Below are 56,992 nucleotides of genomic sequence, written 5' to 3'. Positions count from 1 at the left end.
TATAAAAATTGGTACCTGCATCAATTTAACTAAGCCAAGTGTTTACCATTTTTTAGGTGATAAAAGAAGCATAACAAATAAGTCGGATAAAATCCACAATGCTTCTTTTATGCCTATAAATTTTGTTTTTGGATGTTGTCCCAGTACAATAAATAAAATACGCCAATGATTTTTATGTGGTAAAAGAAGCATATGAAATAAGTCGAATTGAATTTAAAAAAGCCCTAAATTTTTCTTCCCGAAAAACCACTTTTTATCTGCACATTTTTACTGATTTTTGCACGATAAAAGAAGTATCCTGCATGGAACAACGAACCACCGAAAAAGACTCAGCCTACAACCATTTGGAGCAAATGCCGCTGCGCGAAATCCTGGAAAGCATCAATGAAGAAGATCAAACAGTTCCGTTAGCGGTTGAAAAAGCCATCCCGCAAATCGAAAAACTCGCTGCGGCAACGGCAGAAAAAATGCGCAATGGTGGTCGGCTTTTTTACATTGGTGCTGGTACAAGCGGCCGTTTGGGTGTGGTGGATGCGTCTGAATGTCCGCCAACTTTTGGTGTCCCGTTTGATTGGGTGGTTGGTTTGATTGCCGGCGGCGATACGGCGATCCGAAAAGCGGTAGAATTTGCCGAAGATGATGCCGAACAAGCCTGGAAAGATTTGCAGGAATATCAAATCAACGCCAACGATGTTTTGGTTGGGATTGCCGCTTCCGGCTCTACGCCTTATGTGGTTGGCGGTTTGCAAAAAGCCAATGCAGCAGGAATTACCACAGGTTGCATCGTTTGCAATTCAGGCAGTAAAGTAGCTTCGGAAGCAACGTTTCCGGTAGAAATTGTAACCGGACCGGAATTTTTAACCGGTTCAACGCGTATGAAAGCGGGCACGGCACAAAAACTGGCCTTAAATATGCTCACCACTTCGGTGATGATTTTGCTGGGCCGCGTAAAAGGAAATAAAATGGTGGATATGCAATTGACCAATCATAAACTGGTTGACCGCGCCGTTAGAATGGTGGTGGCAGAAACAGGTTTGGATGCAGCAAAAGCTTCGGAATTGCTGAACCAACACGGCAGCGTTCGCAATGCGGTTGCACATGCTTCTTTTACCGATAAAAAATAAGTATAAAACCTGGTTTTAAATCAGGAAATGGACTATGCACGAAATTGAACCTTATTATAAATGGCGCGATGATTATATCGCTTCGGAAGATGAACGTTCACCTTTTTACGAAACCCAATACAACGAATTTGAGTTTGATAAACAGGTGTACAACTACCTGCTGCACCCGCAGTGGGATTCCTTCGGCTCCAATACCTTGTATTTAAAAGTGTTGTATGCCGATTACGATTTGGGTTTTACCATTATCGAACTAATTGGCGAGTGGAACGATGCCATTGATAACGACATCATGCTGTTAAAGCGCGAAATTTTGGAACTGATGATGGACGAAGGCATCAACCATTTTATCCTGATTGGCGAAAACGTGCTGAATTTCCATACTTCCGATGATTCGTATTACGAAGAGTGGTTCCAGGAAGTGGAAGACGGCTGGGTGGCGGGCATCAACTTTCGCGAACATGTTTTGGAAGAATTTAAACAAAGCAATATAGACTATTATATTAACTTTGGCGGCGGTTTGGAAAACATCAACTGGCGCGCGCTGAAACCGGTGCAACTTTTTCAAAAAGTGGAAGACCAGATGCAAAAACGTTTAAGCTGACTAAACCAAAACTTAAAATATTTGTCTAATATTCAAAATAACAACAACAAAATAAATGGAAACTCAAAAAACGAATTACGATTATAAAAATGTGATCCAGTTGAGCGGCACACAAGATACCACGCGCAAATTTATGGCGAACGTGTTTATGTGGATGTTTGTGGCACTGGGGATTTCGGCCGCACTCTCCTATCTTTTTTCACACGATCAATCTTTATTACAATTACTTTTTAACCCGGAAACTTTACACCGTACTACCTTAGGTACAATTGTAATATTTGCTCCTTTGGCTTTTGTGCTGATCATGTCATTCGGAATGAACAAAATTTCTTATCCGGTCTTGGTGCTATTATTTATTGCTTATGCAGCTTTAACAGGTATCAGCTTAAGCTTTATCTTTTTAATTTATACTTCCGCATCAATCAGTACAGTTTTTCTAATTAGTTCCTTAGTTTTTGGTGTAATGGCTGTTGCAGGTTATACTACCAACACTGATCTTACCAAGTTTGGTTCGATCATGATTATAGGATTTATTGGTATTCTTATTGCCTCTTTGGTAAATGTATTTATGCAAAGCACTCAATTATACTATATCATAAGCTATATTGGTGTTGCTGTTTTTGTTGGCTTAACCGCTTACGATGTACAAAAACTAAAACGGATTGGCGAAGGAATCGAATACGGAACAGCCTCTGCCGGTAAAATGGCTATCATGGGTGCCTTAACTTTGTACTTGGATTTTATCAACCTTTTCCTGATGTTGCTGCGCGTTTTTGGCGGCCGGAGAAGATAAGATACTGTTTTTATCATATAAAAAGTCCTGTCGCCATAAAACGACAGGGCTTTTTTATTGCAATCTGGCGTTTGAATATTACCGCTTTATTGTGCAACTTTGTGCTGCTTATGGAGAAAGACGGAGGGATTAGACCCTGCGATGTCTTGGCAACCTGTACTTACAAGGTGCTACATTCTACTCAAACCCAAACTTTTCGGTTGGAGACAGATAAGCGAAAGAGGAACCCAAAACCGAATTTCGAGATAAGCTTTTTTTAAGTTTCCAGATGTGAGTTGCCGGTTGCCGGTTTTAACCCACAACTGGCAACTGGCAACCGGCAACTCACAACTCATGACAATCGAACAAGAACTACAAAAACGCATCCTGATTATTGATGGCGCGATGGGCACGATGATTCAGCGTTACCAGTTGGAGGAAAATGATTTCCGCGGAGAACGTTTCCGCGATCACCACTCCGATTTAAAAGGGAACAACGATCTGCTGAACATCACCCGCCCGGATATTATCAAAGCCATTCATGCAGAATATCTGGATGCCGGTGCGGATATTATCGAAACCAACACTTTTAGTACGCAACGGATTTCTTTGGCTGATTACCATTTGGAAGAATTAGCTTACGAACTGAGTTTTGAAGGTGCAAAAATAGCACGCGAAGTTGCCGATAAATACAATTTAAAAACGCCGCAAAAACCACGTTTTGTTGCCGGTGCCATTGGCCCCACCAACCGTACGGCTTCGCTTTCGCCGGATGTGAATGATCCCGGTTATCGTGCCGTAACTTTTGATGACTTGGCCGAAGCTTACTACGAACAGGTTCGTGGCTTGGTAGATGGCGGCGCAGATGTGCTTTTGGTGGAAACCATTTTCGATACACTCAACGCCAAAGCGGCATTATTTGCTATCAACCGTTATGCTTCTTTTACCGGCATAAAATTGCCCATCATGATTTCCGGGACGATCACGGATGCTTCCGGACGGACACTTTCCGGCCAAACGGTGGAAGCTTTCTGGAATTCGATCCGTCATGCCAATTTACTTTCTGTCGGTTTAAATTGTGCGCTCGGCGCAAAAGATATGCGGCCGCATTTGGAGGAACTTTCGCAAAAAGCAGATGTTTATATTTCAGCTTACCCTAACGCCGGTTTGCCGAACGAGTTTGGCGCTTACGATGAAGTTCCGCACGAAACCGCACATTTGGTAGAAGATTTTTTGCAAGCCGGATTTGTGAATATTGTTGGCGGCTGCTGCGGAACAACGCCGGAACATATCCAATGTATCGCCGAAAAAGCGGCAAAATACCCGCCGCGGCAAAAGCCGGTGATCGAACCTTTTATGCGTTTAAGCGGGTTGGAAGCCGTTACGATTACGCCCGAAAGCATTTTTGTAAACATTGGCGAACGTACCAACATCACCGGTTCGCCTAAATTTTCTAAACTGATTTTGGCAGAAAATTATGAAGAAGCATTAACCGTTGCACGCCAGCAAGTTGAAGGCGGCGCGCAAGTGATCGACATCAACATGGATGAAGGCATGATCGCTTCGGAAGCCGTAATGGTTAAATTCTTGAATTTGGTTGCTTCCGAACCTGATATTGCCAAATTGCCGATCATGGTGGATTCTTCCAAATGGACTGTAATTGAAGCCGGTTTAAAATGTTTGCAGGGAAAAGGCATAGTCAATTCCATCTCCTTAAAAGAAGGCGAGGAAAAATTTAAAGAATACGCGCGCAAAATCATGAATTACGGCGCGGCAGCAGTGGTCATGGCTTTTGATGAGAACGGCCAGGCGGATAATTATCAGCGTAGAATTGAGATCTGTAAAAGAAGCTATGATGTTTTAGTTGATGAATTAGGTTTCCCTCCGCAGGACATCATCTTCGACCCAAACATTTTAACGGTTGCAACCGGTTTGGAAGAGCATAACAATTACGCGGTCGATTTTATCAATGCCACGCACTGGATCAAACAAAACCTGCCGATGGCCAAAGTGAGCGGCGGGGTGAGCAACATTTCGTTTTCGTTCCGCGGAAATAATGTGGTTCGGGAAGCGATGCATTCGGCTTTTTTATACCATGCGATACAAGCCGGAATGGACATGGGCATCGTAAACGCCGGAATGCTGGAAGTTTACGAACAAATCCCGAAAGACTTGCTGGAACTGGTGGAAGATGTTTTGCTAAACCGCCGACAGGATGCAACCGAACGCTTGGTCAATTTTGCCGAAACCGTAAAAAGCAAAGGCAAAGAAATTGTAAAAGATGAAGCATGGCGTAACGCGCCGGTGGAAGAACGGCTTTCGCACGCTTTGGTAAAAGGCATCATCGAATATTTGGATGCCGATGTGGAAGAAGCACGCCAGCAAGCCGATAAACCGCTGGAAGTGATCGAAGGCCCGCTGATGGCCGGGATGAACATCGTTGGCGATTTGTTTGGTGCAGGAAAAATGTTTTTGCCGCAAGTTGTAAAATCTGCCCGCGTGATGAAAAAAGCGGTAGCTTACTTGCTGCCTTTTATTGAGGCAGAAAAAGCAAGGGTGATTTCGGCAGGAGAAGGAACCGGCGATGAGCGCAGCAACGCCGGCAAAGTTTTAATGGCCACCGTAAAAGGCGATGTGCATGACATCGGCAAAAACATCGTCGGCGTAGTTTTGGCCTGCAATAATTTTGAAGTGATTGATTTGGGCGTAATGGTTCCGGCACAACGAATTCTGGAAGAAGCCAAAAAGCAAAAAGTAGATATTATTGGTTTAAGCGGACTGATTACGCCTTCGCTGGATGAAATGGTGCATTTTGCCAAAGAAATGGAGCGCGAAGGCATGACGATCCCGCTGATTGTTGGCGGTGCGACTACTTCCCGCATTCACGCGGCGGTTAAAATTGATCCGAATTATTCCGGCCCGGCCATCCACGTTTTGGATGCTTCGCGCAGCGTTACGGTTTGCAGCAGTTTGATGAACAAAGATCATCGCGACAGCTACATCCAAAATATCAAAGAAGAATACGCCAAAGCACGCGAAGCGCATTTGAACAAACGGGTGGACAAGAAATTTATGCCGATAAAAGAAGCATCGGCACAAAAGTTTCAGCTTAGTGTAGATGGCGATATCGCGCCAAAACCAAGTTTCCTCGGCACAAAAACAATCAAAAATTTCCCGTTGGAAGAATTGCTTCCGTATATTGACTGGACGCCTTTTTTTCATACCTGGGAATTGCGCGGCAGTTATCCGAAGATATTTAACGACACTTTTGTTGGTGCCGAAGCCAAAAAACTGTTTGACGATGCGCAGGTTTTATTGCAGAAAATTGTAGCCAACAAATTATTGCAGGCAAATGCAGTTATCGGTTTCTGGCCGGCAAATTCGGTTGGCGATGATATTGAATTGTACACCGACGATTCGCGTACCGAAGTTTTGGATACAATTTTCACACTTCGCCAGCAAGCTGAAAAACCAAAAGGCGAACCTTATTACGCGCTTGCTGATTTTATCGCCCCAAAAACTTCGGGCATTGCTGATTATTGGGGTGGTTTTGCCGTTACCGCAGGTTTAGGTTGTGATAAATTGGTGGCCAAGTTTGAAGCTGACCACGACGATTACAACAGCATCATGGCCAAAGCTTTAGCAGATCGTTTGGCCGAGGCTTTTGCCGAAAAGATGCACGAACTCGTTCGCCGCGAATATTGGGGCTACGCCAAAGACGAACATTTGAGCAGCGAAGACATGATCAAAGAAAAATACCAGGGCATCCGTCCGGCACCGGGTTATCCCGCCTGCCCGGACCATACCGAAAAATGGACGTTGTTCAAGCTATTAAATGCAGAAGAAAACACCGGCATGTACTTAACGGAAAGTCTTGCGATGATGCCGGCTTCTTCGGTCAGCGGTTTTTACTTCGCGCATCCGCAGTCCAAATATTTTGGCTTGGGGAAAATTACGAAAGACCAGGTGGAAGATTATTCTATTCGTAAAAATATGCCTTTGGAAGAAACTGAACGCTGGTTGAGTCCGAACCTTGCTTATTGAAAAGAGTATCAAGTATATAGTATCAGGTATCAAGACAAGAACCAATGCATAATTTTAAAGAGTTAAAAGTATGGAAGCAAGGAATGGAAATAGCGAAAAATATTTACTTGCTTACCAAAACTTTCCCTACTGAAGAAAGGTATGGATTAACTTCTCAAATGAATCGTTCTGCTGTTTCTATCCCATCAAATATTGCGGAAGGATGTGGTAGAAAATCAACCAAAGAACTTTACCATTTTCTAAATATAGCTTTAGGCTCTGCTTTTGAGCTGGAAACACAATTAATACTTTCCTTTGATTTTGGTTTTGCAAAAGAAGAAAGGTTTACAAAAATCAGTTCAGATATTTGTGAGACACAAAAGATGATTATCGGGCTTCAAAAAAGCTTAAATATATAACAATACATTTACCAAGATATCCAATCTTGATACTAAATACTAGATACTTGCTACTTGAATGAAAATTACAGATCATATAACCAACGCCAACGGCAAAACACTTTTTTCTTTTGAACTTTTGCCACCTATAAAAGGGCAAGGCATCCAAGGTATTTTTGATGCGATAGATCCTTTAATGGAGTTCAATCCTCCTTTTATTGATGTTACTACTTCTCGTGAGGATTCCTATTACAAAGAGCGTTCTAATGGATTATTAGAAAAGGTAACGTACCGCAAAAGGCCGGGAACGGTAGCAGTTTGTGCGGCCATCATGAACAAGTACAAAGTAGATGCCGTTCCGCATTTGCTTTGCGGCGGGTTTACCAAAGAAGAAACGGAATATGCCTTGATTGATCTGCAGTTTCTGGGCATTGATAACGTATTGGTTTTGCGCGGAGATGCCCGAAAAGGAGACGCAGGTTTCGTCCCAACGCCGGGCGGACATACTTATGCAACCGAATTGCTGGAACAGGTGATCAACATGAACAACGGCAAATACCTGCACGATGAATACGAAGCCGTAAAAACAGATTTTTGTGTAGGCATTGCCGCTTACCCGGAGAAACATTTTGAAGCACCCAACTTGAAAACCGATTCCCAATTTCTGAAAAAAAAGGTGGATGCCGGTGCCGGTTTTATGGTAACGCAAATGTTTTTCGACAACAACAAGTACCGCGAGTTTGTAAAATGCTGCCGCGAAAACGACATCAACATTCCGATTATTCCGGGTTTAAAACCGCTCACCACTTCCAAGCAATTGATCAGCCTGCCTAAAATATTTCATATTGATATCCCGGAAGATTTAAGCGATGCCGTACAAGCTTGTACCAACGAAAAGGACGTAAAAGAAGTTGGGATTGAATGGATGATTAACCAGTGTAAAGAATTGGTGGAAATGGGCGCACCGGTTTTGCATTTTTATACCATGGGAAATGCGGAGCCAACCAAACGGATTGCAAAAGCGGTATTTTAGATAAAGAAAATGAGCTATTATTGGGCTAATTTATATAAAAGCGTATGGCCGTAAATTAGGATTTTACCATAACATAAACGACAATGAAAAACAGGTTGTGTTTTTAAATGTATGATGGATTAAATTTGGTTAAGAAAACGGATAAATCAGAATAGAACATTTCCGTTTTTACAGCTAAGCCTGACATGTAACTTAAATATATATTACTGCTTTTATAGTCATCATACATTTCAAAACAGAACCCTCTGTATAAGTCTGTTTAAATTTTAATACAAAAAAACTTATGCTTCTTTTACCATATAAAAATTGGTGTATGCAGCAATTAAAATGAAACTAACAATTATATTCTCATCAATTTTTAGGTGATAAAAGAAGCATCAGGCAAGATTTGAACAGGCTTTAAGTAATTTCAAAATTTACAGTTGCAGGATTATACTGCACTATCGTATATCAATACTTGTATTTATACTGTTTGCATTAAAAGCATCGGTAATTAATTGCAGTTTTTTGATGTTGAGTTCGGAAAGGCCAACTTCAATAGTTACGGTTTTGGATTCGCCGGGCAATAAGCTAAAAAAATTGTCTGTGTAATAAAGTGTCGCCAAATTATGTTTTGTACCGTCCTGCAATTTTAACTGGGTAAAAAACGCCAGTAACTTCGAAGGATTGCTTATGCTTGCCTGAATAAACAATTTACCATTGGCTACATGCTTGTTAACAGTTACATCTAATTTTACTTTCGGCAATTTATTGATATCCTCAAAACCTGAAACCGCAGGGCCAGTCATTGTCCAGGCACCTTTATAGGCATCTTTAGACCGCCAATAAAAAGCATCCGAAATTACCTTGCCTTGCCCGTCCCTCAATTTCAGCTTGATGAAATGCACTTGGGTGATATTGGTTGGGAAATCTAATTTAAAGGCATCATTTACAACACCGTCGGCAGGTATGTTTATTCGAGTTGATTTTTTCAGAACCACATTTGAGTTCAGGTCATAAACCGCAGCCTCCACGCTGTAATTATTAAATGCTTTGCGGTAATCGTTATATACAGACACCGTATTTTTTAAATAATCAAATTGTGGATGTAGTGGCGCAAGGCCGTTTTGCGAATAGTATAAAGCGGCAGTTGGTTCCAAATACCAATCGTACATCCGCGATGCCGTTTGCGGTAACGGGCTGTTATGGTACCAAAACAACAATCCGGATGCAAAACGGTCGCCATAACCAAATTTATTATAGTTCCATACTTCCCATACGGCTCTGAAATTCATGGCCCCTACAAATTGGGCCTTCCTTGCAAATTCTTCTATTGATGATGATTTTCCAAATTCATTAACCGCATCTTTGTATTTAGTGGTTATCTGGTGAAATCCGTTCCCGTCCAAATAATTCCATACCGAGTCGTTGATTGGCCACAGGTCTTTAGCCGGCATCATCTTTTCTAATGATTCTAATATAGGTGTACTTGGCGTGCCATATTCCGGGTTAAAGCCATCAACACGGCTGCCCCTTTTGGAGGCGGTATTTTCAAAATACTGCATAGGGTTCTCATATTTATAAGGGCTGCCGTCATGTACGCCACAACATTCTGATTGTACCTGGTATCCACGCGTAGGATCAAGCTTTTCAACAAGTGCGCGGGTGCCTTTTACCTCTCCTGATTCGTTGGCAGCTACGTAATAAGCAAGCGCAGCATGATTGCGAATCCTTTTCACGGTATTTTCAAAGTTTCTAAGGTATAAAGCTGTATCGGTAGGGAAACGGGTATCGCCCGTCAGCCAAAACTCGTTCCATACCAAAAACCCGAATTTATCACATAACTGGTAGAAATAGTCAGACTCTGCAATGCCACCTCCCCATAAGCGCAAAAAGTTGACGCCTGCCTGTTTGGTGTACCTCAATTCAGCATAGGTACGCTGCTCCGAATTGCGCAACATCGCTTCAGGCACCCAATTTGTGCCCCGTATAAATATTGGCTGGCCATTTACCAGGAACCTCCGTGATTTATCAGGTGTGTTTTGATCAGAAGATATTTCCCTAACGCCAAATTGCGTAGTAACGGAATGGCTTATCTGATTTAATAAATTGGTATATTTTAACGTTAGCGTGTACAAACTCTGGCTACCCTTGTTTATCGGCCACCATAATTTAGGGTGATGTATGGTTAATGAAGTGTAGTTTTCGGGATTAAATATTATTGTTCTGGTTTCTTTCGGCGCAAGCGTAACTGGTTTACTAAATGTATTTCCGCTTTCGATTATCTTTCCTGATAAAACGCCCTTTTGCACCTTATCAGAAGCATTCCTGACCTCAACAGATACCGTTTGTTTAGCTAATGAAGTATCAGGCAAAGGCAGTTTAGTTTGTATAAATGGGTTTTCCAACACCACATCGCCGGTAGCATATAATTCTACATCACGCCAAATCCCTGTATTCCTGTCTCTAATACCGTCAGGTGAAGTAAAATCCCAGCCTACGCTCATCAGCATGGTTACATTTTTTCCTATTTCGCCGTCCCCGCCATTATGGTTTTCGCCAACTGCGCCTGTCCGGCCTTGTCCTGGTTTGTAGTATGTGCCCGGGACATCAACAGGCAACACATCAACAGCCAATATATTTTTACCGTTAGGTTTGGCTATGCCGGTAAGGTCATAAGACTGGCTGTTAAACATACCGGCCATTTTACCCAAGCTTTTGCCGTTTACCCATATTTCGCAGCGATAATTTATTCCATGAAATTTTAGCCAAACGCGTTTTCCTGAAAATGATTTTGGGATGGTAAAAACAGTACGAAACCAATAATGATAAAATTCCTTTCCGGCATCGGCCATGTCAGGAATCAATTTTTTTGACCGGCGATTGTTATCGCCGTAATAAGGTTCGGGGTACACCTTGTTTGCAACCAGGCTGTTCAATACCGTTCCGGGTACAATTGCCGGTTGCCAACCGGATGTATTATATTGAACTGAGGAAACCTCTTTCCCTTCGGCACCATTGGCTTTATGCATTTGCCAGGCATAAGTGCCGTTATAACCTGCCGCAGACCTTAAAAAAACAGACTGCTTTGCCGAGGGCTGCGATAAATGTGCCTGGTTTTGTGCAAACAACGTGCTTTCCAGCAGCAAAAAAAAAGCAGCAATGAGTAAATGTTTTTTATTCATGAGCGGTGAAGCTAACTATTTTAGTTGTTTCTATCAGAGCCTGTTTAAGTTTTGTTTAATGTATTTTCCATGCTTCTTTTACCACCTAAAAAACATTGCCTCATTGTACTTATTGTATCCAAGCGGATTCAGAAACAAAATTTATAGGCATAAAAGAAGCATTATGGTTTTTTATGACAGAAATTTAAACAGCTGACTTGTCCTGTAAGTGTGGCCGACAGGACAACACCCTCGCTGCCACGCAAAGACGGCTCTAAACCAATCATCCTTTTTACACATCTGCATAAATAATCAGACTAAACAAATAGCCAGCAAAATAGATCACCTTCGTTACTGAAACATTAACCTCCGAACCCTATTTTGACTAAAGTTCAGTTAAGATTGTGTTTTTAACACATAAATCTTAATCGATAGTTACCTCATATTCTTTTAAGCTTTCTCGAAGTTCTTCCGCCGAAGTAAAACGGATGGATTCTATCCCCAATTTCCGCGCAGCTTCCACGTTCCTTAAATTATCGTCTATAAAAACAGCATCGGCCGGATTAACCTGATACCTGTCAAACAAAATCTGAAAAAAAGCAGCTTCCGGTTTCCGGATGCCTTCATCGCCTGAAACTACGATGCCATCAAACCAGTTTAAAAAATTAAACTCGCGCAAGGCAATCGGGAAAAGCTCTGCCGACCAGTTGGTTAAAGCATAAAATTTGTATTTTCCGGTTGCTTTTAGTTTTTTGAAGATTTCTACGGTTCCTTCGATCGGCCCGTTTAGCATTTCTTCCCAACGGCCGTAATAAGCTTCAATTTCTGTTTTATGCTGAGGATATTGTTCGATCAAAGCTTTGGTTCCGGCTTCCAAACTTCGCCCAGCGTCCTGCTCTTCGTTCCAGGTTAGCGTACAAATGTGCTCCAAAAAATGATTGGTTTTTTCTTCGGAATCAAATAGCTTGTTGTATAAAAGTTTCGGGTCCCAATTGATTAGAACGTTGCCTAAATCGAAAATGATGGTGTTGATCATGGGATTATTAATCAATAAAAGTTGTCAAAAATTCCTGTGGAGAATAAATTGGAAGAGATGGAATGGCTTGCTTTTGAAATTGTTTGTCAAAGGTTATTACATAATCCAATTGATGTTTTAAAGCTGTATAATATTGCAATGCATCTTCAATATCTGGCATAGCCGAAGCAATGGCCAAAACAGCAGTTTTATGATCACAATCAATTGTTTCTATATCTTCTAAAAGTTCCAGCAACAAAGTTTTTGTAGTTTCATTTCCTAACGATTTTTTTACCCAGTATGAAGTAATATGAATGATGGCAGGCGTAACATAAATTTTGTTAGGAAAGTAAAGCGTTGCTTTGAGTAGGCGTTGTGATTCTTCAAATCTATCCCTTTCTAACAAAAACTCGATTAAAATATTGGCATCTAATAATATCTTAAAAGCCATATTTTGCAGCATTATCTTCGTAATAAGCTTTTTTGAGATCCGGAATATCAGCAAATTTTTCTTTGACATCCAATTGCTTTACCATGTCAAAAATATTCGATTTTCTTTTTGGGTTCGTAAGCTGCTTAAAATAATTTTCTACTAATTCTGAGACACTAACCTGATTTTCAATAGCATAACATTTTGCTTTAGAAAGCAAACTTTCTTCAATAGTTAAATTTACACGGCTCTTCATATTCAAATATACGCATTAAACTAATTCAATACGCACAAGTTTTAATACTTCTTTTATCACTTAAAAATCGTTAAACTGAAGTTCTATCCTCTGCCAATAAATAAGCCTTAAAAGAAGCATATTCAATTCCTAAAGAATCCGCTTTTCGTGGTTTTCCTTCCAGCTCCAGCACTTGTTCCGGGATTTCAATTTCCGCAGCAATCTCATCCGAAAAAACATCCGGAAATTTACAAGGATGCGCCGTGGCCAAAAAAACGCCTGTATTCTCCTGCTGCGGATGCTGCTTTTGCCATTCATCCAACGCGCGAAAAGCAATGGCGGTATGCGGACAAACCACATAATTGTACGCGCGGTAAACTTCTTCAATTGCGGCTGCCGTTTGCACATCATCAAAACTAAAACCGCTAACCAATTTTGTGATGGCCGTTTGATCTTCCTGAAACAAATCCATAATCCTCGCCCAATTGCTTGGATTGCCAACGTCCATTGCGTTGGAAATGGTTGCGATCGAAGGTTTTGGCTGATAAATACCGCCGTTTAAAAACGTGGGGACGGTATCGTTGGCGTTGGTTGCCGCGATGAATTGCTTCACCGGCAAACCCATTTTCCAGGCCAATAAACCGGCACCGATATTACCAAAGTTTCCGCTTGGGACAGAAAAAACCACATCCGTTTTTCCCTCGCGTTGCAATTGCGCAACGGCATTGAAATAGTAAAAAGTTTGCGGGATTAAACGGGAAATATTGATGGAATTGGCCGAAGTCAGCCTGAATTTCTCATTCAGTTCTGTATCCACAAAAGCTTGCTTTACCAGCGCCTGGCAATCATCAAAAGTTCCGTCAATTTCAATGGCGCGGATGTTTTGTCCGTTGGTGGTGAGTTGCAATTCCTGTATCGCACTTACTTTTCCTTTCGGGTACAATATCGTAACCAAAGTATTCGGCACGCCCAAAAAACCTAAAGCAACCGCGCCGCCCGTATCTCCGGAAGTGGCCACCAAAACGTTCAGTTCTTTTTCACCTTCACAGAGAAAATAAGCCATCACGCGACTCATAAAACGCGCCCCAAAATCTTTAAAAGCAAGCGACGGTCCGTGGAAAAGTTCCAACACGTATTTGTTCTCGTCCAGCTTTACAACAGGTGCCGGGAAGTTGATCGCATCATCAATAATCGCTTTTAAATCTTCTGTAGGAATAATGCCTTGCAACAAATGATCCGCCACGCGAAAAGCAATTTCCGGCAGTTCATATTGATGCAGGTTTTCCAAAAAATCATCCGGTAAACGAAGTATTTCCACCGGCATGTACAAGCCTTTATCCTGCGGCAAACTGTTAAAAACAGCTTCCTGGAAAGAGACTTCGTGGGTTTTATTGTTGGTACTGTAGAGTTTCATTTTTTTGAAGGTGAAAGGTGAAGGGTTTTGAGGTAAAAGGTTGAATGGCGAAAGGAACCGGCAATGGGCAACTTTAAACCGGCAAATGATCAATCCAAAATTACCGGCCCGTTATCATTAATCGGTGAAACATAAGACTGGCTGGAAATGCCCAGCGATTTTAAATGCGACCCAATTTTTTGGGTGATAAAAGAAGCATTGGCCTCGGTTTTGGTAAAGGCAAAAACCGACGGGCCGGAGCCGGAAATCCCAAAACTTACGGCACCGCTTTCCATCGCCATTTCGCGCATTTTATAAAAATCCGGTATTAAAATAGAACGAACCGGTTCTACCAGAATATCTTTCATGCTGCGGCCAATCAGGTCAACATCTTTTAAGAATAAACCACTCACAAGGCCGGCAATGTTTCCCCATTGCGTTACGGCATCTTTTAAAAATACTTTCTGGCGGATCATTTGCCGCGCGTCTCTTGTCGGCACATCCACTTCCGGGAAAACAATGGCGCAATACAAGCTTTCAGGATGCGGCAAACGGATAATATCCAAAGGTTCGTAACTTCTGATCAACACAAAACCACCTAACAAAGCTGGCGCAACGTTATCGGCATGTCCGTATCCGCAAGCCAGCTCCTCGCCTTTCATCGCAAAAGGAACCAATTCCATTTGGGTTAAAGGTTGATCCAGCAAATTGTTAATGGCAAACAAACCTGCAACCGTACTGGCCGAACTGGAGCCCAAACCGCTGCCAATCGGCATTTTTTTATGGAGTTCGATTTCGATGCCCAAATCCGGCTGACCGATATGATCTAAATAATGCTTCACACTGGCGCTAACCGTATTTTTTGCAGCATCTAAAGGCAAACGGCCGTCATCACCCGTAATTTTTTTGATGGTGATGCCTGGTTTTTCTACTTTGCGCATCACCACTTCGTCGCCCGGCGCATTTACGGCAAAACCTAGCACATCAAAACCGCAAACCACATTGGCAACGGTTGCCGGGGCGAAAACTTTGATAGAATCTTTCATTTTTTTGAAGAAGTCAGGAAGATCGAAAGTCGGAAAAGTCCGAAAGTTTACCTGTTAATTTTTTCAGAGCCTGTTTAAAATTTACTTATCAATATTCCCATGCTTCTTTTATCACCTAAAAATTGGTATGTACAAAGTTTTTATTTTTTAGGTTGAAGCAGACACCAATTTTTATAGGGTAAAAGAAGCATCAACATTTTTTCTTGTATAAATTCAAACAAGCTCTCAATGCGCACCAACATTTACCAGATCAGCAAAAACGCCGGCAGCGGTAACTTCTGCGCCTGCGCCCGGGCCTTTTACCACCAACGGCCGTTCTTTGTAGCGTTCTGTAGTGAATGAAATCACGTTATCACTGCCCGAAAGCGAGTAAAAAGCGTGTCCGGAGTCCACTTGTTTTAAAGAAATAGAAACTTGTCCGTTTTCTAATTTCCCGATGTAGCGCAACACTTTGCCGTTGCTTTCGGCTGCTGTTTTTATGCCGTTAAAAAAAGCATCTTCGGCTTTTAAAGCTTCATAAAATTCGGCTACGGTTCCGGCTTCGATTGCTGTTTTTGGCAGCATATTTTCCAACTGCACATCGCTTGCCTCCAGCGGATAACCGGCATCTCGCGCCAAAATCAGCATTTTCCGCATAAAATCCAGTCCGCTTAAATCATCGCGCGGATCGGGTTCGGTATAACCTTTTTCCTGCGCTTCTTTCACCACATCATGGAAACTCGCTTCACCTTTAAAATTATTAAAAATGAAAGAAATTGTTCCCGATAAAATCGCTTCAATCTTTAAAACACGATCGCCCGAAACCATCAGATCTTTTAGCGTACGAATGATGGGCAAACCGGCGCCAACATTGGTTTCGTAATAAAAATCAACGCCATGGCTTCGCACCGCATCTTTAAACTTTTTATATTGACCGAAACTGCCGGAATTGCCGATTTTGTTGCAGGTTACGATGGAAATATTCGACTTAAAAACTTCCTCGTAAAAAGCAATTGGTTTGGGGCTGGCCGTGTTATCAATAAAAACAGCGTTGGGCAGGTTCATCGCTTTCATCCGCGCCACAAATTCATCCAATTGCGCGGTTTCTCCCGATTCCAGTTCGTTCTGCCAACTTTCCAGATCCAAACCATCGTTATTAAAAACCATTTTGCGCGTGTTGCTGATGCCAACGACTTTTACCTGAATGCCATTATTTTCCTGCAAAAACTCCGTGTGCGATTGCAGTTGCCGGAACAGCGTTTTGCCGATATTGCCAGTTCCCAAATTGAAAACGTGCAAGGTTTTATTTAGCTCGGTAAAAAAAGCATCGTGAACGGCGTTTAAAGCTTTGTTGAGATCGGGGCGGGAAATGACCACCGAAATATTGTATTCTGACGAACCTTGCGCAACGGCACGAACGTTCACCCCATTTCTACCTAAAGCATGAAACAATTTGCCCGACATGCCCGGCGTTTGCTTCATGTTTTCGCCAACAATAGCGAGAATAGAAAGGTTTTGTTCGAAAACAGGCTTTTCCAGTTTCTTGGCGTGCAGTTCCAGTTCAAATTCCTGCTCCATCAAAAGCTGCGCTTTGGAAGCATCGGCCGGATGAATGGCAAACGTAATGCTGTGTTCTGAAGAAGATTGCGTGATCAGAATGACGTTGATTTGTTCTCGCGCCAAAAGCGAAAACAACCTGCCGCTAAAACCGGCTTTACCCACCATGCCGCTGCCTTCCAGATTGATAATGCTGATTTCGTTGATGGAAGAAATGCCTTTAATGGTGAGGTTTGAAGGGCTGCAATCGTGTTTGATGACCGTTCCGGGAAAATCTGGTTGAAAAGTATTTTTAATGGCGATGGGAATGCGTTTCAAAAACGCCGGGATCATGGTTGGCGGATAAATTACTTTAGCGCCGAAGTACGAAAGCTCCATCGCTTCGGTGTAAGAAAGTTCGGGCAGCGGGAATGCTTTTTTTACCATCCTCGGATCGGCCGTCATCATCCCGTTCACGTCCGTCCAGATTTGGATTTCTGCTGCGTTGAGTGCCGAGCCAACAATTGCTGCTGTGTAATCGCTTCCGCCGCGGCCTAAAGTGGTGATCCGGTTGTGCTCGTTGCTTGCAATAAAACCTGTTAAAAACAGTATTTTACCTTGATGTTCGCTGTAAAAACTTTGGATCAGGATGTCTGTCAGTTCGGTTTGTACGCGCGCTTGCCCGAAATTGCTGTCGGTTTTAATTAGATGTGTCGCATCAACATACAACGAATCTAAGAAAAACTGTTCGGCAATTTTGCTGATCATAAAGGCAGAACAGCGTTCGCCGTAGCTCAAAACCAAATCGCGTGTTTGTGCCGTGAGTTCTTTTAAGCTTGAAATCCCTTGCAGCAAATCTTCCAGTTCGTTAAAAAAAATCTTCAGCTTGGTGAACACCGGATTTTGCCGCTGTACATCCAGCAAAGTTTTGATAATGGCGAAGTGGCGCGTTTCCAGTTCGGTCAGATAACCCACATATTCTTCTCCAACCGAAGCTTTTTCGGCCATTTTTGCCAGCAAATTGGTTACGCCGCCCATTGCCGAAACAACCACAACCGGTGCACCGAAAGCAGCGTTTTCTTTTTGTACAATTTGCAGCAGTGTTTGGATACTTTCGGCAGAACCAACGGACGTGCCTCCGAACTTTAAAACTTTCATTATTAAGGATTTAACAAAAAAGCCTTCCTCTTGGCGGAGGAAGGCTTTTGATGATTTTTATCTTTTTAATTTTCACCAAGATTATACTTCCTCCGCTGTGTCGCCGGTGGTAGTAATAATCGTGGTAAAAATTGGGTTGAACATTTTAATCTGTTTTGATAACGGCGTAAAGTAAATGCTTTGTTCCCAAATCCGCAATAAAATAATTGACTAATTTTTGTGTGGTAAAAGAAGTATATACAAAAAGTATAGCTATTTTTGATAGATAAAAACAGTATCCATGAAAAGTGTTTTGCTGAAATTAGACGATAAGCTTTTTGAAGAAACCGAAAAGCAGGTAAAAGAGCTGAAAATGAGCCGAAACGGTTATATAAAAATGGCTTTGGAAAGCTATAACCGTTCATGGGCGAAAAAAGCGCTGGAAGAACAATTGCGGCGGGAAGTAGAAATCATTAAAAACGATAAAGCCGGTTGGGCAGAATTTAAAGAATGGGAAGAAGCATCTTTGGTAGATTTGAACAAGCATTTGGATAAACTTGAAAATGGAAAACCTTAAACGTTTTGATATTTGGATTACCGATATGAACCCGCCTTTTGGCTCGGAACCAGGCAAAGTGAGGCCGGTAGTAATTGTACAATCTGATGTTTTGCACCAGTTTAATTATCCGGCCACCATTGTTTGTCCGATTTCTTCGCAGCAAAAAGGCGTTTCTAAAATCAGGATTCCTGTAAAATCGACGGAAACTAACGGTCTCAAAAAAGATTCTTCTATTATTGTAGATCAAATTACAGCGATAGATTTAGGCCGCTTACGGGAAAGGGTTGGCTATTTGGAAGTGGAGTACCGACAAACTTTGTACGAAAGTATTTTTGAAATTTTAGATTTAGCAAACACTGACTAATGCAAGGCCTCGTAACAAAATCAACCGGAAGCTGGTACCAGGTGCAAACAGCAAACGGAGACCGCTTTGATTGCCGCATCAAAGGCAAGTTTCGGATGAAGGGCCTTACCACCACCAACCCGATTGCCGTTGGTGATCAGGTGGATTTTGAGATCGAGCCGGACCAACAAACCGGTGTGATCCATAAACTGCACGATCGCAAGAATTACATCATCCGTAAATCTATCAATTTGAGCAAGCAGGCGCAGATTATTGCCGCCAATTTAGATTTGGCTTTACTGGTGGTAACGCTGGCTTCTCCCCGAACTTCGCTGGGTTTTATTGACCGTTTTTTGGTTACTGCGGAGGCTTACGGCATTAAAGCTGGATTGGTTTTTAACAAACTAGATCTGTTTAGCGAGGAAGGATTAGAGATTCTGGCCGAATACAAATCCATTTATGAGAAAATCGGTTATCCTTGTTACCAGGTTTCGGCCATCAAAAAAACAGGGCTAAAAGAAGTATTGGCCGTTTTAAAAGATAAAACCACACTTTTTTCCGGCCATTCCGGCGTTGGAAAATCAACTTTGCTTAATGCGATTTTACCGGGATTGGAAGTGCGCACCGGCGAAATTTCTGACTGGAGCGATACCGGAAAACACACCACCACTTTTGCCGAAATGTTTGAATTGCCTTTCGGCGGTTTTTTGATTGACACGCCCGGCATCCGCGAATTAGGCGTGATTGACATTGAAAAACAGGAACTGAGCCACTTCTTCCCCGAAATGCGCAACTTGCTCAACCAGTGCCGTTTCCACAATTGCCGCCACATTAACGAACCCGGCTGTGCTGTTTTAGCTGCGCTGGAAGCAGGCGAAATCGAACCTTCACGCTACGAAAGTTATTTGAGCATTTACCAGGGAAATGATACGCGGGCTTGAGTTTTCGGATTATCTTCCGGCCAAAAAATCTTTCAAATAACTGCATTCTCCCACGGCAGTTTTAAAAAACGATGTCTGCTTATACGGTTCTAATTGTTTAAAATAAGGGTTACGGCGCATTTTTTTGCTGTAATTCTGCTGCGCCGCATCGTGCTGGTTATACACAATGGATAAATAATCCGGCAATTCCTGCTCCTTTTGCCAGCATTTGGCCGCCGAAAACGTACACTTCGCTTTAAAATCAGCATCAGTACTTAACGCCCTTGCCTTTAAAAAATATTGCCGGGCATTGCTGGTTTTTATGTAATCGGTATCATAACTGTAAATGGTTTTTCGAGCATAATCCATCGAAGACCAATCATAAGAAATTAAATAAGAGCTGTTGCCATAAGTTGAAGTATTGTAAAGGGCCGTTGCATATTGATAGTAAAGCTGCGGGTTACCGGACGACGCTTTAATTTTGTTTTGCAATGCAGCCATCGCTTTGGCAAAATCTGGTTTGGTGCAACCGGAGCCGGCAGCGGCAAAAGTTTTGGGATAATCATTCAACTGTTCTAAAAATGGGTTGCCTAATTCTTCGCTACTTTCATCAATGCTTCTTTTAGCCTTGTTTTTTTGGTGTGCAAAAGCGGTAACAGCTTCTGAATAATTGTGTTCGCGCAAAAAAGCTGTTCCAAGTAAATTATACAAGTCATCTGTACTAACGCCCGTCAATTCCGAAGTTAAAAACTGCACCCAAGGCGTTTCAGGCTGATGTTCTTTCCAGCTAACCAACTGCTGCAACGGCTTTGAGCGCAGGTAACGGTACCAAAAATCAGGCAAGGAATGTACATTAAACGAATAATTATTTAAACCAGCATTATAAGAATCACTTTTTAACAAAGCCAGTGCCGCACGCGTGGTATCACCTTGCCGAAGATAAGCAGGCGCCAAAATATGCTGATAAAAATCGCGCGAAGTAGTGGCAAAACGATTGATCCGGCCATCGTACATACCACTGTTGTTTACCACTTCCACAGGTGTAGATTTTACTTTGCCATCCAGCCATTTCAACGAAGGCAGCAAATTATTTTCATTCACGCTATCAACCTGTTGTATAATTTGTGCCGATAAAAGAAGCTTGATGATCTGCTGCTGGCCCTGCAGTTTCGGGTTGAGCTTTTCCTTTTCCGAAGCTTCAATCGCTTTAAAACCTTCTGCTGCTTTGCTTTGCATCCACCACAAATACGCTTTTGTCAGGTTGCCAATTCCGGCTTCCGGGTATTTTTTTTCTGCCGAAAGCTGATCGCAAAAACTAATCAACCGTTCCGCATACTGGTTGTATTTGGTTTGAACACTATCCGGAACGCGTGTAAAAAATGCAGGGTTTGCTTTCATGCTTCGCGCCGCAGGCATTGCTTTTTGCCTGATAAAAAAAGTATAAACCAACAAACCTGCACCGGCAAAAAGCAGGAAACCGTAAACCAACTTCGGTACTGTTTTTACCGACTTATTTTTGATGATTAAACCGACAATTCCAACAATCAGCAAAAACGAGCCGGCAAGTAAAACCCAGCCGAAACTGTTTTTTGATTTTGCCTGCGTGTTTTCTGCGGATATTAATTTTGATTTTACCTGAGATCTTGCCGCCGAATCTGTCAGGTTGTTTAACCGGTTGGTCAAATAATATTCTTCCAGCTTGTTCACTTCCCGCACCAGCAACACGCCAACCATCGGCGAATTGGGTTGAAACTGATAAACTTTTTCCAAATCATCCATCCCGATCTCCGGCTTTCCGAAACCGTCAATCGCATAAATTACCGCCTTTTCCGCATCGGTTTTTGCCAACTGTAAAACGTTGTCCGCTTTAACATTGATATAGTGATAATTGCGGTAAGCCTGCACGCGCCGCTTGGGATAATCCGCAAAAACTTTTGAAAACAAATAAGCCGATTGCAAAGTATCGCCCAACCGGCGTTCTTCGCCGGCTTTTAAAGCTAAAGCCCAGCCTTGCACATGGCTTTTTGAAGGATTTGGGTTGATGAAACGCGCGTAAACCTGCTTCGCCTTTTCAAAATCCTTACCGTAATGAAACAACCGCTGCGCCTGGTAAGCGTACCGCAATTTCAAAAACGCATCTTTTTCTGCGGAAGCAAAACCTAACGCCTTTTCCGCCGCGTTGCGCAAACCCAACGTATCAACCGGCGTTGGTTCCCATAAATTATAACTGAAATTTGCAATTGGCTCCACCTCTTTTGCAAAACGATAATATTGAAGCGCACGTTGGTTTCGCGCCAAAGACAAAGCATCGAGGAAAGTATTGCGCTGTAAACTATCCGGCATACTTCTTTTACCACCTAAAAGTTGTTGATTAACGGCTGCATTTCCCGCGCTGTCCAGGCCATACATTGCCTTTTTTACATCTGCTGTTTTTACGGGATTTCTCAAATACGCCGCCCATTCATCGGCGTTAATATCTTTTTCGCTTGCCGGTTCTTCTTCATCAAACAAATACTGGTAATTGGTGAAATAAAAAGAGCCGTAGCCCTTTTCGCCCTGCAAGTTGTTGTGGTAGAAGGAAATATAATAATCGTAAGGGTCAATTTCGCCGCCGCAAGCCAGGTCAACCGCCACATTGGCAAAATAAGCAAGCACAAAACTAACGCAGCAAATCAGCAGTTTTTTCCAGTTCTTCATCCGAATATTTTTTAAAGAGCGGTGCATCTAAATGAAAGAAAATCAAATTTAAAGGTTCGGGTTTTAAGTAGCCGGACAAATATCGGCTTACTTCCTGTAGTTTTTCAGGCGGAATATTTTCCCACCGGATTTCATCGCCCGGCTGCAAACCATAATTTGGCAATGCTGTTTTTACCACATAAAAATCAGGATTGAGCCTCGTAAAATTGGCTTGGTTTTGCAAAGTGGTTTCCGTTAAACGTTTGGAAATACCAATATACTGTTTGTTTCGGAAAGCAACAGCCCAGCTAAAAAGCGGCAAAGCAACATCGGCGGGAAGCGGATAATTTTTGAGGTTTTCGTTGAGGTATTTTTTCAGTTCGGCTAATTCCAAAATCGAATTTTGCCGACCGTATTTCCGCAAATTGCCCATGTTGTAGCACATCAGCAAAACGCGGTTTGCAGGCGGAATACCGCTGCTTTTTTGGTTTTTAAGCTGATGAAGACGCAGCGTAACCGAAAGTTGCTGATGCTTTGGCTGCAGTAAGGCTTTAATTTGATGGAGCAGATAAAAATAATTATCGCGTGTCGAAGCCGTCCAGTCGCAATCAATCTGCAATTCATCAAAACTGTTTTTGCCGGCCTGTTTTACTTTTCCATTCACAAAATAAAGGATTTGTGCCGAAAGCTTGTCCAATTGCGGTTTGCTTAAATTTTGAAGCGCGCGGTTCACCACAAAAACAACCGGAACCAGCGCTAAAGTATCGGGCAGTTTCTCCTTAAAAACAACTGGCGAAATTGGGACTGGCAAAGCGCCGTTTTCATCCAAATCAACATCCATCATTCTGATATACAATTTTTTGGAATGGAAAAGATTTAAAGCCTGAAGCTCATTTTGGTTAAGCTGATAGCTGGTTTTCCAATAATAAAATGAAGTGTTCACCTTTCTTTCGGGTTTGCAGGCCACCATTAGGAAAAGGAAAATTAATATCCGCCAAAGCTTCATTTGTGTCAAAAGTATCATTTAATATTGTAGTTATGAGGGCAGTTATCCAGCGTGTAAGTGAAGCATCCGTCAAAATAAACGGACTGGCAACCGGCGAAATTGAAACCGGTTTTGTGGTTTTGTTGGGGATTGAAGAAGCAGATACCGAAGAAGACGCAAGCTGGCTGGCACAAAAAATCATCAACCTGCGTGTTTTTAGTGATGAAAACGGATTGATGAACAAAGCTTTAGCCGATGTAAACGGCTCAATTTTACTCATCTCGCAGTTCACACTTTTTGCACAGACGAAGAAAGGAAACCGTCCGTCGTTCATCCGCGCAGCAAAACCCGCATTTGCCATTCCGTTGTATGAAATGATGATCAAAACGCTGGAAAATTTGTTGGGAAAAAGTATTTCCACCGGACAATTTGGTGCCGATATGAAAGTTAGTTTGGTGAATGACGGCCCGGTTACGATCATCATGGACACAAAAGATAAAGACAACCACTGATTTTATGACGATAAAAGAAGCACAGCAATTGGTTGATGAATGGATCAACACAACCGGGATCCGCTATTTTAACGAACTCACCAACACGGCCATTTTGATGGAAGAAGTGGGCGAAGTTGCCCGCATTATGGCGCGAAAATACGGCGAGCAATCCTACAAAAAATCCGATGAAAGCGTAAACCTGCCTGATGAAATGGCCGACGTTTTATTTGTGCTGATTTGCCTGGCCAACCAAACCGGCATTGATTTAACGGAAGCTTTGGAAAAAAACATGGCTAAAAAGAGTATCCGCGATGCGGACCGGCATCGGAATAATGAGAAGTTGAAGTAAATTTAAATACAATTTTTTCTACCTTTCTTCAATTAAATTTCTTTCCTGGCCTAAGCCTTTTTCGTATTCTTTTAAACTGTCCAACAAACGTTTTGCGTTTACCGGGCTTTTTAATAGATACAGCGTTTCTTTGTGAGGCTTTTCAGGTTTTTTATTTAGAGCTAAACAGGTAGCCAAATAATCATCAACTGCTTGATGGAAAGCGTGTTTTACTTCTTTAACAGATTTGCCTTCAAAAGTAATTACATCATCAATACCAACAACATTACCATAAAAAACGTCATCGTCTACACTAAAATTAATTGTAGCGAGATAATTTTTGTATTTGAAAAAATTGCTCATAATTAGTTTTGTTAGAAACTGCTTAAAACAGCTTTGAATATGTATTTTCATTGCCGTTGGCTTTAGCCAACGGAACAAAGACAGGCATTAAAGGGCTTTAGCCAAAAAACGGTTATCTTAATCCGGCTAAAGCCTGTTTTAATTTATGCAACCGTTGGCTGAAGCCAACGGCAATGAATTTTTCCATAACATATCCTTTAAATCAAATTTAAACGATTTCTTATTCATTTCTAAGCCCTCAACTTCACCAACTTCTCCCCTTCCAAAACCGGAATTGTCGTAGTTAAATCAACCTGTAAACAAAACTTAATATCTTCCTCGATACCTAATTTTTTTAAACGTTCGCTGTGTGCTGTTTTTTGCAGGTATAAATTGAGTTCGTTTTTGCCTAAGTCAAACAGATCGTTGGCGGCAATGCTGGGGTCGTCTAATTGGTAATTGCTGTCTTTGAGTTGATTAACAACGGCACCGGCAAATAAAGTGTCTTCCAGGTTGAAGTTATTTTTCCAGCCGGCGCAAACCAATAAGATGTTTTCCTGCTGATTTTTTAACCAATTGCACAAAGCGGTGAGGTTTAAAAAAGAACCGATGACAATTTTTTTGGCTTTGATAGAAAGATGCAAAGCGTGCGTTCCGTTGGTTGTAGTTAAAACAATAGTTTTCCCGGCAACTTTTTCTTTGGTGTACGAAAATGGCGAATTTCCAAAATCAAAACCTGCCACCACTTCGCCGTTACATTCGGCGGCCAGCAAATAATCCAAGCCTTTTTCGCGGTATGCTGCACATTCTTCAACCTGGGCAACGGGAATAATCGCTTCGGCACCGTTTTCAATGCCGTAACAAATGGAAGACGTTGCCCGGAAAATATCAATAATCACCGCAATGCTGTTTTCAATATTGTAAAGTGGCAGCAGCGCGGGCGTGAGGCAGGTTTCGATCTTTAATTTTTCGCTCATTTGAGATTGATCAACACTGATTTTTAGGTGGTAAAAGAAGCATCGGCGAAAAAACACCTATTTATAAAAAGGCGGTTTTACAACTTTGGCTTTGATTTTTTGGTCGCGGATTTTGATGTAGATTTCTGTTCCTTCTTTGGCAAAAGCATTGCTCACATAACCCAAACCAACTGCTTTTTGCAACGATGGCGATTGCGTGCCGGAAGTTACTTTTCCGATTACATTTCCTTCAGCATCAACAATTTCATAATCGTGGCGCGGAATGCCGCGTTCAATCATTTCAAAACCAACCAACTTTTTGCTGATGCCTGCTTCTTTTTGCTTTTTTAAAGCTTCAGCATTTACAAAGTCTTTGTTGAATTTGGTAACCCAACCCAAACCGGCTTCCAGCGGAGAAGTGGTATCGTCGATGTCGTTTCCGTATAAACAAAAACCCATTTCCAAACGCAAAGTATCGCGTGCAGCCAAACCAATCGGCTTGATGCCAAAAGGTTCGCCTGCTTTAAAAATGGCGTTCCAAATGGTTTCGGCGTGTTGGTTATCAAAATAAATTTCGAAACCACCAGCACCGGTGTAACCTGTGGCAGAGATGATTACATTGTTTACTCCTGCAAACGTGCTTCTTTTGAAAGTATAATATTCCATTGAAGCCAGGTCAACATCGGTTAGGCTTTGCAGTGCTTCGGCAGCTTTTGGGCCTTGCACGGCCAGCAGCGAAGTACGGTCGGAAATGTTTTTCATCTCCACGCCAAACTCGTTGTATTTTGAAATCCAGTCCCAGTCTTTTTCGATGTTGGAAGCGTTGACCACGAGCATATACGTTTTCTCGTCCAAACGGTAAACCAGCAAATCATCCACAATGCCGCCGTTTTCGTTCGGCAAACAGGAATACTGCACTTTGCCGTCGTACAGTTTGGAGGCATCGTTGGTGGTAACTTTTTGAATCAGGTCCAGCGCTTTTTCGCCTTTCAAAATAAATTCGCCCATATGGCTCACATCAAAAACACCAACCGCTTTACGCACGGTTTCGTGTTCGGCGTTAATCCCGGCGTAAGTAACCGGCATGTTGTAACCGGCAAAAGGGACCATTTTGGCACCGGTTTTTATGTGTGTATCGGTGAGGGCAGTAGTTTTCATGGCAATGTTTTTTGTGGGGCAAAAGTAGCAAAATAAGCAGAAGCAGTTTAAATTACTGTTTCTGCTTCCTTGGTTTTAAAAGGAAAAGGCTGAACGCGAAAAGTTAAACGGTGATAAGGCGTAAACCCTTTTTCTAAAATAGCCGAGCGGTGTTTTTGGGTTGGATAACCTTTGTTTTGATGCCAATAATATTCTGGATGCTCTTCGGAAATCTTCTTCATAAAATCATCGCGGTAAGTTTTTGCCAGGACAGATGCCGCCGCGATACTGTAATATTTACCGTCTCCTTTTACGATACAGGCATGATCGAGCGATTTGTATTTTTTGAAATAATTGCCATCAATAATCAAGAATTCGGGTGGTAAAAGAAGCATGCCGATAGCGCGGTGCATGGCTAAAATAGAAGCTTGCAGGATATTGATTTGGTCAATCTCCACGTTATCAACCGAAGCAACGGCAAAAGCCAAAGCGCATTTTTCGATTTCCAACCGTAATTGCTCGCGCGTTTTTTCATCCAGTTGCTTGGAATCATTCAGTTCAGTATGATTAAAATCCTGCGGCAAAATAACGGCAGCGGCAAAAACCGGCCCGGCCAAACAACCGCGGCCTGCTTCATCGCAACCTGCCTCCAGCAACGTATGCTGATAGCGCGGTAAAAGTGCCGGTCTTTCGTTCGTGGCCATCATCAAATTTTGAAATGAATTGATACTGTTTTTACCGGTCAAAAATTGGTTTCTTATTTACAGCAAATGGTGAGCAAGGTAATGTCATCAATGGGTTTGCCTTTAACCTGGCGGTTGATGTGGTCGAGTAATTTGGTGTTGAAATGATCGGGTTTTAATTTGCCGTGCGCTTTTACATATTCGCTTAGCTTTTTTTCGTTCCAGTTTGGGCTTTCCTCGTCGTATTCGATCAAGCCATCGGTATAATTAAAAATTGTAAACTCTTCTTCCAACAGCATTTCGCCCATGTTTACAAAGGGCAGCTTGTCCAAAACGCCAATGATGGTAGTGCCCAACTTCAACTCGGTGATGCAGCCTTTGTGGTAAACGATGGACGGGTTGTGGCCGGCATTGATGTAACTGAGCGTCCGGCTTTTTTGGTTGAATTTCCCCAAAAATATGGTAATAAATTTTTCGCCGCGGGTAGTTTTGATGATTACGTCGTTCAATTTGACGATGATGGTTGTCAAATCTTCCACCACCGAAGCCCATGCGCGCAAACTGGCCTGCAAATTGGCCATCAGCAAAGCGGCAGAAACGCCTTTGCCCGAAACATCGGCAATACACCATAAAAATTCATCTTCGTTCAGTCGGATAAAATCGTAATAATCGCCGCCAATGTTTTGGTGCGGCAGATAGCGCGCGCCAACTTCAATCCCCGGTTCGTTGTAGATGGTGATCGGGATGAGCATTTGCTGCACATCGCCGGCCAGTTCCATTTCGCGCTGAAAACGTTCGGCCTCGATGCGTTTTTTAAACAGCTTTTTATTCTCCAAAGCCACCACGATCACGTTAGAAAGCGTTTGGATAAAGTTGAGGTCGTTGCCCAGCATTTGCGGCGTGGTTTTAAAATCGCCGATGAGCGCAAAAGCAAGCAGTTTGTTTTTTTGAAAAACCGGGATAAAGTAATCGTAATCGCTCAGGATTTCGTTTTCATATAAACTGACTTGTACCGGGCCTTTAAATTTCCCTAAACCTTTGCAGGCTTTCAGCAATACGCGGTGCTGCTCAAACTCACCGCCGTAGTAAGAAACGCATTTAAAGCGGTTTTCCACTACGGCCATAAACCGAAACTTGCCCACTTGCAGGTAATCCTTTAAAATCACTTCCAGCATGTCCAGCAAAACTGCCGTTGTAGCGCTTTTGTTGATCGCCTGGGTTACTTCCAGCAAAGCATTTAATTCTGCCTGCCGTTTTAAAAGCAGGCGGATCAGTTCGTCCTCTTCAGAATTATGGTTGATGTTTTGCATGAAATTATACTTCTTCCCCCATCATTTATGTTGATTAAACCCGCGTATTTTGTGATTTAACATCAAACGCATCGCGCAAGCCAATAGTTACCACATTAAAAGCATAAACTATCAACATGATGGCCAGCCCCGGCAAAATAGCAAGATAAGCTGAATCTATCACAATGTAACCATAATGTTCCTTAATCATGGCTCCCCAAGTTGGCGTTGGCGGTTGCGCGCCGTAACCCAAAAAACTTAAACCAGCTTCAAGCAAAATGGCCGAAGCAAAATTAGATGCCGCCAAAACCAAAATTGGCCCGGTAATATTGGGCAAAATATGATGGCGGACAATACGGTAATGGCCAAAACCCAAAGCACGCGCCGCTTCGATGAATTCTACTTGTTTTAAGGCGATCACCTGGCCGCGCACCAACCGGCCAACTTCTACCCACATGGAAAGCCCAACCGCCACAAATATCTGCCATAAACCTTTGCCCAAAGCAAAAGAAATGGCAATCACCAGCAGCAAAGCCGGCAAAGCCCATAAAACGTTCATCAGCCAGCTTAAAAATTCATCTGTTTTTCCGCCGAAATAACCTGCTGCCGAACCAACCGCCACGCCAACAATCAAACTGATCAGCACAGATACGAAACCAACAGCAAGCGAGATTCGGGCACCGATAATTAACCGGCTCAACATGTCGCGGCCATAAATATCAGTTCCGAGCCAGAATGTTTTTTTGATGATTTGTTGGTCTGTGATTTTTTTTTGCACAGCCAGGGGCGATGCTTCTTTTACCACCTCTTTTTTGGTGTCTTGGGTTGAAGGATTAGCTGCAATGCTTCTTTTGCCACTGATTTTATAAATGTTGTAGGCCGTTTCTGCGGCTACATCTTCATCGCCAATATATTCGCGGATGTAAATAGAATCTTTGTTGAAACGATAATGGGTTATCGGCACGTTGCGCCAGGGCGAAGGCTGGCCAAAAAGCATTTTACCGATCACATTAACGGTATCGGTTTGGCCTTGTTTTTTGATGCGGAGGATGGTAAAAGAAGCACCAGGCTTTTTCAGGCCCAGTTGCACCAGCATATCGTTGGCTTGCGGCGTGCCATCGGGCGTAATCAGATAACCTAAAACGGCAACAAGCGATGTGAACAAAATCAACAACATTCCGGCAACGGCTAATTTATTTTGAAAGAAAATCTTTTGGTTAGAAGAAGGATTGGCTTTGGTCAATGGTTGTTCAACAGGAATGTTTTAAAGTTTAAATATAGAATTTGGCACTTCAAAAACAGCTATTTTATTTCGAAAAAAATCAATGCACTTTCCGGCCTTTCCATTCGTACGTGCCTTTGTTGCCGATGATGCCAATGTAAACTACATAAAAAACGTGCAGCAAAGAACCTAAAGGCAACAAAAACAGCAGTTTACGCCGTTTAAAAAACACGGCGACGAGGAATAAAAAGATACCTTCGGCCAAAATCTTAAAGAGCAATTGCAAACCTGCAACTTTTAAAAAGTACGGGTTAAAAATACCGGTCGCCAAATTTATCAGGATAAGGACGTTGAAAAGCCAGAACCCAACCGACAAAGCCACAATGGATTTGTCTTTGTATTTGACCGATTTTGATGCCCAGCGGCGGCGCTGCTGCTTAAATTCTTCCCAGTTGGGTTTGGCGTGCGTGTAAACGATGGCATCGCGCTGCTTTAAAAATTTTATTCCTTGCGGATATTTGGCCGCTATTTTTTGCAGCAGCAGTTCGTCATCGCCCGAGGCCAAATCATCAATTCCTTTAAAGCCGCCAACTTCATTAAAAACACTCTTTTTATAGGCCAGATTTGCGCCGTTGCAAGTGGAGGCTTTTCCATTGCCGATAGTTGCCGCGCCCAAACCGATAAAAGCCGAAAACTCCAGCGCCTGCATACTTTCAAACAAATTTTTATCCTCAAAAAAAGCAACCGGCGAGGACAACATCAGCACATCACTTTCTTCAAACTTAGTTACAATCGCTTCCAGCCAATGTGCGCCCATGCGGCAATCGGCATCGGTAGCAACCATTAAATCGCCGGTTGATAAACGGATGGCTTCGCTGATGGCTTTCTTTTTATAGGAATTTAAGGCGCGGTCTTCCTTCAACTGCAACAACTTTACGCCGCGATCAGCATAACTTAAAATAATTTCGGCGGTACGGTCGGTCGAGTGGTCATCGGCAATAATCACTTCCAATAATGCTTTGGGATAGTGTTGCGCCAAAATATCTTCGATGGTTTTGTGGATACCGGACTCTTCGTTCCGCGCCGCAATCAGCACCGTTACTTTGGTTTGATATGCTGTTTTTACCGCATAAAAATTGGGTTTGATGCGCAGCCAGCCACGGATCAAAAACAAAAACAAAAGCACATACAACACCGTGAAAAGTATGGCCGCCGAACTAAGTATTGTTGCCAAAGAAGTTAAGTTTAAGTACAAAAACAGAACCGATTACAGCCGGAATAATCAAATTAATCAGCCAGATGCAAGATACACAAGCCATAATGGCAACCGATTGTGTGGTGATAAACCCGAACAGATAATTGGCGATGAAATTACGCACACCAATATCCAGCAAATCTAAAGAAGGGATGGCCGACTGGATAAAAAACAGGTTGAAAACCATCACCATCACAGGGATTAAATGCAGATCGGGCAGCAAAATGTGGATCAGGATATAATATTGCGACGAAAAAACGACGAAACGCGCCAGGCTCAGCAACATAATCAAAGCTAATTGCGGGAAGGTGTACCTGGCCATGATGCTAAAAAAGCGGTGGTATTTTTGGAGGAACTTGATCTTATCCAGCAAAAAAACCAGCCAACGGATGCGAAAATAGAACAACAAAAAAACAAGGATAAAAACAGCACCAAGCACGGCGATCCCCAAATTAAGCCAACCGTTAAGGTGCTGGTACGTGTAAATTAAGTACAGCAGCGACAAAGTGCCCACCACATTGGTAACCGTATTTTGGCCGAAAGCACCGACAGCCATGGCAAAAATACCATGTATTCGTTTTCTTGGGGGAAGGTACAAAATGCGTCCGCCATATTCGCCGATGCGGTTTGGGGTGATGATGGCCATGGTTAACCCGCAAAAAACCGCTTCAATGGCTTTCCACAAACTCATTTTTTCGAGCAGCTTGGTGAGGTATTTCCATTTCACGGCTTCTAAAATCCAGTTTAAAAACATCAAAAGTGTTACCAGGATTAGTCCGGTATAAACCTGGTTTTGCCCAACCGAACGGATGCGGTTTACAAACTGCTCCAGGTTTTTGTTGTGGTTAACGTGCCGGTAAACAAACCAGATGGTGAGCAGTAAAATACCTGCTTTTAACAGGTAACCAAGCGTTTTACGGGCAATGCGGGCCAAGACTAAATTTTTTGCAATGTTACGGATTTGGGCTATACTTGTTCTATGCAGGTGGAAAAATCGAAAGAGCGGATAATTTTGGGCATTGACCCCGGAACGAAAGTGATGGGCTACGGTTTGGTGAAGGAGAACGGACAAAAGTTAGAACTGCTGAGTTTGGGCGTAGTGAAGATGGAACATTTGGACGACCACATGCTGAAACTGCAACGCATTTTCGAAAAAACAGTCAATTTAATTGACAATTATCATCCGGATTGTTTGGCCATTGAAGCGCCTTTTTACGGCAAAAATATCCAGGTGATGTTGAAGTTGGGACGTGCGCAAGGTGTGGCAATGGCGGCCGCACTTTCCCGCAATGTAGAAATCACCGAATATTCGCCGCGAAAAATCAAGCAATCCATCACCGGAAACGGAAACGCCAGCAAAGAGCAAGTAGCCGCCATGCTGCAAAATTTATTGAAATTTAACGAAACGCCCGATTTTTTGGACGCCACGGATGGTTTGGCGGTTGCGGTTTGCCATTCTTTTCAAAAAATCAGCACCAAAAGCGGCGCTAAAAAAAGCTATACCGGCTGGGAATCTTTTGTAAAGGATAATGTGAAACGGGTAGCTTCTCCGGCTGTACCGAAAAAGATGGTGTAAAAGAAGTATGCTTCTTTTATCGCCTAAATTTTGGTGCAATATTTTAAGTTGATTTAGAAACACACCCCCTGCCCCTCTCGAGAGGGGAAACCGGGCGTATATCTTTCCATCGGTAGAAAAGTAGGTGTCGTACTTCCCCTCTCGAGAGGGGCAAGGGGTGTGTCTCTTAAACTTCTAATCTTCCCGCAAAGCTTCTTTAATCTTTTCCGCCGTGGCTTCCATTTCTTCTTTGCTGAAACTTAGTTTCGGACGAGAAAAATTCATGTCGTTCACCTCGTTCATGGGGATTAAATGAATGTGTACATGCGGAACTTCCAGCCCAATCACCGCAACGCCAACTTTTTTACACGGGATTACTTTTTTAATACCCTCGGCCACAATTTTGGTAAAGATCATCAAGCCGTCATACGTTTCGTCGTCCAGGTCGAACAGGTAATCCACTTCCTTTTTCGGGATCACCAGCGTATGACCGTTGGCAAGCGGACTAACATCCAGAAAAGCCAGAAAATCAATACTTTCTGCTACTTTGTACGCTTCAATTTCACCGGAAACGATTTTTGAAAATATGGTTGACATGGTTATTTTTTTATTTGATAAGCTTAGTCATGCCGAACTTGTTTCGGCATCTCTCCTGCAATATTTATATCTGTAAAAGAAGTACAATTCTTGTGGGATGCCGAAACAAGTTCGGCATGACAAAAACCTACCTACTAATCTCCATAATTTCAAACTCAATCTTGCCGGCCGGAACGGTTATTTCTGTTTTATCGCCTACTTTTTTGCCCAGTAAACCTTTGGCAATGGGCGAAGAAACTGATATTTTTCCGGCTTTAAAATCAGCTTCCGTTTCGGATACCAACTGATATTGCATCACGGCGCCGTTTTTCAGGTTTTTAATTTTGACTTTAGATAAAGCCAGCACTTTGGTAATGTCCATTTTAGATTCGTCCAACAAACGCGCGTTGGCCAGCACTTCGCCTAATTTGGCAATTTTCGCTTCGTGCAAACCTTGTGCTTCTTTTGCGGCATCATATTCGGCATTTTCCGATAAATCGCCTTTATCGCGCGCTTCGGCAATTTGTTTGGCAATGGATGCGCGGCCTTCTGTTTTTAGAAACTGCAGTTCTTCCTTCAATTTCTCTAATCCTTCTTTGGTGTAGTAAGCAACTTCTGCCATATCTTTAAATTCTGGTTGTTATAAACTAAAACATCCCTCCGAAAAAGAAGGATGCAACGCTTTTAAAAAACAAACAAGACTACACCGGCTTGCCTGCATAGTCTTGTTTTTGATAGAACGAAGATAAAAACTTTAAATCTTAAACTCCAAATTTTTCAGTTTTTCTGCCAGCACTTCGCTTATTTTCCGGTACGAATCAAACGTCCAGCCGGCAATGTGCGGCGTTAACAAAACGCGGCCGTTATTTTTCAGTTCCTCAAACCAGGTTTGTTCTGCCAGCGAAGGAAACTTTTCTTTTTCCAAAACATCCAAACCAGCACCCAAAATTTTGCCGCTTTTGATGCCGTTTAAAATAGCTTGCACTTTGGCAATTTCGCCGCGCGCCGTGTTGAGCAAAAAAATGGGTTTGCGGAAATGGAACAAATATTCATCGTCCACCATTCCTTTCGTTTCAGCGGTAAGCGGAATGTGAAAGCTGACGACGTTGCTCAACCGCACAATTTCTTCCATGCTTACTTCGCGTGCAAATTTGTCGGAAAAACCGGTTTTGTATTTATCATAAGCAATCACATCCACACCAAAACCACTTAGTTTTTGGGCGAAACTTTGGCCCATGTGGCCGTAACCGATAATGCCTACGGTTTTGCCTTTCAGTTCGTAGCCGCGGTTGCCTTCACGGTCCCAAATGCCGTTTCTGATTTCCTGATCCGCTTTCCTGAAATTATTCATCAGCGAAAGCAGCAAACCAACGGCATGTTCGCCCACGGCATCGCTGTTTCCTTCGGGCGCGTTGATGCAGGCGATGCTTCTTTTATCGGCATAAATTTCGTCTATGTTGTCCATTCCGGCACCGGCGCGGGCAATAAATTTTAGCTTTGGTGCGGCATCGATAATTTCCTGATCTACCTGAAATTTGGTGCGGATGGCTAAACCTTGATAATCCGCAATGACACTCAATGTTTTTTCTCGGGTAAAAGAAGCATCAATGGTGCAGGCATAACCTAATTTTTCGGCAGCCTGGGCAAAGGCTGGATGGAGGTCATCAACGATTAATATTTTTTTTTGAGTAAGATTGGACACGGTATTTTGATATTTATCGCGAAGATAATAGATAAATTAAAAAGGATTTGAGTTTGGGTTTTGCCGATTATCCCAAAAAGTAATTAAGTGTATTTCTTGTCCCTGAATCAAATAGTAAACCGAAGTTTGTTTCGTGATAATAGCTTTTCGAAGCTGGTTAAAGCTGGATTCAGGATAGAGATAAGGTTGATTTAAAATCACTTTAATTATCGACTCAGCTTTTAAAACAAATTTAGTTGCGTCCTTTTCTGACCACCGATTATTTATAAATTTAGTTATTTGCTTAAAATCAGCAATTGCACCGTCCGACCAGTTAATGGTTAATGCCATACTGCATTTTTATTTCCTGCATAACATCTTCGTGACTGCGAACCCGCCCTGCTGCAACATCTTCCAAACCACGATTGATACGTTCTTTCACATGATCCGGTAATTCATCCCAAAAATCAGTTTCCTTTTTTTTAAACACAACTTTGAGTTGCTGAATAATGGCTTCATCTTCTGTTTCCAGAATTAGTTTAAGCAATTCGATTTTTTCTGCTTCGATATTCATTTTCAATCCTTAAGTCAAATATACAGAACTATTTATTCTTCGCAATCATATTCGTCAACCTAACAAAATCCCCAACACTCAACCTTTCCGCGCGTAAATCCAGCATCGCTTCTTCCGTCATTTTTTCTTTGTTGATGAGGGAAGAAAGCGCATTACGCAACGTTTTCCGCCGCTGGTTAAAGCCAGCTTTTAATTAGAGTGAAATAATAACAGGACCAGCTTGCATCTGCCCTTTAATTAAATACGCTTTGATTTGAGGCGTTAGCTTTGTCAACTCTGCATATTGATTAATTTTTGCTGTCAACACGAAAACAGTTATCGTATATTTTGAAAAGTTCTGCTGATGCTGCAAATTTTTATCATAAGTCAAGAGTGCATCAAAAGAATGATTAACAAGAAGTTTTAGCAATTCTCCATTCTTGATACCGTTCCACTGTTTGTCTCTAACCGTGTAGATTTCGTGTTCAGAGAAGTCCTGCTTGAGCCGTTTTGGTAAATTCTCGTCAAGCAACAGTCGCATATAATTGAGCTACATTTTTAGAAGTTAGGATTTTATTTGCAATAGCTAACAACGCAATTGCCTGTTCTTTAGATACAGTTGGAAAATCATCTAAAAATTCATCAAGCGAAACGCCGACTTCTAAATGGTCAAAAAGACTTTCAACCGGAACGCGCGTCCCTTTAAAAACAGGTTGTCCGCCTAAAATATCATTGTCAATAGTTATGATTTGATGAAAATCCATAAAACAAATTTAAACAAAATGTTTATAGCAAAAGTGGTAGAAGATAATGTTCAACTATTTCATTTATTCTCCGCAATCATATTCGTCAACCTTACAAAATCCCCAACACTTAACCTTTCCGCGCGTAAATCCAGCAACACTTCTTCCGTCATTTTTTCTTTGTTGATGAGCGAAGAAAGCGCATTACGCAACGTTTTTCGCCGCTGGTTAAAGCCGGCTTTTACAACCTGCCAAAACAGTTTTTCATCACAATCCAATGCCGCAATCTCATTTCTGCTGAGGCGCATCACGCCCGAAAGCACTTTTGGTGGCGGGTTAAAAACGCCGGCTTTTACCGTAAATAAATATTCTACCTTATAATATGCCTGCAAAAAAACGCTCAAAATGCCATATTCTTTGCTTCCCGGTTTGGCGGCGCAACGCTCGGCCACTTCTTTCTGGAACATGCCCACCACTTCGGGCACTTTATTTCTGTTATCCAAAACTTTAAATAAAATCTGCGAAGAAATATTGTACGGAAAATTACCGATGATGGAAAAAGTACCGGTAAAAACAGCATCAAAATCCAGCTCCAAAAAATCGGCATGGATTAACTTCTGGCCTAATTGCGGATATTTTTTCTGCAAAAACTGGTACGATTCTTCATCAATATCCACCAAAAAAACTTCCAGTCCGGGTTTCTGCAACAAAAAATCTGATAAAATTCCCATTCCTGGCCCAACTTCCAGCACCGCGCCTTCGGTTTTTAAACTGTTTACAATTTTGGCGGCAATGTTTTTATCGGTCAAAAAATGTTGTCCTAAATGTTTTTTAGCTTTTACTAACTGCATGTTATCCTTAAATTGATACAAAATACGTCATATTTGTGCTTTATCCGGTTTTTAAGCGGAGATGTTTTATTTGTACTGATAAAAAGGACTCAAATGAGTGAAAAAATAAAAGTTGGGATCAGCATTGGCGATGTAAACGGCATTGGTATGGAAGTGATTATCAAAACGTTGGCCGAACCACTGATGCTGAATTACTGCACGCCCATTGTTTACGGCAACACCAAAATTGCTTCGTACAACCGTAAAAATTTAGGGCTGAACGATTTTAGTTTTAATGTGATTGCTGAGCCAGACCAGGCAAATCCTAAAAAATCAAACTTAATTAATTGCTGGGAAGAAGATGTAAAAATCAACTTCGGCGAAGCCAATGAAACCGGCGGAAAATATGCTTTTATCTCGCTGGAAAGGGCAACAAACGATTTGATTGAAGGCAAAATTGATGCTTTGGTTACCGCGCCTATCAACAAACACAACATTCAAAGCGAAAACTTCAACTTTCCAGGTCATACAGAATATTTGCAGGAACGTTGCGGCGCAGCAGATTCGCTAATGTTTTTGGTAAGTGATGAACTGCGCGTTGGCGTGGTTACCGGCCACATCCCGGTGGCACAAATCAGCGAGCGGATTACAGTTGCAAATATCCTGTCTAAGCTTCGTTTAATGAACCAAAGTTTGAAGCAGGATTTCTGGATCCGCAAGCCGCGGATTGCCGTTTTGGGCTTGAACCCGCACGCCGGCGATAACGGTTTGATCGGGATTGAAGAGCAATTAACGATTATTCCGGCTATAGAAATTGCCAACGCAGAAGGAATTCTGGCTTCCGGCCCTTTTCCTGCCGACGGTTTTTTTGGGAACGGAACGTATAAAAACTTTGATGCCGTGCTGGCGATGTACCACGATCAGGGTTTGATACCGTTTAAAAATACCGTTTTTGATCTGGGTGTGAATTTTACAGCGGGTTTAAATAAAGTGCGCACTTCGCCCGATCACGGCACCGGTTATGGCATTGCCGGAAAAAATATGGCCTCGCCCACTTCCTTCCGCGAAGCGATGTTTACGGCAATCCATGTGGTTAAAAACCGTGCAGAATCGGCAGAATTATCACAAAACCCGTTGAAGTTTAGCAAGTTTAGCAGAGATCGGGATTGAAAAAGTTTTCCATTAGGAAAACTAGGAAACATTTATTTTCCTGTTAGGAACTTCAAGACAATTATTTTTGAAGCTAAAGGTTTGAATTTATCCCCGGAACTATTAAATCTGATGCTTCTTTTACAGCACTAATTTCATTATTAAAAAAACTATTTTTGATTGTGTAATTTTTCCTAAATTTGCGGGCTAATTATCGCTCATTGAAAACGCTGAAAACATACTCGATTCCGTTTAAGGGACTGAAACTTGGAAAGCACCGGTTTGATTTTGAGATCACGGATGCTTTTTTTGATGAGTTTGAATATTCGCTGGTAAAAAAAGGGAAACTGGATTGCAAAGTTGAATTGGAAAAACAGGAAACGATGATGATCCTGGATTTTAAGATCAACGGGATGGTGGATCGTTCGTGCGATCGTTGCCTTTCGCAATTTCCGGAAGCGGTAAATGTGCAGGAACGGCAGATTGTAAAGTTTGCAGGCGAAGCAGAACCGGGAGATGCAGACGACGAGATTATGGTTTTGAACCGCCAGGATTTCGAAATTGATCTGTCCGGTTTGATTTACGAATACATCAACCTGGCCATGCCGCTGATCAGTGTTTGCAACGATGAAGGGAACACGCCGTTTTGCGATCAGGAAATGCTGGACAAGTTGAAGCAATTATCGGGAAGCGAAGAAGAAGGAAATACCGACACCGACCCACGCTGGAACGTGTTAAAGAACATAAAATAAATTAAATACTACAGGAAATGCCACATCCAAAACGAAAAATATCCAAATCCAGAAGAGATAAACGCCGCACGCATTACAAAGCGGAAGCCCCAACTTTAACTACCTGCAAAACTACCGGCGCGGTACATTTGCCACACAGAGCTTATACTGTTGACGGCAATGTTTACTTTAACGGTAAACTTTTGATCGAACGCACACCGGCAGCTTAGTTAATTTTCTGAAATGAAGATTGGCTTGGATATTATGGGTGGCGATTTTGCGCCTGAAGCAGCAGTTTTAGGCGCAATTGAATGTTACCAGGTTTTATCGCCTGATCAGAAATTAGTTTTAATTGGCGATCAGGAAGTTGCCCTAAAAATTATTGCCGACAATAATTTTGATGCCGGTTGTTTTGAATACGTTCATACAACCGAGGTAATCGGTATGGCCGAACACCCAACAAAAGCCATCGCCCAAAAACCGCAATCGAGCATTGGTATCGGTTTTAAGCTTTTGAAAGAAGGTAAAATTGATTCTTTTGCTTCGGCTGGCAACACCGGCGCAATGATGGTTGGCGCGATGTTTAGCGTAAAAGCCATTCCGGGCGTTATCCGTCCGGCTATTGCAGGCATCGTCCCAAAACTTATTGGTGGCTGCGGCATTATCTTAGATGTTGGTGCCAATGCAGATTGTAAGCCAGACATGCTGGTGCAGTTTGGCATTTTGGGCAGTTTAATGGCCGAATCTTTATACCATATCCATCTACCTAAAGTGGGTTTGATCAATATTGGTGAAGAAAAAGAAAAAGGCAACCTGCTTTGCCAGGCCACTTATCCTTTGATGGCCGAAAACAAACAATTTAATTTTGTAGGCAATGTAGAAGGCCGCGATCTGTTTACCGATCAGGCCGATGTATTTGTTTGCGATGGCTTTACCGGAAATGTTGTTTTAAAGCTGGCCGAAAACTTTTACGAAATCACTTTACAAAAAGGGATGCGTAACGAGTTTTTCGACCGTTTTAATTACGAACAATACGGCGGAAGCCCGATTCTGGGCGTTAACGCGCCTGTGATCATTGGTCATGGCATCTCCAACCCGGAAGCCATTAAAAGTATGATTCTGCTTTCCAGAAATACGGTTGAATCAGGTCTGATTGAAAAAATCAAACAAGCTTTCCTCTAAATACCAACATGGATAAAATTTACGCTGCAATTACTGCTGTTCATGGTTACGTGCCGGATTATGTGTTGACCAACCACGAACTGGAAACCATGGTTGATACCAATAACGAATGGATTTTAAGCAGAACGGGCATCAGCGAACGCAGGATTTTAAAAGGCGAAGGCTTAGGCGTTTCTGACTTGGCCGTTCCGGCGATAAACGGCTTGTTGGAAAAACGTGGAATCAGTCCGCTGGAAATTGACTTGCTGATCTTTTGCACTACTACTTCTGACATGCCTTTTCCGGCAACGGCCAATATCATCAGTGCAAAAGTGGGTGCCAATAACGCTTGGGGATTTGATTTGCAGGCAGCTTGTTCCGGCTTTTTATATGGCTTAACGGTTGGCGCACAGTTTATCGAAACCGGAATGCACAAAAAAGTTTTGGTGGTGGCCGGAGACAAAATGTCGTCCATTGTAGATTACCAGGACAGGGCAACCTGCATTATTTTTGGTGATGGCTGTGGTGCTGTTTTGTTGGAACCCAACCACGAAGGTTTTGGCTTGATAGATGCAAACCTCCGCAGTGATGGTGCCGGTATCGTCCACTTGCATCAAAAAGCTGGCGGATCGGTAAAACCAACCAGCCACGAAACCATTGATGCCCGCCAGCATTACGTTTATCAGGAAGGAAAAGCGGTGTTTAAGTTTGCCGTAACCAATATGGCCGAAGCTGCTGCCGAAATTATGGATCGCAACAACCTTACTTCGGAAACGGTAGATTGGCTCGTCCCGCACCAGGCCAATAAACGTATTATTGATGCAACTGCCAACCGGATGGGCGTAGGCCCGGAAAAGGTAATGGTGAACATTGAACGTTACGGCAATACCACCAACGGCACCATTCCGTTGTGTTTGTGGGAGTGGGAAAGCAAATTAAAAAAAGGCGATAACCTGGTGTTGGCGGCTTTTGGCGGTGGTTTTACCTGGGGCGCAGCTTACTTAAAATGGGCATACTAATTTTGGCCTTCTTTTTTGTTAATTAATGATAAATTAGCCTGCCAAACAAAAATCAAACTAATTTAAACGAAACAACCAGCATGGATATTAAACAGATTCAGGATTTAATCCGATTCGTTTCAAAATCAGGAGTTAACGAGGTTTCTATCGAACAGCAAGACTTCAAAATCACCATCAAAACCAACCAGCCGCAAACTGCTGTTGTTACCACCACGATTCCGGCTGCTGCGGCAGAAACCGTTGCCACGCCAAGCATTACCGTAACTACGCCGGTTGTTACAACACCTGTGGCAGAAGATACTTCCAAATACATCACCATCAAATCGCCCATGATCGGTACTTTTTACCGCTCTTCATCTCCCGAAAAACCATTGTTTGTAAACGTGGGCGATGAAATTAAAACGGGCGATGTGTTGTGTATTATCGAAGCGATGAAACTGTTTAATGAAATCGAATCCGAAGTTTCGGGCCGTATCGTTAAAATTTTGGTTGAAAACGCTTCACCTGTAGAATACGATCAGCCATTGTTCCTGGTTGATCCGGCTTAAAAACGTTACATACTGTTTTTATCGGTATAAATTTGTTGCTGCAGCCGCTAATTTTTCAAAAGATATTTATAGCTTGTTCAATTTGTTCAATAATAATTTTATAGTAGAAAGTCTGACGTTATGTTTTCTGAAATTCCTATAGAACTTAAAAAAAGAATGGATTATTTAGAGATTATCGACCGAAAAGACCGTACGGATGGAACTACCAGGGATAAAAGGTTAAGACAAATAACCGAAGACACAGGTAAATTTTTATCTATTATGTTAGTCAACATTCCTGAAGGCGATATTATTGAAATTGGAACCAGTGCTGGTTATTCTACTTTATGGCTTGCTTTTGCAGCTAAAGAAATTGGCAGAAAAGTAAAGACCTATGAAATTTCAGCAGAAAAAGCTGCTTTAGCTTTAGAAACTTTTAAAATTGCTCAACTTGAAGATTATGTCGAATTAATACAAGGCGATTTTCTTCAACAAGCTGAGCAATTAGAAAAAATTGCTTTTTGCTTTTTAGATGCTGAAAAAGAAATCTATGAGCCTTGTTTTAAGTTGATTGCATCTAAAATTGTCAAAAACGGATTAATAGTAGCTGACAATGCAACCGACCAATATGAAGGTATAAAACCGATGGTAGAAAGTGCTTCAAAAGATGAAAGGTTTGATTGTTTAACAATACCAATTGGCAATGGAGAGTTTATTTGCAGACGTAAATAAATGCTTAGAGTTCTTTAATTTTATTCCATGCCTATGCTTCTTTTACCACATAAAAAACAATAAAATTTATATGCTTCTTTTATCGGTATAAAAACCAAAATTGAAAATTAAAGCCATAAAAGAAGTACGACAAATTCCTTAGATATAAATTAAATACATTCATAGTAATGTTCAAAAAAATATTGATTGCCAACCGTGGCGAAATTGCATTGCGCATTATCCGCACGTGTAAAGAAATGGGCATAAAAACAGTAGCCGTTTATTCTACTGCCGACCGCGATAGCTTGCACGTCCGTTTTGCGGATGAAGCGGTTTGCATCGGCCCGCCGCCGAGCAGAGATTCTTACCTTAATATTCCGAATATCATTTCCGCTGCCGAATTGACTAACGCCGATGCCATCCATCCCGGCTACGGTTTTTTATCGGAAAATGCCAAGTTTTCTGCGATTTGTGCTGAATACGGAATTAAATTTATTGGTGCCACAGCCGATCAGATTAATGCCATGGGCGATAAGTCATCGGCCAAAGACACCATGAAAAAAGCGGGCGTGCCTACTATTCCGGGTTCCGAAGGTTTGTTAACGGATGTAAAACAAGGCATCCAGGTGGCCAACAAAATTGGTTATCCCATCATCTTGAAAGCAACTGCCGGTGGCGGTGGCCGCGGGATGCGTATTGTTTGGAAAGATGAGGCTTTTGAAGCTGCCTGGGATTCTGCCCGTGCCGAAGCTGGTGCAGCATTTGGCAACGATGGCATCTACCTCGAAAAATATGTGGAAGATCCGCGCCACATCGAAATACAGGTAATTGGCGACCAGTTTGGCAAAGTTTGCCATTTGTCCGAACGCGATTGCTCGATCCAGCGCCGTCATCAAAAATTAGTAGAAGAATCGCCTTCGCCGTTTATGACCGAAAAATTGCGCCGCAAAATGGGCGAAGCGGCCATCAAAGGTGCAAAATCTGTAAAATATGAAGGCGCAGGAACGATCGAGTTTTTGGTTGATAAAAACCATGATTTCTATTTTATGGAGATGAACACGCGGATCCAGGTGGAGCATCCGGTTACCGAAGAAGTGATCAATTTCGACCTGATCAAAGAGCAGATAAAAGTAGCGGCAGGCATTCCGATTTCCGGTAAAAACTACGAGCCAACGATGCACGCCATTGAATGCCGGATCAATGCGGAAGACCCGTTCAACAACTTCCGTCCTTCTCCCGGAAAAATCACCAATTTCCATTCGCCTGGCGGCCACGGTGTCCGGGTAGATACGCACGTTTATTCCGGCTACGTTATCCCGCCAAACTACGATTCGATGATTGCAAAATTGATTTGCACGGCTCAAACCCGCGAAGAAGCATTAAATACGATGGCGCGCGCATTGAGCGAATTTGTGATCGAAGGCGTTAAAACCACGATCCCTTTCCACATGAAATTGTTACAAGACCCTAACTTCCGCGCTGGTAACTTCACCACCAAGTTTATGGAAACTTTTGAATACACCGAAGACTAAAAAACCGATTATAAATTTAAACGTAAGTACCATTCTAAATCTCCACAGAATGGTATTTTTGTTTCTACTGCATTATGAGCGATCTTAAAGATAATAAACTGTTTAAAGCCTTAAAAAATAAAGGCACCAACCTGGAATCAGAAATGTCTTTTTTTGATCATTTGGATGCCTTAAGAGGGCATTTGGTTAGGTCAGCCATCGCAATTATCGTAATTACTGGTTTCGTCTTCGCCTATTATGACTGGATATTCGCTAACATCATTATGGGGCCGAGTAACGAGGATTTTTGGACCTATCGTACCATGTGTAATGTAGGGAATGCGTTAGGCCGTAATTTTTGCTTTAGTAAGTTCAATATCAGCCTGATCAATACAGAAATGGCAGGCCAGTTCACACTACAGATAAACTCTTCGTTAATGATAGGTTTGACACTGGGCGTACCCTACCTGCTATGGGAGATTTGGCGTTTTATTAAGCCCGCTTTACTTGAAAAAGAACGTAAGGCCGCCGGTGGCTTTGTTTTTTACACCAGTATCCTGTTTTTTATAGGCGTACTGTTTGGCTATTATGTAATCACACCGATGTCGTTACACTTCCTTGCCACTTATACGGTAAGTTCACGCATACAAAATCTGTTCGATATAGATTCTTATATATCATCAGTAGCTACCTTAACTATTGCCTCCGGGTTGGTTTTTGAACTGCCGATGTTGATTTATGTATTGGCAACCGTAGGCATCATGACGCCAAAGTTTATGCGCGAAAGCCGTCGTTACGCCATCGTAATTATCTTGATTATTGCTGCTGTTGTAACACCAACCCCGGATATGTTAACCATGACTATAGTTAGTATCCCGCTGTTTATATTGTATGAAGCCAGTATTTTTGTTGCTGCAGGTGTTGAGCGTAGCCGTAATAAAAAACACGATCAATTAATGGCCTCGTAATTTTAAAAGCCTGTTTAAATTTTGTTAAACTTATTTGCCATGCTTCTTTTACCACCTAAAAATCATTGTCTTTTTGTGGGTTTTGTATCCATGAAATTTCCGGGCATACCAAATTTATAGGCATAAAAGAAGCATCAATATTTTTTGCATAAATTTAAACAGGCACTAAAATTAAACTGATTTTTTAAACATACTTCTTTTATGCCATGAAAATAGCAATCGGCGCAGACCATGCCGGGTTTGATTTGAAAGAAACGTTAAGCGCATCTTTAACAGAACATCAACTAAAAGATTTTGGCACCTATTCTGCCGAGTCTGTGGATTATCCTGATTTTGCCCATCCGGTTGCTTTTGCTGTTGAAAATCAAGAATTTGATCTCGGTATTTTAATTTGCGGCAGCGGAAACGGCATCGCGATCACAGCCAATAAACACCAGGGAATCCGTGCCGCCATTTGCTGGAACACGGAGTTGGCCAGCCTGGCGCGCAAACACAACAACGCCAACATCCTTTGCCTTCCCGCCAGATTTATATCGGTAAAAGAAGCATTGGCCATCACCCAAACATTTTTAGCAACTGAGTTTGAAGGCGGCCGCCACGCCAACCGTGTAAACAAGATTTCCTGCTAAAACCAAAAACATTGACCATGAAAAAACTACTCTTCTGCTTACTGCCTGCTGCCTTTTTTAATTATGCTCAGGCACAAAAAACAGATGCTTTAGAGCGGAAATATGCTTCGTACATTTCAGTGGATGATGCAAAAAGGCATTTAAATATCATCGCTTCGGATGCTTTTGAAGGGCGCGAAACCGGAAAACCCGGCGCAGAAAAAGCAGCCAATTACATCGCCGGAGAATTTAAAAAGATGGGCTTGCAAGCTCCGGTTAACGGCTCTTATTTTCTGGATGTTCCGTTAGAAGAAAACACTTTAAAAGTAACGGCTTTCAACGTTAACAATCAATCGTTTGAGAATGGAAAAGATCTTTTAATGCGCGGTACTTTCGGCAATACCAATACACACGCTACCGAAGTTATTTTTATCGGTTACGGTACGGCGGAAGAAATCGGGACAACGGATTTAACAGGTAAAGTTTTGCTTTGGATTAACGAAGATAAACCGGCAACCGGCGCAACCGCAAATACCAGTTACCGGATGAGTGCCTCGCGAACTTTAATTATAAAAGCGATACAAAGCAAACATCCGGCAGTTATTTTAGCAGCCAATGCCGGAATTGCAGAGGTGCTGAAACGTTTTGGTTCGAGCTATACTGGTAGCAATTTATCACTTAAAAAAGAAACTCCAGCTGCTGCATCGCAAAATGCTCCGGTAATCAACATTGATTTAGCCGTTGCAGATGCGCTTGTAAAACCAACCGGACAAGATTTTAATGCGATAAAAACAGCATCGGCAGCAGGAAACGTTCCGGCGAAATCCATAAAATCTGATTTTACGATTGCTTATCACACCGAAACCAAACCCGCAAAAGCAGTTGATGTGCTTGGCTTTTTGCCGGGATCAGACCCCAAACTGAAAGATGAAATCCTGGTTTTCTCGGCTCATTACGATCATATTGGCTTAACCACAACCGGAACAGATAAAGTAAATAACGGCGCGGATGACGATGGTTCCGGCACAACCGGGATTTTGGAAATTGCACGTGCGTTTACCCAGGCAAAAAAAGATGGCCATCCTGCCCGCCGCAGCATTTTGTTTCTGGGAAATGTGGGCGAAGAAAAAGGTTTGTTAGGGTCAGAATATTACACCGATCATCCGGTTTTTCCGCTTAGCCAAACCATTACCGATTTGAATATTGATATGATTGGCCGCACCGGTTACGATTATCAGGGCAAAACTGATTCTTCCAATTATGTTTATGTGATTGGCTCAGCCATGTTGAGCACCGAATTGCACAAGATCAACGAGGAAGCAAACAACAAATTTACCAAGCTGGATCTGGATTATAAATACGATGACCCGAACGATCCGAACCGTTTTTATTACCGTTCCGATCATTACAATTTCGCCAAACACGGCGTTCCGATTATTTTTTATTTTGACGGCGAACATCAGGATTATCACCGGCAAGGTGATGAGGTGAGCAAAATCAATTTCCCGATGCTGGTGAAACGCGCGCAGTTGGTTTTTTATACCGGTTGGGATTTGGCGAACCGCGATAAACGGCCGGTGGTGGATGCCAAAAGCGATAAAGCTGCAAGCCAATAATTGCTGATGCTTCTTTTATCATATAAAAATCAGTAAGATAAGTAAGGCAGAGAAAAGCTTTTTGTTCAACTATGAAAAAACTTCATCACTTTGTCAGAAGACGTATCTTTAGTTTTATTGATCTTTTTTTCAAACCATTTAAGCAATTAATTCCATTACAAACGTTTAGATATGCAGCCTGCGGCGGTTTTAATACGGCGCTTGATATTTGTCTTTTTACAATTAGTTACAACTTTATTTTCAAAAAACACAACTTCCACTTAGGTTCTGTTACCTTGAGTCCGCATATTGCATCCTTAATGCTTGCCTTTAGTATTTCTTTTACCACAGGCTTTTATTTAAATAGATATGTTGTTTTTCAGCAATCAGGCTTAACAAGAAGAGGGCAATTAGCAAGATTTATAACGGTTAACCTCATTTGTATTTTGTTAAATTATGTTCTTCTTAAAATCTTTGTGGAACATTTTGGATTATATCCTACACCATCAAAAATTTTGTGCACAATTATTATTGTTTTTTTCAGTTACTTCAGCCAAACCTATTTTTTCTTCAGAGAGAAAAAAGAAGCCATCTTATAATTCCTTGTACAGCTAATTTGTAATTTTACCGCATGACTAAAACTGCAGAAGATTTTATTGCTAATGCTGAAGTTAAAGCCTTTGATTTAAAACACCGCAGCATCATCAACCACAACATTGGTAAGTATGATGCTGCCGTTGCCCGCGGAATTACGCGTTTAACCAACCTCGAAAACGCCAAACGCAAAGCGCATGTAACGAAATGGAAGGTGATGGAAAACTTAGACAAATTGCTGCCTGAGTTTGAAGCCAACTTTCAGCGGCGCGGCGGAAAAGTGATTTGGGCGAACGATGCCGCCGAAGCGCAAAAAGAAATCCTCAACATCATCCAAAAAGCAGGTGCAAAAACAGTAGTTAAATCCAAATCAATGGTTACGGAAGAAATTCACATCAACGAATTTCTCACCGAAAACAACATTGAAAGTTTGGAAACAGACTTGGGCGAATACATTGTGCAGCTCCTCGGCCAAAAACCGTATCACATTGTTACGCCGGCCATGCACCTTTCCAAAGAAGACATCGCCAAATTGTTTAACGAACGGTTTGGCACGCCGATAGATGCCACGCCGGAACAGCTAACATTGAAAGCACGCGAACTGCTTCGGGCAAAATATGTCCATGCGGATATTGGCATCACCGGCGCTAATTTTTTAATTGCTGATACGGGCAGCATCGCAATTACGGAGAACGAAGGCAACGCGCGTTTGTGCACCACTTTTCCGAAAATCCATATTGCTGTCGTTGGAATTGAAAAGATGATCCCTTCGATTGCGGATCTGGATTTGTTTTGGCCGCTGCTATCCACCCACGGAACCGGACAAAATTTGACGGTTTACAATACCATTTTAAGCGGCCCGCGCCAATTTCCCGAAACCGACGGCCCGGAAGAAATGTACGTGATTTTGCTGGACAACGGCAGAACCAACCTGCTGGCACAAAAAGACCAGCGGCAGGCTTTGTATTGCATACGTTGCGGCGCTTGTTTAAATGCTTGTCCGGTTTACAAAAACATTGGCGGCCATACGTATGAAACTACGTATAGTGGGCCAATCGGCTCCATCATTACGCCGCACATGCAAGGCATGGACGAGTTTAAACACTTGAGCTATGCTTCCAGTTTATGCGGAAAATGCTCGGAAGTTTGTCCGGTAAAAATAGATTTGCACAAGTTACTGCTGTTGAACCGGCGGGATTCGGTCAAAGAAAACCTCAACCCGGTAAAAGAACGTTGGGGCTGGTCGTTGTGGAAAAAAGGCATGTTGAGCCGAAAAATGACCGATTATTTTAACGGAGGCTTTAAAAATTTTCTGTTACGCTTTTTGTTTAAAGGAACTTGGGGACATTTACGCGACATGCCTGAAGTTGCACCTAAATCTTTCAGCAAGCAATGGATAGAGAAGAACGGAGAAAGTTGATAGGTTCATGGATTATGGTTGATGGTTCATCGCCTGGTGCTTACTATTATATAAAGTCTAATATAATTTTACAATTAAATAAAAAAGTGTATCTTGTATACATGAGCAAGATAGCATTAACAGTAAAGAATTACACATCAGAGCAGCTCAGGTCTTTATTACGAAAAGATGAGAAGTTTCAACAAGCTGTAAGATTATATGCCTGTTATCAGGTTTCTTTGGGTAAACGTCCGCAGGAGTTGGAATCTATTTATGAGGCCTCATTTAAATCGATCTGCAATTGGGTAAACCGATTAAATGAAGGCGGAGTAGAGGCATTGATTGACAAGGTAAAGCCCGGCAGAAATAACCGGCTTGATGCAAATGAATCACAAGCGATAAAAACGATTTTATTAAATAAAAAGCCCGATGATTACGGTTATAACAGCGCCACCTGGACAGGGCCTCTATTAATCGAACTGATTAAAAAAGAATACCAGGTTGATTATAAGAAGGCGCAGATCTATAACATTTTGAAAAAGCTAGGGCTAACCTTTCAAAAAGGGAAAGGCATTTACCCTGAAGCCCAAGACAGGGAAGAAAAGGTAAACGCTTTAAAAAAAACTCCAGGAGTGAAGAGAAGCTAATGCTGTAATTGTATTTCAGGACGAGGCCAGTTTATCAAACACAGCTACAGTTTCGTATATGTGGGCAGAAAAAGGGAAGCAGCCCAGAATAAATCAAAAACAACGGAAAAGGAAGACTTTATTCGGCTGTATAGAACCTGAAAGCGGTATTGTCATTACAGGCAAAGCGGACAAAGGGAATACAGTTAGTTTTTTTAGCTTCTTATTGCTGGTGGCCAAACAGTATTATGACAGAAAGGTAGTTATGGTTTTGGACAATGTGCCTTATCATCACGCCAAAAGGCTTAAGCCCATATTGGAAAGATATAAGCATCGGATAGAACTCGTCTACCTTCCTCCATACTCTCCCGATCTAAATCCGATTGAACGGGTTTGGTGGTACATGAGAAAGAAAATTACGCACAACCGTTACGTCCAAAATCTAAAAGATAGAATCACAAAGTTTGAAACGTTTATGCAGGACTTTAAAGTCGAAAATGAATTGGGTAAGAATTTGGCTAAATTAATTGTAAATATTTAGTGGACTTTATATAACTATCATCCATTAACTATTAACCTCATAAAAAAACTATGCGCAAAATCACACTCAACATTGCCACAACTTTAGATGGTTATATTGAAGGCCCAAACGGCGAAATTGACTGGTGTTTAAACGATCAGGATTACGGTCTGACCGAGTTTTCGGAAGATACCGATGCTTTGTTTATGGGCCGAAAAAGCTATGAACTGATCGCGCAAGCCGGACTTGGCTTTTTTGAAGACCATTCCATTTATGTTTTTTCTGATACGCTGGTTCGGGAAGAACAATTGGGTGTAAAAATTATCCGCAGCGCTGATTTTGTTGCTTTTGTAAAAGATTTCCGCGAGCAGGAAGGCAAGAACATTTGGTTTTTTGGCGGCGCCAATCTGCTTGCTTCTTTTATGGCAGAAAATTTAGTGGACGAGTTTTTGATCTCCGTCCATCCGATCATTTTAGGCGGCGGAAAACCGCTGTTTCAAAGCGGAAAAGATAAGGTAGATTTAATGCTGATCAACCATAAATCCTACTCCAGCGGTTTGGTACAGTTGCGTTATATCATCCCGCCAAAGTTTGATTTAAGTATGTTGGATATTTAGAAACAATTTAGGAATCCTGATATTCTAAAATATCTCCAGGTTGACAGTTTAGTGCTTTACAAATAGCAGCCAAGGTTTCAAAACGAATAGCTCTGGCTTTCCCGGTTTTTAAAATAGATAAGTTAGCCAAAGTAATACCGACTTTTTGTTGCAATTCATTAAGTGATACCTTTCGCTTTGCCATCATCACATCTAAGTTTACTATAATCGGCATTATTAAACTGTTAACCGGTTTTCTTCCTGATAAGTAACACATATTTTGTATATAAATGCAAAAATCAAGATAAATATGCCAACTTTGATATTGGATAAGTCGTCTCTAAAACTTGTGTAATCTCCTGTAACCTGCTTCATAATAGCCTCAACTCTTGATACAAGATAAAATCCAGCCCCTATACTTACTAAACCATATATAATATACAAACTACCAATTATTGATATTCTTTTTGCTATAGTTAAAGTAAACGGGCTATTGGGATCAATTCCTTTAATCGTTATCAGCAGGATACAGCAAGTAATAAATGTAAAAAAAGATTGTATAAAATCATGATAACCATAAACATGTTGGAATACCAACCTGTCTAAAACATTATCTGATTTAAATGCTAATACACCCCGATTCGTTTTCAACTCTGCTTGTGCAAGGCTCGTTGTTTCTGCGTTTTTCAATCTGACATCTGCAAACATTTTATTATTCGTAAAAACTAAACCTGCTGTATTAAACAGGGTTAAGCCAAATCCTATCAAGGATATCCACAAAACTATCTTGATAGCTTTGAGCCAATAATTAATACTGATACTTTTCATATTTGATTACTTTAATTAGGTTCAAATATAGATACTCTTTATTGATTAACAATAAAAATTTATTCTGTTTAGTTTTTTAAATTAATTATTCTGTTTCGGCTAACTGATTTTATCCCGCTAAAGTTTGATTTGAGTTTGTTGGATGTGTAGGCAAAAAATTTTATTTATCGAACTTGTTTAAACTTGTTGTTTTGTGCTTTGCACCATGCTTCTTTTACCCTATAAAAACTGGTGGGTAATATTTTTTGATTTGGTTAGGCTGGTAAAAGCACCAATTTTTATAGGATAAAAGAAGTATCAGTCAAAAAAACTGGCCGGAAAAAAAGTTTAAACAACTACATTGTTTAACTGCCACTAAAAAAGTTAGTATATTTGGTTTCGGTTTCAACAAATTAATTTAAAATTTTAAAAACTTTGTTCCAAACATTTAGGTATATTTAAACAGATGCAAACCTCAATTGAACCAATGATAAGCAGAACCTTTGATAAAGTAAAGGCTGTCAATTCATTGATATTTATCGCAAATAAAGTAGCTAACGAGCAAGGCATAGCTGATAAATATACGGCTTTGAAAATTTTGTATTTTGCTGAAGTTAAGCATTTGATAAAATACGGCCGGTTAATTACGGACGATACAATTGCCCGACTTGAACATGGCTCAACTCCTTCTTCGTCTTACAATTTGCTCAAAGAAAAGAACAGTGACGGAATTTTTCATATTATCAGCAATACAACTTTTAAACCTAACCAAGAGTTAGACATTGAAGAATTATCAGAGAGTGATATTGAATGCCTCAGCCAAGCCATAGCAGAAAATAAGGATTTAAATTTTAGTCAGCTAAAAAGTAAAGCACACGATAAAGCTTACAACAAAGCCGAAAAGCTCAATGAAAATTTTGTTGACTTGCAATACATTTTTGAGCAGGAAAATTTATCAGAAAGCCAAATAAGATTTATCACTGAATCTTATGAATTTAAAAGACTGACTCAATGCCTCCCTCTTTAGGAGATTTCTTTTCTAAAGAATTTAAAGATGATTATTTAGGTAAGAAAATTTCCCCTAAATGCATTTTACTCATTAAAATACCGGAATTTAAAGATGTTAATTATCCTAAATATGCAATTATAGTTTGTGTGTCTGCGCATTCAAATCAAGTTGCATCAGTTTGCATCAATACCGATAAACCTTTCACCAATAATTGTATCACGATAACAAAAAAGGAACATGCTTTTTTAAAATATGACAGTTATGTAAATTGTGATTTCATTTCTGAAATGAACATTAAAGATTTAACGACATTTTTAGAAAAGCATCCGGAAAATATTTTAGGCGAAATAACAGATTTTCATCACATACAAATATTGGAGCGTTTACAATCAAGTAAAGTTATTCCTGTAAAATTAAAACGAAAGTTTGGGCTAATGTAACCTTGGTTTTTAGCTTACCAACTCCACTTCCGCAACCGGATTAAACAAATAAACCCGGTTGGTGCTCACTTCCACACAACGGTAACGTTTCCGCAGCCGTTCTTCCCGCCGGAAAACGCGGCCGTCTTTCCAACGGAACAAACCGTTGGCCGGGATTTTTTCAACCAAAATAACCGATGCTTCTTTTACATCGTATTTTTTGAGGGCGCGAAATAAAGTAAGGTCTGAACAACTGGAAGCTGCGGGATTATCCAAATAATTGGTGATGGCCGTTTTAACATCAGGCGGAAAAATCTCCAACTCAAAAAACGGTTTCATCATCCGTTTAAAGTTGCTTTTCCATTCGGTGCCGTGCGGTTTTGCTTTATGCTGATGCTGGTTCCAGGTGTACAAATGCGCAAATTCGTGTACGGTGGTTACCAGAAAAGCGTAAGCATTCAAATCGAAATTAACAGAAATGCGGTGCCCTTTTCCGCCAAAAGGCGAACGGTAATCGCCAAATTTGGTGCCGCGGTTGCGCGAAACTTTAAACTCGCATTGAAAATAATCAATCCATTTGGCAATTACCGGCGCGGCTGCTTCAGGCATGTAATTTTTGAGAATTTCCTTTTTATCCACGTTGTAATGTAACGCTTATTTTAACAGGTGGAAAGTAATAAAACTTGCGGCATAAGCCAGCACCGTCATGTAAGCAAACTGGATGACCGGCCATTTCCATTCTTTGGTCTCTCGGTAAACTACGGCAACCGTGCTGGCGCATTGCATCGCGAAAGCGTAAAACATCATGAGCGACATGGCAACGGCGAAGGTGAAAACCGGCAAACCTGTTTCCGGGTTTTTGGCATTTCGCATCTTGTCCATCACCGAATCTAATTTATCGGCATTGCCATCCACACTGTAAATCGTGGCCATTGTTCCTACAAAAACTTCGCGGGCGGCAACGGAAGTAATTAGAGCGATGCCAATTTTCCAATCGAAACCTAAAGGACGAATGGCCGGCTCGATGGCATGGCCTAAAATACCGGCGTAAGAATTTTCAAGCTGGTCAGTCGCTTTTAAATGCTGCAATTCTTCCGCTGATTTTTTGCCGGTAAAAGAAGCATTATTGTATTTCTGCTCGATCCTTGCCATACGGTTTCCCGGGCCGTACGAAGCCATCACCCATAAAATAATAGAAACGGCGATGATGACTTTTCCGGCCTGGATGACAAAAGTTTTTGACCGTTCGTACATCGTTAAACCAACGTTTTTCCAGCGCGGCATCCGGTAAACCGGTAGTTCCATAATGAAATATCCACGTTCACGGCTTTTTAAAATCAGCTTAAAAACAAACGCCACAACCACCGCCGAAACAACGCTGAACAAATACATCGCCATCATGGCCAAACCTTGCAGATTAAAAAGCCACCATACGTTTCGGTTAGGAACGACGAGGGAAATCAGCAACGTGTAAACCGGCAAACGCGCAGAACAGGTAATTAAAGGCGTAACCATAATGGTAATCATGCGATCTTTCCAGTTTTCGATGGTACGCGTACTCATGATAGAAGGCACGGCGCAGGCAAAACCACCGATGAGCGGCACGACTGATTTTCCGTTCAGCCCAACTTTTCGCATGATGCGGTCCATCATAAACGTTACGCGCGACATGTAACCGGTATCTTCCAAAATGGAAATAAAAGCAAACAAGATGGCAATTTGCGGGATAAAAACCAGCACGCCGCTTAGCCCGGCAATCACGCCATCCAACAGCAAACTGGTTAACGGGCCGGCCGGAAGTGTTTTGTGCAATACGGAAGTTAGCCAGGTAAACGTATCCTCAATTAGTGCCATCGGGTAAGCCGACCAGGAAAAGATGACCTGGAAAATGAACATTAAAATCGCAAAGAAAATCACAAAACCGAAAACTTTGTGCGTGAGAACTTTATCAATTTTGTTGCTGTAGCTTTCTTCCTGTGCGAAATGATTTTTGCGGATAACGGTATCAAACAAAATATCATTGATGAAATTATAACGCGCAATGGTTTCTGTAGCCTGGGATTTTTGGGAATGAAAGCTATGCTCCTCCTCCAGCGTTTCAATCCGGTCGTTTTGCTGCGGAGACAAAAACGGCAGATATTCGTGCTGGTGCGCCAGTTGCAAGGCGTAGTAATTGTTTTCTACGTGGATTTCATCGCGGATGCTGCTAATCAATTCTGGCGCCAATTGTTCCACATCAATTGTATCTTCCTGCAAGGCAAAACGGTTGGCGTAACCAATTGCTTCTTTTAGTGCAGTAATTCCTTCGGCTTTTCGCGCAGAAATCGGTACAACAGGAACACCTAATTTTTTTGAAAGTAGGTTGATGTTGATTTCCAGGCCGGATTTATTGGCCAGGTCCATCATATTTAAAGCCAGGATAACCGGGATTTTTAAATCGGCAACCTGCGTGTAAAGCAGCAAGTTTCGTTTTAAGTTGGAAGCATCCAGGATAACGATCACCAGATCAGGATGGTGCGGGTTGGAACGATCGGCCAAAACAGAAAAAACGATAGACTCGTCCTTGCTTTTCGGATACAAACTGTACGTTCCGGGAAGATCAATGATTTCGGCGCGGCGGCCATCGTTTAACAAACAAAAACCGGTTTTTTTATCAACCGTAACGCCGGGGAAATTGCCAACTTTTTGGTTAAGACCGGTAAGAACATTAAAAAGCGTGGATTTACCGGTGTTGGGGTTTCCTATTAATGCAACTTTCAGATCAGCCTTCAACTCAAATTATTGTAAGATAATGGTAGATGCTTCGCGTTTACGCAAACTTAACTGGTAACCGGAAACGTTAACTGCAATCGGATCGCCAAGCGGTGCAACCCTTTGGATACTGATTTCCTCGCCGGGCAAACAACCCATTTCCATCAGTTTAACAGACATTTCCAAATCGGTAAACTCTTTGATGATACCTTTTTTGCCGATGGTTAATTGCGATAGCTTCATGGATACAAGTACTAATTATACCGTAAAGCTAAACCTTATTTAAATTAAATCCAAATAAGATTTGATAATTGTTTTATCAAACAACACGGATCATGCAAGCGGTAGAAAAAACTTTGTTCATCAATTTCACAACTTTCAAAAATCCAAAATGACAACTATCCCCAGATACATACTGAGAACCTGTCTAAATTTCTATCATGAAAATTTATAATGCTTCTTTTATGCCTGCAAATTCTGTTTCCGGAAGTTGTTCTGATACAAAAAGCACAATGGCCGATGATTTTTATGCGGTAAAAGAAGCATAGAAAATATATTGGAAAAAATTTACACAGCTCTCAGTATGAATTATTTTTATCCTACACTATAAAACCAGGGCAGCAAACTATAAAGAAATCAACAGTGAAAAGGAAGCCCTTCCATTTTCTTTATTCTAAATTTTATAAAAGGTGGTTTTATTCAAAAACCGAAGCCCTTTATTTCTTTAAAATGAAACTTCGCCATATATAAGCTGTTCCTTTTTTAATTAAAAAAACAAATAGGGTTTGTTTTTCTTTAAATATTTACCCGAGCACAAAAGACCCCGGCTTTTCGATAAAACGGCGGCAGCAAAATGGATACTTCCGGCAAAAACAGCAAAGGCATGGAAGGTGGGCGGTATTTGGACATGAAGACGAAACCACGATAATTTTTGTGGTAAAAAGAGTATTGATGGTAGAAAAACGGCCGATGCTGGCCGAAGGGCTGCACATTGTAAAAAAGCAGGTTTCTTGGTTTCTATCATTAAAGAGGCGTTCCGTATAAGCCAGCCAGGTACAGCATAGGACAACACTAAACCAACAGGCCAATAACCAACAATCAAAACAGAACAACTAAAATAAAACAATCATGACAAACCAAGAAACAATGCCAATGCCACAAGCGGCAGAACCGCAACAAGTAGCGCCGCCACAACCAATTGATGGCAAGCGCGGTGCTTCGATCTTAGGGCCGACCAACCCGGCGCGCGAAGCGCAAGACCGCGACTTGCTCGCTGCACCGATTACCGACAAGGGCACC

Annotated in this window: 62 protein-coding genes and 1 riboswitch (1 of these 63 running past the window's edge); of the genes, 31 read left to right on the top strand and 31 right to left on the bottom strand. The window is 41.7% G+C overall.

Annotated elements, in window-relative coordinates:
- Positions 1 to 302 precede the first annotated feature (302 nt).
- The 6 genes from murQ (at position 303) to metF (ending at position 7,951) form a co-directional block, all read left to right on the top strand.
- Entirely contained in the window at positions 303 to 1,124 is an 822-nt protein-coding gene (gene murQ / locus V5804_RS16675) for an N-acetylmuramic acid 6-phosphate etherase (protein ID WP_369592540.1), read from the top strand.
- Positions 1,125 to 1,158: 34 nt separating this feature from the next.
- The gene (locus V5804_RS16670; protein ID WP_369592539.1) at positions 1,159 to 1,725 is read left to right on the top strand and encodes a hypothetical protein; all 567 of its coding nucleotides are present in this window, start codon (positions 1,159 to 1,161) and stop codon (positions 1,723 to 1,725) included.
- Positions 1,726 to 1,780: 55 nt separating this feature from the next.
- Positions 1,781 to 2,518 (top strand): Bax inhibitor-1 family protein, encoded by a 738-nt coding sequence (locus V5804_RS16665; RefSeq protein WP_369592538.1) that lies wholly within the window; start codon positions 1,781 to 1,783, stop codon positions 2,516 to 2,518.
- 105 nt (positions 2,519 to 2,623) lie between these two features.
- Positions 2,624 to 2,735: riboswitch (SAM riboswitch) on the top strand.
- Positions 2,736 to 2,851: 116 nt separating this feature from the next.
- Positions 2,852 to 6,541, top strand: a complete 3,690-nt coding sequence (gene metH, locus V5804_RS16660; RefSeq protein WP_369592537.1) for a methionine synthase — start codon at positions 2,852 to 2,854, stop codon at positions 6,539 to 6,541.
- 44 nt (positions 6,542 to 6,585) lie between these two features.
- On the top strand, positions 6,586 to 6,939 hold the full coding sequence (locus V5804_RS16655) for a four helix bundle protein (protein ID WP_369592536.1): 354 nt from the start codon (positions 6,586 to 6,588) through the stop codon (positions 6,937 to 6,939).
- A gap of 58 nt (positions 6,940 to 6,997) precedes the next feature.
- A complete protein-coding gene (gene metF, locus V5804_RS16650) occupies positions 6,998 to 7,951 on the top strand; it encodes a methylenetetrahydrofolate reductase [NAD(P)H] (protein WP_369592535.1) in 954 nt (317 codons plus the stop codon).
- A 440-nt stretch (positions 7,952 to 8,391) separates the two neighbouring features.
- Here metF and V5804_RS16645 read toward each other — a convergent pair whose 3' ends face one another.
- The 7 genes from V5804_RS16645 to thrA form a co-directional block, all read right to left on the bottom strand.
- The gene (locus V5804_RS16645) at positions 8,392 to 11,115 is read right to left on the bottom strand and encodes a sugar-binding domain-containing protein (RefSeq protein WP_369592534.1); all 2,724 of its coding nucleotides are present in this window, start codon (positions 11,113 to 11,115) and stop codon (positions 8,392 to 8,394) included.
- Between the two features lie 403 nt (positions 11,116 to 11,518).
- Entirely contained in the window at positions 11,519 to 12,130 is a 612-nt protein-coding gene (locus V5804_RS16640; protein ID WP_369592533.1) for an HAD family hydrolase, read from the bottom strand.
- Positions 12,131 to 12,137: 7 nt separating this feature from the next.
- On the bottom strand, positions 12,138 to 12,560 hold the full coding sequence (locus V5804_RS16635) for a type II toxin-antitoxin system VapC family toxin (protein ID WP_369592532.1): 423 nt from the start codon (positions 12,558 to 12,560) through the stop codon (positions 12,138 to 12,140).
- Entirely contained in the window at positions 12,550 to 12,795 is a 246-nt protein-coding gene (locus V5804_RS16630) for a DUF6364 family protein (RefSeq protein WP_369592531.1), read from the bottom strand. The genes V5804_RS16635 and V5804_RS16630 overlap by 11 nt, the downstream gene beginning before the upstream one ends.
- 70 nt (positions 12,796 to 12,865) lie before the next feature.
- The gene (thrC, locus tag V5804_RS16625) at positions 12,866 to 14,188 is read right to left on the bottom strand and encodes a threonine synthase (RefSeq protein WP_369592530.1); all 1,323 of its coding nucleotides are present in this window, start codon (positions 14,186 to 14,188) and stop codon (positions 12,866 to 12,868) included.
- A gap of 89 nt (positions 14,189 to 14,277) precedes the next feature.
- Positions 14,278 to 15,213 carry a homoserine kinase gene (locus V5804_RS16620; protein WP_369592529.1) on the bottom strand — a complete coding sequence of 312 codons (936 nt, stop codon included), beginning with the start codon at positions 15,211 to 15,213 and terminating at the stop codon, positions 14,278 to 14,280.
- Positions 15,214 to 15,438: 225 nt separating this feature from the next.
- Entirely contained in the window at positions 15,439 to 17,886 is a 2,448-nt protein-coding gene (thrA, locus tag V5804_RS16615) for a bifunctional aspartate kinase/homoserine dehydrogenase I (protein ID WP_369592528.1), read from the bottom strand.
- Between the two features lie 280 nt (positions 17,887 to 18,166).
- On the opposite strand from thrA, the gene V5804_RS16610 reads away from it, so the two are divergent.
- The 3 genes from V5804_RS16610 to rsgA are packed head-to-tail and all read left to right on the top strand — an operon-like array spanning position 18,167 to position 19,708.
- Entirely contained in the window at positions 18,167 to 18,442 is a 276-nt protein-coding gene (locus V5804_RS16610; protein WP_369592527.1) for a hypothetical protein, read from the top strand.
- The gene (locus tag V5804_RS16605) at positions 18,429 to 18,788 is read left to right on the top strand and encodes a type II toxin-antitoxin system PemK/MazF family toxin (protein WP_369592526.1); all 360 of its coding nucleotides are present in this window, start codon (positions 18,429 to 18,431) and stop codon (positions 18,786 to 18,788) included. The genes V5804_RS16610 and V5804_RS16605 overlap by 14 nt, the downstream gene beginning before the upstream one ends.
- Positions 18,788 to 19,708: a ribosome small subunit-dependent GTPase A gene (rsgA, locus tag V5804_RS16600; RefSeq protein ID WP_369592525.1), complete on the top strand. Its 921-nt coding sequence runs from the start codon at positions 18,788 to 18,790 to the stop codon at positions 19,706 to 19,708. The genes V5804_RS16605 and rsgA overlap by 1 nt, the downstream gene beginning before the upstream one ends.
- Before the next feature lie 9 nt (positions 19,709 to 19,717).
- Here rsgA and V5804_RS16595 read toward each other — a convergent pair whose 3' ends face one another.
- Positions 19,718 to 22,384, bottom strand: coding sequence for a hypothetical protein (locus tag V5804_RS16595; RefSeq protein WP_369592524.1), 2,667 nt, complete (start codon positions 22,382 to 22,384; stop codon positions 19,718 to 19,720).
- Complete coding sequence (locus V5804_RS16590) at positions 22,347 to 23,306, bottom strand: hypothetical protein (RefSeq protein WP_369592523.1); 960 nt, start codon at positions 23,304 to 23,306, stop codon at positions 22,347 to 22,349. Before V5804_RS16590 ends, V5804_RS16595 begins: the two co-directional genes overlap by 38 nt.
- A gap of 95 nt (positions 23,307 to 23,401) precedes the next feature.
- Here V5804_RS16590 and dtd point away from each other — a divergent pair, with 95 nt between their 5' ends.
- Positions 23,402 to 23,860, top strand: coding sequence for a D-aminoacyl-tRNA deacylase (dtd, locus tag V5804_RS16585; RefSeq protein ID WP_369592522.1), 459 nt, complete (start codon positions 23,402 to 23,404; stop codon positions 23,858 to 23,860).
- Positions 23,861 to 23,864: 4 nt separating this feature from the next.
- A complete protein-coding gene (locus tag V5804_RS16580) occupies positions 23,865 to 24,191 on the top strand; it encodes a nucleotide pyrophosphohydrolase (protein WP_369592521.1) in 327 nt (108 codons plus the stop codon).
- A gap of 18 nt (positions 24,192 to 24,209) precedes the next feature.
- Here V5804_RS16580 and V5804_RS16575 read toward each other — a convergent pair whose 3' ends face one another.
- The 8 genes from V5804_RS16575 to V5804_RS16540 form a co-directional block, all read right to left on the bottom strand.
- Positions 24,210 to 24,533 (bottom strand): hypothetical protein, encoded by a 324-nt coding sequence (locus V5804_RS16575; RefSeq protein WP_369592520.1) that lies wholly within the window; start codon positions 24,531 to 24,533, stop codon positions 24,210 to 24,212.
- Between the two features lie 230 nt (positions 24,534 to 24,763).
- The gene (locus V5804_RS16570) at positions 24,764 to 25,489 is read right to left on the bottom strand and encodes a 2-phosphosulfolactate phosphatase (RefSeq protein ID WP_369592519.1); all 726 of its coding nucleotides are present in this window, start codon (positions 25,487 to 25,489) and stop codon (positions 24,764 to 24,766) included.
- A 57-nt stretch (positions 25,490 to 25,546) separates the two neighbouring features.
- Positions 25,547 to 26,626: a glycine cleavage system aminomethyltransferase GcvT gene (gene gcvT, locus V5804_RS16565; protein ID WP_369592518.1), complete on the bottom strand. Its 1,080-nt coding sequence runs from the start codon at positions 26,624 to 26,626 to the stop codon at positions 25,547 to 25,549.
- Positions 26,627 to 26,673: 47 nt separating this feature from the next.
- Positions 26,674 to 27,312 (bottom strand): ribonuclease HII, encoded by a 639-nt coding sequence (locus V5804_RS16560; protein ID WP_369592517.1) that lies wholly within the window; start codon positions 27,310 to 27,312, stop codon positions 26,674 to 26,676.
- A gap of 50 nt (positions 27,313 to 27,362) precedes the next feature.
- Complete coding sequence (locus V5804_RS16555) at positions 27,363 to 28,598, bottom strand: PP2C family protein-serine/threonine phosphatase (protein WP_369592516.1); 1,236 nt, start codon at positions 28,596 to 28,598, stop codon at positions 27,363 to 27,365.
- Positions 28,599 to 28,632: 34 nt separating this feature from the next.
- On the bottom strand, positions 28,633 to 29,820 hold the full coding sequence (locus tag V5804_RS16550; RefSeq protein WP_369592515.1) for an ABC transporter permease: 1,188 nt from the start codon (positions 29,818 to 29,820) through the stop codon (positions 28,633 to 28,635).
- A 79-nt stretch (positions 29,821 to 29,899) separates the two neighbouring features.
- Positions 29,900 to 31,033 carry a glycosyltransferase gene (locus V5804_RS16545; protein ID WP_369592514.1) on the bottom strand — a complete coding sequence of 378 codons (1,134 nt, stop codon included), beginning with the start codon at positions 31,031 to 31,033 and terminating at the stop codon, positions 29,900 to 29,902.
- Positions 31,017 to 31,988 (bottom strand): lysylphosphatidylglycerol synthase domain-containing protein, encoded by a 972-nt coding sequence (locus V5804_RS16540; protein WP_369592513.1) that lies wholly within the window; start codon positions 31,986 to 31,988, stop codon positions 31,017 to 31,019. Before V5804_RS16540 ends, V5804_RS16545 begins: the two co-directional genes overlap by 17 nt.
- Before the next feature lie 45 nt (positions 31,989 to 32,033).
- Here V5804_RS16540 and ruvC point away from each other — a divergent pair, with 45 nt between their 5' ends.
- The gene (ruvC, locus tag V5804_RS16535) at positions 32,034 to 32,630 is read left to right on the top strand and encodes a crossover junction endodeoxyribonuclease RuvC (RefSeq protein ID WP_369592512.1); all 597 of its coding nucleotides are present in this window, start codon (positions 32,034 to 32,036) and stop codon (positions 32,628 to 32,630) included.
- A gap of 174 nt (positions 32,631 to 32,804) precedes the next feature.
- Here the strand turns inward: ruvC and V5804_RS16530 are convergent, their stop codons facing one another.
- The 9 genes from V5804_RS16530 to rsmA form a co-directional block, all read right to left on the bottom strand.
- The gene (locus tag V5804_RS16530) at positions 32,805 to 33,206 is read right to left on the bottom strand and encodes an HIT family protein (protein WP_369592511.1); all 402 of its coding nucleotides are present in this window, start codon (positions 33,204 to 33,206) and stop codon (positions 32,805 to 32,807) included.
- Between the two features lie 127 nt (positions 33,207 to 33,333).
- Positions 33,334 to 33,807 carry a transcription elongation factor GreA gene (gene greA / locus V5804_RS16525; RefSeq protein WP_369592510.1) on the bottom strand — a complete coding sequence of 158 codons (474 nt, stop codon included), beginning with the start codon at positions 33,805 to 33,807 and terminating at the stop codon, positions 33,334 to 33,336.
- A gap of 132 nt (positions 33,808 to 33,939) precedes the next feature.
- A complete protein-coding gene (locus V5804_RS16520) occupies positions 33,940 to 34,887 on the bottom strand; it encodes an NAD(P)-dependent oxidoreductase (protein WP_369592509.1) in 948 nt (315 codons plus the stop codon).
- Positions 34,888 to 34,923: 36 nt separating this feature from the next.
- Complete coding sequence (locus tag V5804_RS16515; RefSeq protein WP_369592508.1) at positions 34,924 to 35,217, bottom strand: type II toxin-antitoxin system RelE/ParE family toxin; 294 nt, start codon at positions 35,215 to 35,217, stop codon at positions 34,924 to 34,926.
- Complete coding sequence (locus tag V5804_RS16510; protein WP_369592507.1) at positions 35,201 to 35,440, bottom strand: hypothetical protein; 240 nt, start codon at positions 35,438 to 35,440, stop codon at positions 35,201 to 35,203. Before V5804_RS16510 ends, V5804_RS16515 begins: the two co-directional genes overlap by 17 nt.
- Before the next feature lie 28 nt (positions 35,441 to 35,468).
- Positions 35,469 to 35,600, bottom strand: a complete 132-nt coding sequence (locus V5804_RS16505; protein ID WP_369592506.1) for a hypothetical protein — start codon at positions 35,598 to 35,600, stop codon at positions 35,469 to 35,471.
- A gap of 33 nt (positions 35,601 to 35,633) precedes the next feature.
- On the bottom strand, positions 35,634 to 35,960 hold the full coding sequence (locus tag V5804_RS16500; RefSeq protein WP_369592505.1) for a DUF5615 family PIN-like protein: 327 nt from the start codon (positions 35,958 to 35,960) through the stop codon (positions 35,634 to 35,636).
- Positions 35,944 to 36,183 (bottom strand): DUF433 domain-containing protein, encoded by a 240-nt coding sequence (locus tag V5804_RS16495; RefSeq protein WP_369592504.1) that lies wholly within the window; start codon positions 36,181 to 36,183, stop codon positions 35,944 to 35,946. The genes V5804_RS16500 and V5804_RS16495 overlap by 17 nt, the downstream gene beginning before the upstream one ends.
- Before the next feature lie 59 nt (positions 36,184 to 36,242).
- Positions 36,243 to 37,013: a 16S rRNA (adenine(1518)-N(6)/adenine(1519)-N(6))-dimethyltransferase RsmA gene (rsmA, locus tag V5804_RS16490; RefSeq protein WP_369592503.1), complete on the bottom strand. Its 771-nt coding sequence runs from the start codon at positions 37,011 to 37,013 to the stop codon at positions 36,243 to 36,245.
- A gap of 93 nt (positions 37,014 to 37,106) precedes the next feature.
- On the opposite strand from rsmA, the gene pdxA reads away from it, so the two are divergent.
- The 16 genes from pdxA to V5804_RS16410 all read left to right on the top strand — a co-directional run bounded on the left by pdxA (position 37,107) and on the right by V5804_RS16410 (position 50,728).
- Entirely contained in the window at positions 37,107 to 38,162 is a 1,056-nt protein-coding gene (gene pdxA, locus V5804_RS16485) for a 4-hydroxythreonine-4-phosphate dehydrogenase PdxA (RefSeq protein WP_369592502.1), read from the top strand.
- A 200-nt stretch (positions 38,163 to 38,362) separates the two neighbouring features.
- Positions 38,363 to 38,893: a DUF177 domain-containing protein gene (locus V5804_RS16480; RefSeq protein ID WP_369592501.1), complete on the top strand. Its 531-nt coding sequence runs from the start codon at positions 38,363 to 38,365 to the stop codon at positions 38,891 to 38,893.
- A 17-nt stretch (positions 38,894 to 38,910) separates the two neighbouring features.
- Entirely contained in the window at positions 38,911 to 39,102 is a 192-nt protein-coding gene (rpmF, locus tag V5804_RS16475) for a 50S ribosomal protein L32 (protein ID WP_174287575.1), read from the top strand.
- 13 nt (positions 39,103 to 39,115) lie between these two features.
- On the top strand, positions 39,116 to 40,054 hold the full coding sequence (gene plsX / locus V5804_RS16470; protein WP_369592500.1) for a phosphate acyltransferase PlsX: 939 nt from the start codon (positions 39,116 to 39,118) through the stop codon (positions 40,052 to 40,054).
- Between the two features lie 8 nt (positions 40,055 to 40,062).
- Positions 40,063 to 41,052 carry a beta-ketoacyl-ACP synthase III gene (locus V5804_RS16465; RefSeq protein WP_369592499.1) on the top strand — a complete coding sequence of 330 codons (990 nt, stop codon included), beginning with the start codon at positions 40,063 to 40,065 and terminating at the stop codon, positions 41,050 to 41,052.
- 80 nt (positions 41,053 to 41,132) lie between these two features.
- Positions 41,133 to 41,600: an acetyl-CoA carboxylase biotin carboxyl carrier protein gene (accB, locus tag V5804_RS16460; protein ID WP_369592498.1), complete on the top strand. Its 468-nt coding sequence runs from the start codon at positions 41,133 to 41,135 to the stop codon at positions 41,598 to 41,600.
- A gap of 120 nt (positions 41,601 to 41,720) precedes the next feature.
- Positions 41,721 to 42,311, top strand: a complete 591-nt coding sequence (locus V5804_RS16455) for an O-methyltransferase (protein ID WP_369592497.1) — start codon at positions 41,721 to 41,723, stop codon at positions 42,309 to 42,311.
- Between the two features lie 167 nt (positions 42,312 to 42,478).
- On the top strand, positions 42,479 to 43,822 hold the full coding sequence (accC, locus tag V5804_RS16450) for an acetyl-CoA carboxylase biotin carboxylase subunit (protein ID WP_369592496.1): 1,344 nt from the start codon (positions 42,479 to 42,481) through the stop codon (positions 43,820 to 43,822).
- A 74-nt stretch (positions 43,823 to 43,896) separates the two neighbouring features.
- A complete protein-coding gene (gene tatC, locus V5804_RS16445) occupies positions 43,897 to 44,769 on the top strand; it encodes a twin-arginine translocase subunit TatC (protein ID WP_369592495.1) in 873 nt (290 codons plus the stop codon).
- A gap of 206 nt (positions 44,770 to 44,975) precedes the next feature.
- On the top strand, positions 44,976 to 45,398 hold the full coding sequence (gene rpiB / locus V5804_RS16440; protein ID WP_369592494.1) for a ribose 5-phosphate isomerase B: 423 nt from the start codon (positions 44,976 to 44,978) through the stop codon (positions 45,396 to 45,398).
- 17 nt (positions 45,399 to 45,415) lie between these two features.
- Positions 45,416 to 46,993 carry a M28 family peptidase gene (locus V5804_RS16435; protein ID WP_369592493.1) on the top strand — a complete coding sequence of 526 codons (1,578 nt, stop codon included), beginning with the start codon at positions 45,416 to 45,418 and terminating at the stop codon, positions 46,991 to 46,993.
- Between the two features lie 71 nt (positions 46,994 to 47,064).
- Entirely contained in the window at positions 47,065 to 47,571 is a 507-nt protein-coding gene (locus tag V5804_RS16430) for a GtrA family protein (RefSeq protein ID WP_369592492.1), read from the top strand.
- 32 nt (positions 47,572 to 47,603) lie between these two features.
- The gene (locus V5804_RS16425; RefSeq protein ID WP_369592491.1) at positions 47,604 to 48,986 is read left to right on the top strand and encodes a LutB/LldF family L-lactate oxidation iron-sulfur protein; all 1,383 of its coding nucleotides are present in this window, start codon (positions 47,604 to 47,606) and stop codon (positions 48,984 to 48,986) included.
- Entirely contained in the window at positions 48,959 to 49,612 is a 654-nt protein-coding gene (locus V5804_RS16420) for a transposase (protein ID WP_369592490.1), read from the top strand. Before V5804_RS16425 ends, V5804_RS16420 begins: the two co-directional genes overlap by 28 nt.
- Before the next feature lie 7 nt (positions 49,613 to 49,619).
- Entirely contained in the window at positions 49,620 to 50,132 is a 513-nt protein-coding gene (locus tag V5804_RS16415) for an IS630 family transposase (protein ID WP_369592543.1), read from the top strand.
- 50 nt (positions 50,133 to 50,182) lie between these two features.
- Positions 50,183 to 50,728 (top strand): dihydrofolate reductase family protein, encoded by a 546-nt coding sequence (locus V5804_RS16410; RefSeq protein WP_369592489.1) that lies wholly within the window; start codon positions 50,183 to 50,185, stop codon positions 50,726 to 50,728.
- 7 nt (positions 50,729 to 50,735) lie between these two features.
- Here V5804_RS16410 and V5804_RS16405 read toward each other — a convergent pair whose 3' ends face one another.
- Positions 50,736 to 50,942 carry a helix-turn-helix domain-containing protein gene (locus V5804_RS16405; protein ID WP_369592488.1) on the bottom strand — a complete coding sequence of 69 codons (207 nt, stop codon included), beginning with the start codon at positions 50,940 to 50,942 and terminating at the stop codon, positions 50,736 to 50,738.
- 2 nt (positions 50,943 to 50,944) lie between these two features.
- Positions 50,945 to 51,535, bottom strand: coding sequence for a hypothetical protein (locus tag V5804_RS16400; protein WP_369592487.1), 591 nt, complete (start codon positions 51,533 to 51,535; stop codon positions 50,945 to 50,947).
- A gap of 445 nt (positions 51,536 to 51,980) precedes the next feature.
- Between V5804_RS16400 and V5804_RS16395 the strand changes: the two genes are divergently transcribed.
- Positions 51,981 to 52,541, top strand: a complete 561-nt coding sequence (locus tag V5804_RS16395; RefSeq protein ID WP_369592486.1) for a Panacea domain-containing protein — start codon at positions 51,981 to 51,983, stop codon at positions 52,539 to 52,541.
- Entirely contained in the window at positions 52,526 to 52,963 is a 438-nt protein-coding gene (locus V5804_RS16390) for a hypothetical protein (protein WP_369592485.1), read from the top strand. Before V5804_RS16395 ends, V5804_RS16390 begins: the two co-directional genes overlap by 16 nt.
- Positions 52,964 to 52,972: 9 nt before the next feature.
- Here the strand turns inward: V5804_RS16390 and V5804_RS16385 are convergent, their stop codons facing one another.
- From V5804_RS16385 to V5804_RS16375, 3 genes are read right to left on the bottom strand one after another with little or no spacing between them, the layout of a single operon-like run.
- Positions 52,973 to 53,551, bottom strand: coding sequence for a SprT-like domain-containing protein (locus V5804_RS16385; RefSeq protein ID WP_369592484.1), 579 nt, complete (start codon positions 53,549 to 53,551; stop codon positions 52,973 to 52,975).
- A gap of 45 nt (positions 53,552 to 53,596) precedes the next feature.
- A complete protein-coding gene (gene feoB / locus V5804_RS16380; protein WP_369592483.1) occupies positions 53,597 to 55,714 on the bottom strand; it encodes a ferrous iron transport protein B in 2,118 nt (705 codons plus the stop codon).
- 6 nt (positions 55,715 to 55,720) lie between these two features.
- Positions 55,721 to 55,936, bottom strand: a complete 216-nt coding sequence (locus tag V5804_RS16375; protein ID WP_157562722.1) for a FeoA family protein — start codon at positions 55,934 to 55,936, stop codon at positions 55,721 to 55,723.
- A gap of 885 nt (positions 55,937 to 56,821) precedes the next feature.
- Here V5804_RS16375 and V5804_RS16370 point away from each other — a divergent pair.
- A protein-coding gene (locus V5804_RS16370; RefSeq protein WP_369592482.1) for a cupin domain-containing protein crosses the window boundary here: on the top strand, positions 56,822 to 56,992 show its 5' end (the start). Its footprint extends 1,014 nt past the window's final position; only the first 171 of its 1,185 coding nucleotides appear in the window; its start codon is at positions 56,822 to 56,824; its stop codon lies off the right edge, out of view.

Origin of the sequence: Mucilaginibacter sp. (assembly GCF_041088075.1) — a bacterium.
Taxonomy (GTDB): Bacteria; Bacteroidota; Bacteroidia; order Sphingobacteriales; family Sphingobacteriaceae; genus Mucilaginibacter_A.
Note: the sequence above shows the minus strand (reverse complement) of the source record. Positions and strands in the feature narration are given on the sequence as shown.

Excerpts from the sequence above, each read along its gene's own strand:
- V5804_RS16500 (WP_369592505.1), bottom strand. The coding sequence starts at position 35,960 with ATGCGACTGTTGCTTGACGAGAATTTACCAAAACGGCTCAAGCAGGAC.
- thrA (WP_369592528.1), bottom strand. The coding sequence starts at position 17,886 with ATGAAAGTTTTAAAGTTCGGAGGCACGTCCGTTGGTTCTGCCGAAAGT.
- V5804_RS16530 (WP_369592511.1), bottom strand. The coding sequence starts at position 33,206 with ATGTCAACCATATTTTCAAAAATCGTTTCCGGTGAAATTGAAGCGTAC.
- rsgA (WP_369592525.1), top strand. The coding sequence starts at position 18,788 with ATGCAAGGCCTCGTAACAAAATCAACCGGAAGCTGGTACCAGGTGCAA.
- V5804_RS16570 (WP_369592519.1), bottom strand. The coding sequence starts at position 25,489 with ATGAGCGAAAAATTAAAGATCGAAACCTGCCTCACGCCCGCGCTGCTG.
- V5804_RS16465 (WP_369592499.1), top strand. The coding sequence starts at position 40,063 with ATGGATAAAATTTACGCTGCAATTACTGCTGTTCATGGTTACGTGCCG.
- V5804_RS16645 (WP_369592534.1), bottom strand. The coding sequence starts at position 11,115 with ATGAATAAAAAACATTTACTCATTGCTGCTTTTTTTTTGCTGCTGGAA.
- V5804_RS16410 (WP_369592489.1), top strand. The coding sequence starts at position 50,183 with ATGCGCAAAATCACACTCAACATTGCCACAACTTTAGATGGTTATATT.
- V5804_RS16515 (WP_369592508.1), bottom strand. The coding sequence starts at position 35,217 with ATGGCATTAACCATTAACTGGTCGGACGGTGCAATTGCTGATTTTAAG.
- V5804_RS16385 (WP_369592484.1), bottom strand. The coding sequence starts at position 53,551 with ATGCCTGAAGCAGCCGCGCCGGTAATTGCCAAATGGATTGATTATTTT.
- accB (WP_369592498.1), top strand. The coding sequence starts at position 41,133 with ATGGATATTAAACAGATTCAGGATTTAATCCGATTCGTTTCAAAATCA.
- V5804_RS16665 (WP_369592538.1), top strand. The coding sequence starts at position 1,781 with ATGGAAACTCAAAAAACGAATTACGATTATAAAAATGTGATCCAGTTG.
- V5804_RS16610 (WP_369592527.1), top strand. The coding sequence starts at position 18,167 with ATGAAAAGTGTTTTGCTGAAATTAGACGATAAGCTTTTTGAAGAAACC.
- V5804_RS16420 (WP_369592490.1), top strand. The coding sequence starts at position 48,959 with ATGGATAGAGAAGAACGGAGAAAGTTGATAGGTTCATGGATTATGGTT.
- V5804_RS16435 (WP_369592493.1), top strand. The coding sequence starts at position 45,416 with ATGAAAAAACTACTCTTCTGCTTACTGCCTGCTGCCTTTTTTAATTAT.
- murQ (WP_369592540.1), top strand. The coding sequence starts at position 303 with ATGGAACAACGAACCACCGAAAAAGACTCAGCCTACAACCATTTGGAG.
- V5804_RS16555 (WP_369592516.1), bottom strand. The coding sequence starts at position 28,598 with ATGCAAAACATCAACCATAATTCTGAAGAGGACGAACTGATCCGCCTG.
- rpmF (WP_174287575.1), top strand. The coding sequence starts at position 38,911 with ATGCCACATCCAAAACGAAAAATATCCAAATCCAGAAGAGATAAACGC.
- plsX (WP_369592500.1), top strand. The coding sequence starts at position 39,116 with ATGAAGATTGGCTTGGATATTATGGGTGGCGATTTTGCGCCTGAAGCA.
- V5804_RS16670 (WP_369592539.1), top strand. The coding sequence starts at position 1,159 with ATGCACGAAATTGAACCTTATTATAAATGGCGCGATGATTATATCGCT.
- thrC (WP_369592530.1), bottom strand. The coding sequence starts at position 14,188 with ATGAAACTCTACAGTACCAACAATAAAACCCACGAAGTCTCTTTCCAG.
- dtd (WP_369592522.1), top strand. The coding sequence starts at position 23,402 with ATGAGGGCAGTTATCCAGCGTGTAAGTGAAGCATCCGTCAAAATAAAC.
- V5804_RS16375 (WP_157562722.1), bottom strand. The coding sequence starts at position 55,936 with ATGAAGCTATCGCAATTAACCATCGGCAAAAAAGGTATCATCAAAGAG.
- V5804_RS16640 (WP_369592533.1), bottom strand. The coding sequence starts at position 12,130 with ATGATCAACACCATCATTTTCGATTTAGGCAACGTTCTAATCAATTGG.
- V5804_RS16405 (WP_369592488.1), bottom strand. The coding sequence starts at position 50,942 with ATGCCGATTATAGTAAACTTAGATGTGATGATGGCAAAGCGAAAGGTA.
- V5804_RS16580 (WP_369592521.1), top strand. The coding sequence starts at position 23,865 with ATGACGATAAAAGAAGCACAGCAATTGGTTGATGAATGGATCAACACA.
- V5804_RS16620 (WP_369592529.1), bottom strand. The coding sequence starts at position 15,213 with ATGAAAGATTCTATCAAAGTTTTCGCCCCGGCAACCGTTGCCAATGTG.
- gcvT (WP_369592518.1), bottom strand. The coding sequence starts at position 26,626 with ATGAAAACTACTGCCCTCACCGATACACACATAAAAACCGGTGCCAAA.
- metF (WP_369592535.1), top strand. The coding sequence starts at position 6,998 with ATGAAAATTACAGATCATATAACCAACGCCAACGGCAAAACACTTTTT.
- V5804_RS16395 (WP_369592486.1), top strand. The coding sequence starts at position 51,981 with ATGCAAACCTCAATTGAACCAATGATAAGCAGAACCTTTGATAAAGTA.
- greA (WP_369592510.1), bottom strand. The coding sequence starts at position 33,807 with ATGGCAGAAGTTGCTTACTACACCAAAGAAGGATTAGAGAAATTGAAG.
- V5804_RS16655 (WP_369592536.1), top strand. The coding sequence starts at position 6,586 with ATGCATAATTTTAAAGAGTTAAAAGTATGGAAGCAAGGAATGGAAATA.
- V5804_RS16635 (WP_369592532.1), bottom strand. The coding sequence starts at position 12,560 with ATGGCTTTTAAGATATTATTAGATGCCAATATTTTAATCGAGTTTTTG.
- accC (WP_369592496.1), top strand. The coding sequence starts at position 42,479 with ATGTTCAAAAAAATATTGATTGCCAACCGTGGCGAAATTGCATTGCGC.
- V5804_RS16495 (WP_369592504.1), bottom strand. The coding sequence starts at position 36,183 with ATGGATTTTCATCAAATCATAACTATTGACAATGATATTTTAGGCGGA.
- V5804_RS16400 (WP_369592487.1), bottom strand. The coding sequence starts at position 51,535 with ATGAAAAGTATCAGTATTAATTATTGGCTCAAAGCTATCAAGATAGTT.
- V5804_RS16605 (WP_369592526.1), top strand. The coding sequence starts at position 18,429 with ATGGAAAACCTTAAACGTTTTGATATTTGGATTACCGATATGAACCCG.
- rpiB (WP_369592494.1), top strand. The coding sequence starts at position 44,976 with ATGAAAATAGCAATCGGCGCAGACCATGCCGGGTTTGATTTGAAAGAA.
- V5804_RS16455 (WP_369592497.1), top strand. The coding sequence starts at position 41,721 with ATGTTTTCTGAAATTCCTATAGAACTTAAAAAAAGAATGGATTATTTA.
- V5804_RS16425 (WP_369592491.1), top strand. The coding sequence starts at position 47,604 with ATGACTAAAACTGCAGAAGATTTTATTGCTAATGCTGAAGTTAAAGCC.
- V5804_RS16390 (WP_369592485.1), top strand. The coding sequence starts at position 52,526 with ATGCCTCCCTCTTTAGGAGATTTCTTTTCTAAAGAATTTAAAGATGAT.
- ruvC (WP_369592512.1), top strand. The coding sequence starts at position 32,034 with ATGCAGGTGGAAAAATCGAAAGAGCGGATAATTTTGGGCATTGACCCC.
- V5804_RS16430 (WP_369592492.1), top strand. The coding sequence starts at position 47,065 with ATGAAAAAACTTCATCACTTTGTCAGAAGACGTATCTTTAGTTTTATT.
- V5804_RS16630 (WP_369592531.1), bottom strand. The coding sequence starts at position 12,795 with ATGAAGAGCCGTGTAAATTTAACTATTGAAGAAAGTTTGCTTTCTAAA.
- tatC (WP_369592495.1), top strand. The coding sequence starts at position 43,897 with ATGAGCGATCTTAAAGATAATAAACTGTTTAAAGCCTTAAAAAATAAA.
- V5804_RS16560 (WP_369592517.1), bottom strand. The coding sequence starts at position 27,312 with ATGATGGCCACGAACGAAAGACCGGCACTTTTACCGCGCTATCAGCAT.
- V5804_RS16510 (WP_369592507.1), bottom strand. The coding sequence starts at position 35,440 with ATGAATATCGAAGCAGAAAAAATCGAATTGCTTAAACTAATTCTGGAA.
- V5804_RS16575 (WP_369592520.1), bottom strand. The coding sequence starts at position 24,533 with ATGAGCAATTTTTTCAAATACAAAAATTATCTCGCTACAATTAATTTT.
- pdxA (WP_369592502.1), top strand. The coding sequence starts at position 37,107 with ATGAGTGAAAAAATAAAAGTTGGGATCAGCATTGGCGATGTAAACGGC.
- rsmA (WP_369592503.1), bottom strand. The coding sequence starts at position 37,013 with ATGCAGTTAGTAAAAGCTAAAAAACATTTAGGACAACATTTTTTGACC.
- metH (WP_369592537.1), top strand. The coding sequence starts at position 2,852 with ATGACAATCGAACAAGAACTACAAAAACGCATCCTGATTATTGATGGC.
- V5804_RS16595 (WP_369592524.1), bottom strand. The coding sequence starts at position 22,384 with ATGAAGAACTGGAAAAAACTGCTGATTTGCTGCGTTAGTTTTGTGCTT.